Annotated in this window: 43 protein-coding genes and 5 pseudogenes; 29 read left to right on the top strand and 19 right to left on the bottom strand. The window is 42.8% G+C overall.

The genetic code is table 11. The features are described from left to right. Nucleotides 1-132, top strand: a pseudogene (locus O9290_RS17065) (IS630-like element ISMae24 family transposase); the annotation flags it as partial. 42 nt (nucleotides 133-174) lie between these two features. Here the strand turns inward: O9290_RS17065 and O9290_RS17060 are convergent. The 8 genes and pseudogenes from O9290_RS17060 to O9290_RS17025 form a co-directional block, all read right to left on the bottom strand. Next, nucleotides 175-618, bottom strand: a pseudogene (locus O9290_RS17060) (caspase family protein); the annotation flags it as partial. A 335-nt stretch (nucleotides 619-953) separates the two neighbouring features. After that, a complete protein-coding gene (locus O9290_RS17055) occupies nucleotides 954-2,870 on the bottom strand; it encodes a GMC oxidoreductase (protein WP_287999033.1) in 1,917 nt (638 codons plus the stop codon). Nucleotides 2,871-2,874: 4 nt separating this feature from the next. Beyond that, the gene (locus O9290_RS17050; protein ID WP_287999036.1) at nucleotides 2,875-3,630 is read right to left on the bottom strand and encodes a hypothetical protein; all 756 of its coding nucleotides are present in this window, start codon (nucleotides 3,628-3,630) and stop codon (nucleotides 2,875-2,877) included. 199 nt (nucleotides 3,631-3,829) lie between these two features. Further along, nucleotides 3,830-4,198 carry a hypothetical protein gene (locus O9290_RS17045; RefSeq protein WP_288087318.1) on the bottom strand — a complete coding sequence of 123 codons (369 nt, stop codon included), beginning with the start codon at nucleotides 4,196-4,198 and terminating at the stop codon, nucleotides 3,830-3,832. Nucleotides 4,199-4,525: 327 nt separating this feature from the next. Further along, entirely contained in the window at nucleotides 4,526-5,737 is a 1,212-nt protein-coding gene (locus O9290_RS17040) for a hypothetical protein (protein WP_288087316.1), read from the bottom strand. A 4-nt stretch (nucleotides 5,738-5,741) separates the two neighbouring features. Then, nucleotides 5,742-7,097 (bottom strand): Dyp-type peroxidase, encoded by a 1,356-nt coding sequence (locus O9290_RS17035; RefSeq protein ID WP_287999045.1) that lies wholly within the window; start codon nucleotides 7,095-7,097, stop codon nucleotides 5,742-5,744. Between the two features lie 8 nt (nucleotides 7,098-7,105). Further along, on the bottom strand, nucleotides 7,106-8,422 hold the full coding sequence (locus tag O9290_RS17030) for a radical SAM protein (protein ID WP_287999048.1): 1,317 nt from the start codon (nucleotides 8,420-8,422) through the stop codon (nucleotides 7,106-7,108). 702 nt (nucleotides 8,423-9,124) lie between these two features. Then, a complete protein-coding gene (locus O9290_RS17025; RefSeq protein WP_288087314.1) occupies nucleotides 9,125-9,721 on the bottom strand; it encodes a VOC family protein in 597 nt (198 codons plus the stop codon). 130 nt (nucleotides 9,722-9,851) lie between these two features. Between O9290_RS17025 and O9290_RS17020 the strand changes: the two genes are divergently transcribed. From O9290_RS17020 to O9290_RS16970, 11 genes are all read left to right on the top strand, one after another. After that, nucleotides 9,852-10,070: a hypothetical protein gene (locus O9290_RS17020; RefSeq protein WP_287999052.1), complete on the top strand. Its 219-nt coding sequence runs from the start codon at nucleotides 9,852-9,854 to the stop codon at nucleotides 10,068-10,070. Nucleotides 10,071-10,350: 280 nt separating this feature from the next. Then, the gene (locus O9290_RS17015) at nucleotides 10,351-11,760 is read left to right on the top strand and encodes an IS4 family transposase (protein WP_288087319.1); all 1,410 of its coding nucleotides are present in this window, start codon (nucleotides 10,351-10,353) and stop codon (nucleotides 11,758-11,760) included. Between the two features lie 149 nt (nucleotides 11,761-11,909). Next, on the top strand, nucleotides 11,910-12,899 hold the full coding sequence (locus tag O9290_RS17010; protein ID WP_288087312.1) for a hypothetical protein: 990 nt from the start codon (nucleotides 11,910-11,912) through the stop codon (nucleotides 12,897-12,899). A gap of 1,488 nt (nucleotides 12,900-14,387) precedes the next feature. Next, nucleotides 14,388-14,729 (top strand): DUF4326 domain-containing protein, encoded by a 342-nt coding sequence (locus O9290_RS17005; protein WP_287999056.1) that lies wholly within the window; start codon nucleotides 14,388-14,390, stop codon nucleotides 14,727-14,729. Between the two features lie 64 nt (nucleotides 14,730-14,793). Continuing rightward, nucleotides 14,794-15,876 (top strand): hypothetical protein, encoded by a 1,083-nt coding sequence (locus O9290_RS17000; protein ID WP_288087310.1) that lies wholly within the window; start codon nucleotides 14,794-14,796, stop codon nucleotides 15,874-15,876. A 62-nt stretch (nucleotides 15,877-15,938) separates the two neighbouring features. Next, nucleotides 15,939-16,310: a hypothetical protein gene (locus O9290_RS16995; protein ID WP_288087307.1), complete on the top strand. Its 372-nt coding sequence runs from the start codon at nucleotides 15,939-15,941 to the stop codon at nucleotides 16,308-16,310. Between the two features lie 549 nt (nucleotides 16,311-16,859). Then, nucleotides 16,860-17,210 (top strand): DUF2493 domain-containing protein, encoded by a 351-nt coding sequence (locus tag O9290_RS16990; RefSeq protein WP_288087304.1) that lies wholly within the window; start codon nucleotides 16,860-16,862, stop codon nucleotides 17,208-17,210. Between the two features lie 58 nt (nucleotides 17,211-17,268). After that, the gene (locus tag O9290_RS16985; RefSeq protein ID WP_288087301.1) at nucleotides 17,269-17,850 is read left to right on the top strand and encodes an alpha-ketoglutarate-dependent dioxygenase AlkB; all 582 of its coding nucleotides are present in this window, start codon (nucleotides 17,269-17,271) and stop codon (nucleotides 17,848-17,850) included. 230 nt (nucleotides 17,851-18,080) lie between these two features. Beyond that, a complete protein-coding gene (locus O9290_RS16980; protein WP_288087299.1) occupies nucleotides 18,081-18,554 on the top strand; it encodes a hypothetical protein in 474 nt (157 codons plus the stop codon). A gap of 329 nt (nucleotides 18,555-18,883) precedes the next feature. Next, nucleotides 18,884-19,861, top strand: coding sequence for a helix-turn-helix domain-containing protein (locus O9290_RS16975; RefSeq protein ID WP_288059834.1), 978 nt, complete (start codon nucleotides 18,884-18,886; stop codon nucleotides 19,859-19,861). Between the two features lie 293 nt (nucleotides 19,862-20,154). Further along, the gene (locus O9290_RS16970) at nucleotides 20,155-20,616 is read left to right on the top strand and encodes a hypothetical protein (RefSeq protein WP_002780536.1); all 462 of its coding nucleotides are present in this window, start codon (nucleotides 20,155-20,157) and stop codon (nucleotides 20,614-20,616) included. Nucleotides 20,617-20,833: 217 nt separating this feature from the next. Here O9290_RS16970 and O9290_RS16965 read toward each other — a convergent pair whose 3' ends face one another. Next, nucleotides 20,834-21,415, bottom strand: coding sequence for a hypothetical protein (locus O9290_RS16965; RefSeq protein ID WP_002762235.1), 582 nt, complete (start codon nucleotides 21,413-21,415; stop codon nucleotides 20,834-20,836). A gap of 203 nt (nucleotides 21,416-21,618) precedes the next feature. On the opposite strand from O9290_RS16965, the gene pyrH reads away from it, so the two are divergent. Both pyrH and frr read left to right on the top strand, forming a co-directional pair. After that, on the top strand, nucleotides 21,619-22,341 hold the full coding sequence (gene pyrH / locus O9290_RS16960) for a UMP kinase (RefSeq protein WP_002762234.1): 723 nt from the start codon (nucleotides 21,619-21,621) through the stop codon (nucleotides 22,339-22,341). A gap of 13 nt (nucleotides 22,342-22,354) precedes the next feature. Next, nucleotides 22,355-22,876, top strand: coding sequence for a ribosome recycling factor (frr, locus tag O9290_RS16955; RefSeq protein ID WP_373276133.1), 522 nt, complete (start codon nucleotides 22,355-22,357; stop codon nucleotides 22,874-22,876). Between the two features lie 185 nt (nucleotides 22,877-23,061). Here frr and O9290_RS16950 read toward each other — a convergent pair. Next, nucleotides 23,062-23,235: pseudogene (locus tag O9290_RS16950) on the bottom strand (transposase); the annotation flags it as partial. A gap of 480 nt (nucleotides 23,236-23,715) precedes the next feature. Between O9290_RS16950 and O9290_RS16945 the strand changes: the two are divergent. The 3 genes and pseudogenes from O9290_RS16945 to O9290_RS16935 all read left to right on the top strand — a co-directional run. Further along, a complete protein-coding gene (locus O9290_RS16945; protein WP_002762232.1) occupies nucleotides 23,716-24,996 on the top strand; it encodes an HhoA/HhoB/HtrA family serine endopeptidase in 1,281 nt (426 codons plus the stop codon). A 368-nt stretch (nucleotides 24,997-25,364) separates the two neighbouring features. Further along, nucleotides 25,365-26,064: pseudogene (locus O9290_RS16940) on the top strand (ISAs1 family transposase); the annotation flags it as partial. Nucleotides 26,065-26,184: 120 nt separating this feature from the next. Further along, a pseudogene (locus O9290_RS16935) lies at nucleotides 26,185-26,572 on the top strand (ISAs1 family transposase); the annotation flags it as partial. Nucleotides 26,573-27,036: 464 nt separating this feature from the next. Here the strand turns inward: O9290_RS16935 and O9290_RS16930 are convergent. After that, on the bottom strand, nucleotides 27,037-28,098 hold the full coding sequence (locus tag O9290_RS16930) for an ABC transporter permease (protein WP_002759538.1): 1,062 nt from the start codon (nucleotides 28,096-28,098) through the stop codon (nucleotides 27,037-27,039). Between the two features lie 10 nt (nucleotides 28,099-28,108). Beyond that, on the bottom strand, nucleotides 28,109-28,627 hold the full coding sequence (locus O9290_RS16925) for an adenine phosphoribosyltransferase (protein WP_002737799.1): 519 nt from the start codon (nucleotides 28,625-28,627) through the stop codon (nucleotides 28,109-28,111). A gap of 98 nt (nucleotides 28,628-28,725) precedes the next feature. Between O9290_RS16925 and O9290_RS16920 the strand changes: the two genes are divergently transcribed. The 5 genes from O9290_RS16920 (at nucleotide 28,726) to O9290_RS16900 (ending at nucleotide 31,555) form a co-directional block, all read left to right on the top strand. Next, nucleotides 28,726-29,352 (top strand): DUF3038 domain-containing protein, encoded by a 627-nt coding sequence (locus O9290_RS16920; RefSeq protein ID WP_288026325.1) that lies wholly within the window; start codon nucleotides 28,726-28,728, stop codon nucleotides 29,350-29,352. A 2-nt stretch (nucleotides 29,353-29,354) separates the two neighbouring features. Next, nucleotides 29,355-30,008, top strand: coding sequence for a DUF4335 domain-containing protein (locus O9290_RS16915; RefSeq protein WP_288026323.1), 654 nt, complete (start codon nucleotides 29,355-29,357; stop codon nucleotides 30,006-30,008). 183 nt (nucleotides 30,009-30,191) lie between these two features. Further along, the gene (speD, locus tag O9290_RS16910) at nucleotides 30,192-30,599 is read left to right on the top strand and encodes an adenosylmethionine decarboxylase (protein WP_002795793.1); all 408 of its coding nucleotides are present in this window, start codon (nucleotides 30,192-30,194) and stop codon (nucleotides 30,597-30,599) included. Nucleotides 30,600-30,658: 59 nt separating this feature from the next. Continuing rightward, nucleotides 30,659-30,964, top strand: coding sequence for a DUF6464 family protein (locus O9290_RS16905; protein WP_288027158.1), 306 nt, complete (start codon nucleotides 30,659-30,661; stop codon nucleotides 30,962-30,964). Nucleotides 30,965-31,042: 78 nt separating this feature from the next. Next, the gene (locus O9290_RS16900) at nucleotides 31,043-31,555 is read left to right on the top strand and encodes a L,D-transpeptidase (RefSeq protein WP_002759526.1); all 513 of its coding nucleotides are present in this window, start codon (nucleotides 31,043-31,045) and stop codon (nucleotides 31,553-31,555) included. Here O9290_RS16900 and O9290_RS16895 read toward each other — a convergent pair. The 3 genes from O9290_RS16895 to O9290_RS16885 all read right to left on the bottom strand — a co-directional run bounded on the left by O9290_RS16895 (nucleotide 31,517) and on the right by O9290_RS16885 (nucleotide 35,577). Further along, nucleotides 31,517-32,167: a TIGR04282 family arsenosugar biosynthesis glycosyltransferase gene (locus tag O9290_RS16895; protein ID WP_288057577.1), complete on the bottom strand. Its 651-nt coding sequence runs from the start codon at nucleotides 32,165-32,167 to the stop codon at nucleotides 31,517-31,519. The genes O9290_RS16900 and O9290_RS16895 overlap by 39 nt on opposite strands. Before the next feature lie 229 nt (nucleotides 32,168-32,396). Continuing rightward, a complete protein-coding gene (locus O9290_RS16890; protein ID WP_288057574.1) occupies nucleotides 32,397-35,189 on the bottom strand; it encodes a caspase, EACC1-associated type in 2,793 nt (930 codons plus the stop codon). Between the two features lie 10 nt (nucleotides 35,190-35,199). Then, on the bottom strand, nucleotides 35,200-35,577 hold the full coding sequence (locus tag O9290_RS16885; protein ID WP_052277030.1) for a hypothetical protein: 378 nt from the start codon (nucleotides 35,575-35,577) through the stop codon (nucleotides 35,200-35,202). A 621-nt stretch (nucleotides 35,578-36,198) separates the two neighbouring features. On the opposite strand from O9290_RS16885, the gene O9290_RS16880 reads away from it, so the two are divergent. Further along, nucleotides 36,199-36,426, top strand: a complete 228-nt coding sequence (locus O9290_RS16880) for a type II toxin-antitoxin system Phd/YefM family antitoxin (RefSeq protein ID WP_194016923.1) — start codon at nucleotides 36,199-36,201, stop codon at nucleotides 36,424-36,426. A gap of 137 nt (nucleotides 36,427-36,563) precedes the next feature. After that, nucleotides 36,564-36,755, top strand: coding sequence for a PIN domain-containing protein (locus O9290_RS16875; RefSeq protein ID WP_288057572.1), 192 nt, complete (start codon nucleotides 36,564-36,566; stop codon nucleotides 36,753-36,755). Here O9290_RS16875 and O9290_RS16870 read toward each other — a convergent pair. Both O9290_RS16870 and O9290_RS16865 read right to left on the bottom strand, forming a co-directional pair. Beyond that, nucleotides 36,740-36,895, bottom strand: coding sequence for a hypothetical protein (locus O9290_RS16870; RefSeq protein ID WP_288057570.1), 156 nt, complete (start codon nucleotides 36,893-36,895; stop codon nucleotides 36,740-36,742). The genes O9290_RS16875 and O9290_RS16870 overlap by 16 nt on opposite strands. Then, the gene (locus tag O9290_RS16865; RefSeq protein WP_061433089.1) at nucleotides 36,895-37,620 is read right to left on the bottom strand and encodes a GDSL-type esterase/lipase family protein; all 726 of its coding nucleotides are present in this window, start codon (nucleotides 37,618-37,620) and stop codon (nucleotides 36,895-36,897) included. Before O9290_RS16865 ends, O9290_RS16870 begins: the two co-directional genes overlap by 1 nt. A gap of 230 nt (nucleotides 37,621-37,850) precedes the next feature. On the opposite strand from O9290_RS16865, the gene O9290_RS16860 reads away from it, so the two are divergent. From O9290_RS16860 to clpB, 4 genes are all read left to right on the top strand, one after another. Next, nucleotides 37,851-38,744 carry a methylenetetrahydrofolate reductase gene (locus O9290_RS16860; RefSeq protein WP_288057567.1) on the top strand — a complete coding sequence of 298 codons (894 nt, stop codon included), beginning with the start codon at nucleotides 37,851-37,853 and terminating at the stop codon, nucleotides 38,742-38,744. Nucleotides 38,745-38,863: 119 nt separating this feature from the next. After that, nucleotides 38,864-39,172 carry a hypothetical protein gene (locus O9290_RS16855; protein WP_002759516.1) on the top strand — a complete coding sequence of 103 codons (309 nt, stop codon included), beginning with the start codon at nucleotides 38,864-38,866 and terminating at the stop codon, nucleotides 39,170-39,172. A 22-nt stretch (nucleotides 39,173-39,194) separates the two neighbouring features. Next, nucleotides 39,195-39,680, top strand: coding sequence for a GNAT family N-acetyltransferase (locus O9290_RS16850; protein WP_185241074.1), 486 nt, complete (start codon nucleotides 39,195-39,197; stop codon nucleotides 39,678-39,680). Nucleotides 39,681-39,772: 92 nt separating this feature from the next. Further along, a complete protein-coding gene (gene clpB / locus O9290_RS16845) occupies nucleotides 39,773-42,433 on the top strand; it encodes an ATP-dependent chaperone ClpB (protein WP_288057565.1) in 2,661 nt (886 codons plus the stop codon). 109 nt (nucleotides 42,434-42,542) lie between these two features. Here clpB and O9290_RS16840 read toward each other — a convergent pair whose 3' ends face one another. Further along, entirely contained in the window at nucleotides 42,543-43,064 is a 522-nt protein-coding gene (locus O9290_RS16840; protein ID WP_288026810.1) for a zinc ribbon domain-containing protein, read from the bottom strand. Nucleotides 43,065-43,228: 164 nt separating this feature from the next. After that, nucleotides 43,229-44,305 (bottom strand): magnesium-protoporphyrin IX monomethyl ester (oxidative) cyclase, encoded by a 1,077-nt coding sequence (gene acsF / locus O9290_RS16835; RefSeq protein ID WP_043999011.1) that lies wholly within the window; start codon nucleotides 44,303-44,305, stop codon nucleotides 43,229-43,231. Nucleotides 44,306-44,917: 612 nt separating this feature from the next. Here acsF and O9290_RS16830 point away from each other — a divergent pair. Continuing rightward, on the top strand, nucleotides 44,918-45,376 hold the full coding sequence (locus O9290_RS16830) for a hypothetical protein (RefSeq protein ID WP_288057563.1): 459 nt from the start codon (nucleotides 44,918-44,920) through the stop codon (nucleotides 45,374-45,376). The last annotated feature ends 257 nt before the right edge of the window (nucleotides 45,377-45,633 follow it).

The following is a 45,633-nucleotide window of genomic DNA, read 5'->3' as shown; positions in this document are numbered from 1 at the left end:
GAAATATTATGGAGATTTTTAAAATATGAATGGATTGAATTTAGCGCCTATAAAGACCGAAAGAGCCTCCTCGCTTACGTTAAAAAAGTGCTGGACAATTTTGGAGGCGAGTATGTAATTAATTTTGCCTAGGTACTTAGCATCCTGACCAATGCCTATAGCGCCCCTTGCGCCATCATTCCTGCAAGCATCTATAAAAAGCAATATATTGTCAGCTCCAGATCGACGTAACCTCTCTGCAATGACTCTCACAGAGAGGGCTGTTTCTTCAACACCACTTGGATCTCCATCACTAGGGATAAGAAAATCTTGATCATTGAAGCGCAGTCCGTGACCGGCAAAAAAGAACCAAAGGTTGTCTCCTTCTGATAAGAAAGGTTGTTCAAAGCGTAAGCTTAAAAAGCGACTTAAATTTGCATAGTAAGGTCTAGATGATACGAATGAACCATTACCAGTGGAAATGTCTGGAGAATCATCGGAAAAAAGATAGACCTGATCGAACATTGCCTCGTTAAGCAGGAATTGACTTACTAGCTCTGCATCACGCTTGGCATATTTCAAGGACACAAAGAAATCGTATTGATTGTTACCTATAACAACGGCAAAGTTTCTAGACATTCTTTTGAAGCACTTAAAATATAAAGGGTGTAATAAGACAGAATTATTGTCACTCAAATTATCTGTTCGTAGCTATGTTGCTCTCTTTACCTCTTCCATCTACGAGCAGCATTGCTTTTGCTATCAATGGAAGGTCTGCCCCAGTTAAGGTTGAACATTTCCAGTGACTATCTTCAGGAGCATCCCAACAAATAACCTAAAACCACCTAACGTTCCCGCTCACCGGACGCAGACAACCTTTGCAACTCAACGATAACTTAAATTCGTTCCGGTGCAGCGGGGTTGTTATACAGCCGTTTTGGATGTAGCTCTTTCCTCTTAGTTATGACGAAGTTTTATTCTTTTGCAGTCAATGATCCTCCTTTTTTATCCTGATTGATTATCCAACTTCCAACTCGTAAAGCATTTGCAACTGTCGTTATCATAGGATTCACACCAAGACCAGTTGGCATAAAGCTCGTATCAACGACGAATACATTAGGAACTTCGTGAAGGCGACAAAAACGATCAACTACTGAAGTTCTAGGATCTTCTCCCATCCGACAAGTACCCATTTGATGATCGCCAAAAAGATCAACTTCTGCACGCCTAAATGAGAACTGATTTGGATCATCAAGATCTACACCTAGCTTTTGTAGAGGTAGAAACATTTCCCTAACGCGCGGCTCTGCTAACCTAAACACATTCTCTTCTTCTGCCCCTAAACGTCTCGTAACTCTTGCTACTGGCAACCCAAATTCGTCAACATAGTAAGGATCTAAGTCAACACGAGTACTGTATTGTGGCAAATCGTCACCAGTAAAACGAAGTTCGACGGTACGAGCATGTTGTTCAGCTTTTTGAAGTAAATCTAAACCACGAACTTTAGAAGCTTGGTTAACTAAGTTTTCCATAGGATTTTTCTTGGCTATGGAAGTTATTATTCCACCTTTATGCCATGATCCACTTTCTTGATCATGTAGCAGATAGTGATCGAAAGATGTCAGCGTACCTGTGTGACCAAACTCGCCATGAAGAAAACCTTGAAAATCCTCTGGTAATATGCAACGTGCGCCAAAACCAAAAAGATGAAAAGTTGCAAATCTACCAAGTAAGCCATTGCTATTACTTAGTCCGCTACGTCCACCCGACATAAGTAGTAAGCGAGTTGATTGGATAGCCCCACACGAAACTATGACATTATCGCCTAGAACTGATTTAGGAATAGGCGAATTTGGATTACTAACATCTAAATATTTTACGCCTGTTGCTCGCCGAAGGCGATGATCATAGGATATTTCATAAGCTTTAGAATTAGGGAAAATTTCTACATCGTAATCACCAGAAGTGATTTCTGCAAAAAAAGTAGAAGCACTACCTGATTTCGGGTTGCGTCCGCCCCAACACAAGTATTCTCCGCAAAAACCACACATGTTACAAGCATCACGAACTTGCTGTGACCATAGAGGATTTTGAGAATCTAGTCCAAAATCATTGGGAAAATCACCTTGTACAAATGCTTTTTCTAAGGCTGGAATAGGAGAAAAACCACCTGACCAAGGATGAACAAGTGCAGTAGGCAAAGGAACCATGCCGCCAGGAAATTCATCATTTTCAGATATCCATTTAAACAAGGCTCCTACAGGCGTTTCTGGATAAGGTGGAGAAGCAAAAGGTAAATTCAGACTGAACTCCTTTTCTGTCCCAATGTTCGGGTTCCCAGATAAGTTGCGAAACCAATCTGCATTACTGATGTTTCTTTCAAGCTGTTTTCTATCGCCACATACTGCAAAGAGAATTTCAGCCACTGTAAAGTAAGGCTTCAGTTCCTCGTAGGCAATGCTCCAATCTTCGACATGATAACCTGCCTCTTTTAGGGCATTATCCCTACCAGTACTTTTAAAGAAACTATTTAAACGGAAGTCAATTGGAAGAGGTCTAATTGCCCATGCCCCCCACAACAGTGAACCTCCTCCTACAGCAGTTCCAGTCCAACCTCCGAGTTTTCCTAAAGGTTTTGCCTTTTCATCAATTGTTTGTCTAAATGTTACATAATCACCGCGTGGTCGTCTCTTAGGATCGGGGCGTTCTAAACGAAATCTATATTCATCGTGAGAGCGATTATCGAAATTAGCAGCTTTAGTACGTATGGAGTCATAGAGATCAGGTCCCTGCTCTAGAACACATACACGATAACCAGCTTTAGCAAGCATCCATGCAATGGCTCCACCACCACCGCCAGTTCCTACAATCACAAAATCATATTTTTTCATTAGGTTAAGCTTTTAAGCGACTGAATATGAGTTCTTGAATCTGCGTTACTGCCAACTGAATCTGTGCTTCACCGAATTTATTGCCAGAGCGTCTATGCTCACCACATTCAATAGGTATTAATCGTCTCCATAGCATAAAAATCGGGTCGTCTTTTACACCACTACGAAACGAAACTATGATCAAGTCAGCTAGAAACTGTTTTAAGAAAATCGATGACTTAATAGTATTTGACGACCAACCACTAACCTTGTCGTCCCATAGATCGCTTATTACTTGAGAGTAAGGAACCGAATCAGAAATCGTATTATCTAAAGCCTCTTGGAATACTGGCAAAACGCTTTCATAAAATAGTTCTCGTTGCAAAGCATTACCAGATGAATCGACAGAAAAATTAAATGCGCTTGTACCAGCGAAACTTGGATCTTCCTCTAGTCCCTTTGTCTTGCGCCAAGTCTCAACATTCCCTATAGGACATTTTTCTAATGGGTTAGTCGCTAAAGAACTTAACTCCACAATGGTAGTTTCTTGTTGGGATGTTGAACTTATAAAGTGGAGAAAGTCTTCAACAAGCAGAGTATGAAATAAAGATTCTGTAGAGTTACTTCTCCAAGGCAATGTTAAAGTACTGCTTGAAATATCTGTGTCAGCCCACCAATTTAGCTCATGAGGATTAAATTGCTTTGACTCTAGCCAGTCATTGATGGGAATCAGATTTTCTGCTAGTTGAATCAGGATTACTTTAAAGTCGGCAATAGTCATTAGTTTATTTACATCCCTCTAGCATAATTAATCCTCTCAGATACTACCCTAAAAAAGATTGCCTCTCGGACACGCCCCACCGATAGTTGAGGCTGTATAACGGCTTGGGCTTCAGCGGTGACAAGGTTTTTCGAGGCATCACCAGAGTTTTGAGTCCATCCGCTGCAAGCCCTTGTTAGGCAATAAGAGATCTATTCAGCTAGCAAGATGGGCAGTATAGCTTGTAATAGTAATCATTGCCACGACACAATGCTATCGGGGTAAACTCATCACCCACATCGTTACGCCACTGCCATTGATCTTGATCTCCACACTTGTAATTCGATCCCTGATGACCGTTGGAGTAGTAGGTATACGCTCTCGTGAACACTAAACTGTGCCCATAATCGACATAGCTCTGGTTCTCGACAGGATAACCGTTTTCATCGACAGACTGTCTCTTCACCTCCTTTACTGCTTTTGCGTCCAGGTACTGGATCAGCAGTTCCTCCGTGATGTAATCGACTACAGAGCGATCAGTAATACTGAGTCGCATCATCGTTTCCTGCTTGAGCTCTTCGATATTCATATGTTTTCCTTTTGTTTGCAGTGGGTAAACTGAAGCACCATCGGGTAACTATATTTCAAATTGACTGTTTCTGCCTCTCAAGAAACTAACGGCTTGCGCTTCACAGGCGGTAAATAAAGTATAGCTCAGTGCCAGTATATATCGACCGTCCTGTGCAAGCGCTGGTTAGGCGATATGTACTTAAATGAGGATTAACTCTACTCCTAAATTTTAACCCTAAATTTATCCCGCAACAATTGTCTCAACGTATCAGGTAGTAAAATCAAATTGTGGGGTACGCTACCTAGATATTGAGATGCGGTTGAGTTGAAAACGTTCCCGAATCTATCAATCTCTTCTACCATATAGAAGCGTTAAGTTTATTCGTAGCCCTTCATAGGAATCTTCAAACTGGCATTCATCAGAACAATGGAAGAGTGACGAATCAAAAATAACTGCCCTGTTAGCACGATAGGGAATAACTGTAGAATCAACATTCTCTAATAATTGAGCTATTCCGCTTTCATCGTCATTGTATTTAGAAAAATTCCAATCTATAGGAGCATTCTGTTTGTAAACGATAAGACCACCACGCGAATTATGACAGAACTTATCAGGAGTCATCCAGAGATTTATATTGACAGATGAAAAGTCAGCATGTGTGCCAACTGCCTTTGAACCATAAACATTCTTATAAGACCATACTTGTTCCAGTTTTGATGTACCTATGATAGAGCTGAATGCCTTACGTATATGTTCATCTATAGTTGAAATAAGTAAAGAAAGTCCTCCTGTATCTTGATATGCTCCAAGATATGAAAGTCCTTTCTGTGAGTCATTATGCCAGATTGTTGAGAAGAGAAGATATTGCCGTAATTCATCGAATGTCTCGTCAGATAAAAAATTATCAATTACGGATAATCCAGAATGATTGAATTCGTCGGAAATAGAAACAAGGTCAATATTGTTATTGAAAATAGATTGCGGAATTTTTTCTGGATAAATATATAAACAGCGTCGGTAAAACGGTGTGATTCCCATAAGTTCATCTTGTGCCAGAGTTATAATCCGCTCTTCAGAATATCCATTTGGAAAATACTTCTGTATTAAATAACCATAAAAACTTAGGACTTCTTGATATTCCTGTTTGTCAAGGACATCGAATCTGACCAGGTAATCAAGCTGTAAGCTATCATGTTTGAGTCGAGCGTATGAAATATTACTATAGGGGAGTTTTCGTGACTCTGCAGCAATCTCAAGTAAGGATAATCCAAGATCTAACCATTTCTGAGCCTCTAATGTCTGAGCTAGACATATAAGTTCAGATGCTATTTGAAAGCATACCTCTGCAACCCAAGGGAGGTGATAGTGCCAATCCTTTAAAGAATTAATATATTTATCAGTATTGCGAATAAGTCGATAAGCTCTTGATCGTATCTCATGTAGTGATGAGATATAAGGATATAACTTTAATCCCTTTTCGGCAGCGGTAATTGCACCAAAATAGTCTCCTATCGAAAATGCATGAATTGATTTATGAAGTAATTCATTTAAGTTCATTAGCTTACCCTCGTGAAGCTGCTAATACTGCTGAAATAAACGTTGGGGGAGGACAATATAAATATTCGCCACCTCTAACATTCACAAAGCTATTTATAGAGAACTGAATCGAAGGAGATGACTGACCCCATTTGGATCTCCATATCTGTCCCTTTGTCTGGCTATTAGACTTAGTGAAAGCCACTGGATCTACCCCTAAATCCCCTTTCCTTGGAGGAAATTTAGGTTCATTCACCCAAGAAGATTGCAGGAATTCAAACTGCCTTCCAATATCCTGCTGATAACATAGAAAGAGAAGTCCTTCTTCAGAGGGTGAAGTATTTGTTTGATACGGTACTCCTCGTCGGGCAATCTGCCGAAAAATAAAATCTTCCTCTCCTGAACGAACATTTACCTTACGTATATGAGCATGAAATGGACATTTTGCTCCATCGGAATCCCGATCATAAGTAAAGTCACGAATTTCTTTTGCCGGATCAACTGGATTAGGAGAGGAAATTAAAGGCGTGCCATCTCGAAAACGTCCAAAAATTTGGGCTTCAGCATAATCTGGTGAAATACTTAATTGGTTGACAATCGACTGGGTAGCCTTTTCAAATTGTTGACGATCCTGTTGTAATTGACGGAAGACTGCATAGCTTCCAAATCCATTAGATATAACTGGATCTTTCAAAAGAACTAAGTTCATGGGATTGATCGAGGGATCCCAACTCACCATTGGATTATCTTGAAAATAGGCATCTACATCATATTTAAAGAAAAGTGGCTGACTTATTCCGTCTACAAAGCCAAAAACATCTGTCGCATTATTTTGGTGATTTCGTGGTGTTCTTGACCAAATAATGTGGCTTTCAAAACCATCTTTAAAAACAGAAGAAACACAATCAATAAAACTAGATATTTCACGTTGTATGATTTGTCTATCTTGACTTGCAATAATTACAAGAATATCAATGTCTTTTTGAAAAAAAGAATCCCATTCATCAACGGGAGGATCGCGAAGCACCGATCGTGAAGCATATTTCATCCCACGTCGGAAGCCTATATCTCTTGGAAAGAAACGAGGTGGAATACTTAACTTCTTGAGACCAGTAGCCGAGAAAAGTATAGATTTAAACAGTTGGTTAGGATCGTCACCTGCTGCTACTTGTCGTGCAATATCATACTGTTGTGCTGCCGATTGCGGGTGAAAATCTACTAAAGGAGCGATTTCATCAATACTTGAAACAGCAGTAGCTCTAATGAATACAAAAGCTGAATAATCTCTTCCATGACTCTTTAAGATACCAGCCTGAGTGTTCGTTAAGATTGTTCTATGTTCAGGAGAATTTGGATCTAAGCCTTGATATCGTACTGCCATAATCGTTTTTAAAGGTATGTTGTTAAACGCTGTTCTCGTGCCTGAAAGATTTCCAAGAATCTCTCCGTAAACGTATCTGGAAGTAAAGTTTGCAACATTAGGGGTACTAATGACCAGGCATGTTCTGCTACAAAATAAGCGGTAGTACCTTTTTCGACATACTTTGCATCAATTAACTTAGAAAGTTTCTCTTGATAATCAGCATCACTATATTTAGAAACAGTTCTATATTCAATCTCCCCTCTGCGGGGCCATGTAATTAACTCTTTGCCAAACAGTGAATATTCAGCAATAGAAGTAGATGGAAATAGATTTTTGGATATGCATTGCTCATGTTCTTTTGGTGAAAGATTGTTCCCCCACATCACACCATTGTAGAAGGATTGGGAACCTCTTCCAAATCCTAATACGGAGCGTCCACCCCAACCATAATATGAAGAATAATATTCTACTTTGGGATTATGATTTCTATGGTTAAATAGGGAAAAAGAATAGCGGCATATATTTTTCCTCGAGAAGATTTCAGTAGCTATATTATGTTGTTTAGCCTGTTCATTGAAAGAGAGCGGAATGATTCCGTTTTTTATCAAAGCTTCAATAAAAAATGGCGATGCATCTATCCGTTCAAACTGAAATGCTTCTACAACATTACAATCAAGCGACAGAAAGCCCTGTAAATCTGCAATGAGAAATGTTTCGTCAGTTCCTGGTAATCCGTAAATATAGTCACAAGCTACTTCATCAAATAGTTTTGTTGATTTATTGGCAGCAAGTTGGAGTTGATCTCTAGAAGTGCGTAAATTTAGGAGGTGTCGATATCCATCGTCCCAGACTTGAACACCAAACGAGATACGACAGAAACCAAGTGCGCGAAGATCCTCAAGGAAACCTTTCTTGAGTAATGTCTGTGCCTCGCCCTCAAAGCTTAACTCACAGGAAGCTTTGAGGGTAAAATTTTGGCTGAGTAAGTCCAATATTGATCCAACATCAGCAGCAGAAAGTAAACTAGCAGTACCTCCACCGAAATAAATTGCACTAACTGCTATTGAGGTTTGTAATCGACTTGAAACCAATTGAATTTCTTGTCGAAGCAATTGAACAAAAAAATAAATTTGATCGTTAGAAGAAAGCTTTTCTTTGACAAAACCACAGAATTGGCAAAGGTTAATACAGAAAGGAACATGAATATAGATAGCTACTTCACCTAATGGGCTTTTCGTAAGAGCACTTCCAATTACCTCTTGTGCTAAGGACAAAGAGATATCAAAAGGTGGAGGCACTGCATAAACAGTCTCCTTAAAATCAGTAAGTGGATTAAAGTCCATAGTAATTAACTTTTGAGCTAGAGGAAGATACTGAATTCATTTATAGCGGTGTGCAGTCGTATGAGGTACAGTGTCACGAGCTATAAACCATGCTAGGCAAGGCTTGGTCTGTATCTCACTCAAGCGCTTACCGCTATATACAAAGCTTTTCAGTTATAAAAATGTAGCTCCTTAGTGGTTGAGAAAAGTCTTTAAACTCTTATGAATGAAGGATTATTGGTGAGACGATGATTTTAGGCTTTCCCAAAAACTCCAACGAGGGCAATGAATTTCAGCCGCCATTTTGGCTGTGCAGTCCCTACACCGTAAGACTCAAAAAAGTTTTCTGCACCACTAAGCAAGAACAGCTACACTGCCGCCAAAATGCAGAGTTTATCCACTCTTCAAAGCACCACTTGTGTACTTTGAAGTCACAAGCCTCCTCAGAGAGGATAATTATCCATTCTGTGGGTTCTCTGGTTGATTTTCTTGAGGGTTCTCCGAATTTTCTGGCAATACGTTAGGAAGCTGTCCAGACACTCTAAGTCGTTCAGCTGCTTCAGCAAGTGATGGCCAACGCTGCGTTAGACTTTGTATGTTTGCCAATTCAGGATACTGTGTGAGAAGTGTCTCGGCACTGTCTCCTCTCCATGTCCAACCCATTTAATTTTCTCCTTAGCAACAATGTATGTAATTAATGCATTTCAAAAAACACAGCATGAGTTAATCAATATCATTATTAAATTCCCACCTCACACCAAAAGGGTCAATTAGTTGAAATTTTGCACGCTGCGGAAATTTCTCTGCAAGGTCACTAAGAATTCTATCCTGACCACGCAATTGGCTATGTTCTGTAGCACCAGTTTGACTTGGTAAAAGTGGTGATAAAAACACTGGTTCACTGAGTAAAGTGAGCTTGAATTTTGCTGAATAATCAGATGCATAATTGCTTAAAATTCTGTAAGTTGCATCAAGATCTTTTGCAACAACGGAGATCGGCCCAGGTCCAACATTGCCGTAAAGGTACGGAACCTGACTACTGAGAGTTGGCAAAGAAGCACTTCCCCCATAGCCAATAGTCTTGATTTGAACAAGCTTTATCGTCAGTACTTCAGGAAAAACCAAAAATCTAAGGCTGATATTTAACCGATCCCATATTTCTTGGAAACCGTAATAGGTAGCAAGTCCTCGATTAACAAGCCCATGATGGCTCTGCATTTCTAGAAAGCCCATCACCTCTCGATAAAACTCCGCAGCTTCATCTAGGTCAGGAACAATGATGTGAACATGGGCTAGATTTTTTAACCCTAAGTCTGGCATAAATTCAAATCCTCATAATAATCATTAGATGACCTTGTCTGCCTAACTACATATTATACGGAAAGTTTCTGTATAACACTCTTGAAAGTAACAATATAGGTCAACTTTCGGTATATCACCTCATTTAGGCGTGATCGCCAGAACTTTTCCCCATATCACGCCCAAAAGCGTGTTAGCCAGACTAGCATCTTGCCAAAAACCTTGGTTAACTAAATTCCTGACAATTAAGCTTACTCTAGCAATGATTCCTCTGTCTGACCCCACCCTTAGCAAAAATTTACAATTATTCGACTTTTCGCGATCGCTATCGGGGGAACGATCCAGAAAATCTCTGGCCATTCAAGCTTAGGAACTTTAGCTTTATATCTGGAAGTTTCAGAAGAAAATATCCGAGAAGCCGTGAGATTTATCTAGCAATCAAAGAGAAAAGGATCCGCCACAGCCTCCCCCACCCTGGCATCCCCTCCCCCCCCTGCCCCCCCTCCCCGCCGCGCCGTCGTCCTCCCCCCGCTTTTGGCTATCCATTAGTCGGATCTTTCTTAACAAAAAGAGAAGAAACTTAAAAAAAGGGGAAACGATTGATAGGTATAGTTTTGAAAGAAGGAATTAAGGTGGAGGTAAGCAAAAAAATGGAGAAATGGGCAGCCCAAGAACTAAAGTATGCAGACCTAGGGGACACGAGAAGAAAGAAAAGATTAATCAGTATCGTAGAAAACTTGGCCAGCCAACCTAGTACAAGTGTGCCACAAGCCTCGGGAAATCTAGCCGCCGCCAGTGCCACCTACGACTTTTGGAATTCCCCCTATTTTCACCCCTCAGATATAATTGCCGCCCAAGCTAAAAGTACAGTAGAAAGAATCAAAGAACATCCAATAGTTTTGGCAGTGCAAGACACAACAAGTTTAGACTTTACGACGCAAAAAGCCAAAAAAGGAATGGGTTATCTAGATTGTAAAACATCCTTTGGTCTCAAAGTTCATACCACCTTAGGAGTCTCAGCGCAAGGAGTACCTTTGGGACTGATTAATCAATATGTCTGGGCAAGAGAAGAAAAGAATTTAGGGATTGCCAAGCAAAGAAAAAAAAGAGAAACTCAAGAAAAAGAAAGTCAAAGATGGTTAGATTCTTTGTCAGAAACACAACAACAAATACCCGAAGATATTCAAGTAGTAACAATCGGAGATTGTGAGGCAGACATATTTGACTTATTTGCCCAATCAAGAAGTCCTAACTCTCATTTATTAATTCGAGGAACTCATAACCGAAAAGTTAACTATCTCGAAGACAAGCAAAGGTCAGGGCATTCAGAGCCTAAATATTTACATCAATCCATCAGAGAAATAAAAGCCTGTGGGACCTTAGATGTGCAAGTAAAACGCAATCCTAATCACGAGGCTAGACTAGCTAAACTAACAGTTAGATTTGCCAGTTTTGAAATACAAGTACCTAGCCATCACTCCAAGGCGACCCCTCGTCAACCGGTAAAATTACAGGTAATTTTAGCTGAAGAAGAAAATCCGCATACCGGGGTTAATCCTATCAGTTGGCTCCTCTTAACTAGCCTAGACATTAGTAGCTTTGAATCAGCGATAACCTGTGTGCGCTGGTATAGTTATCGCTGGTTGATAGAACGCTATCATTTTGTTTTAAAAAGTGGTTGTGGATTAGAAAAACTGCAATTAGAAACGGGTCGGAGAATTGAGATGGCTTTAGCTACCTATTCAATTGTAGCTTGGAGATTACTCTGGTTAACCTATCAAGCACGCTTACACGGAGAGGAGAGTTGTGAAAGTTTTTTGGAAGAACATGAATGGCAATCTTTGTGTGCCACTATTCATAAAAAGAGTCCGCCCCCTGAAAAGCCGCCCTCCTTTAGGGAAGCGGTCAGAATGATTGCTTCTCTTGGGGGGTTTTTAGGTAGAAAAGGTGACGGTGAACCAGGTGTTAAAACTATTTGGTTGGGACTGCGAAGGTTACATGATATCAGCGAGACTTGGAAACTATCTCATCAAATTAGTTCCCCCATAGAACCCCCTTGAGCCATCTGGCACACTTTTCTCTTTTTGTCAAATTTTATGTTAAGAAAGATGTGACTAATGGATAGCCGCTTTTGGGGAGGGGGGGAGCCAGAGACTTGCATCTAAGCTTATTAGATGTATAATAAAGCTATCATCTTAGATTAAATGCTATGAGTAAAGTAATTAGCTTTTCAATCAGCGATCGCTATCTGGACAAAATTCGATCGCTATACCCGGACTTGACCGAGAATCTAGCAGCCAAGCAATTCCTGATCGATCAATTAGATGCAAGCTTAGATGTGAGCTTAGATAATAACTTAGATGATAAGCTCAGAATCTTAATAGAGAAAAGCTTAGGGGATAGATTAGATGCTACTGAAAAATCAATCTCTAAGTGGCTCTTAGATTTTGATAATCGGATAAACGATATTGATCGGGAAATGAAAGATAGATCGATCGCGATCGATGATCAAATAGAAAAAATAAAAAATCGCCTTGATAACTGGACATTAGCCACAAACAGCGACATCAAGGATATTAGAGATAAATCGATCAAGATCGATCATCAGATAAAAGCTATAGAGGCAAGGCTAGATGAGAACTTAGATACTAATTTAGATGCTAATTTAGATGATAGCCTAGATAGTAGTCTATATGAAAGCTATAGCGAGATTTTCAACGATAGCCCAGATGAGAGCTTAGATAAGAGCTTAGATACCAAGTTAAATACTAAAGTAGATACTAATTTAGCAGTAATTATGGATAAAAGATATCCTCTTTCGATCATTACCTTGATCGCATCAACGATAAAAGCTATAGAGGCAAGGCTATATGAAAACTTAGATACTAATTTAGATACTAATTTAGATGATAGCCTAGAAAGCTACAGCGAGATTTTTAACGATAGGCCAGATGAGAGTTTAGATGATAACTTAGATACTAAATTAGATGATAGTAAAGAGCCAGTAACCTTGGAAGAAATACTATTGCGAAAAAAGGCGATCAGGGAAGAATGGCAAACCTTGAAGGAAATATTAGATCAAGGCCGGAAGGATTTGCCAAAATCGATCGAAGGCTTGCGGAAAAAGGCAATCAGGGAAGGATGGCCACGACGAGATCGAGAAAACAGGAAGGAGTACCAGATTCCTGTAACAAAATAAAGGGAAATTGCGCGTTCGGCGGGCGGGGGAGTTCTCTTTCGCCCATCGCTTTTGTGTGAGTATGCCCCCGCACCTTCTCACTTGCGCCGACCACCCACCCCGCCACCCCACCCGCCGCCCCGGAAGCCAGCATAAAGCTCACCGGTGGGTTCACACACACAGGTTTTCTATTATACCCCTTTAATAACCCGTGTCAAGGGCTGCGCGAGTGGCGATAGTGGTCGCTACGCGGGTTTTTTATCTGGGGACACCCCAGACCCCGATCGCCACCCTTGACACTGGCCTCATCGAAGAAAACAAAGACAAACGAAGGGGTAGGAAGAACCTGTTGTGTGTGTTTGTTTTGGGAGGTGTCCCGTGTTTTGTGTTGCTGTTTCTTCGGCTCTGTCTTGTCCGGTCGTTGGTTTTTCGGGGTCGCGTTCGGTGGTTCCTGCGGTCTTGGGTTCGGCGCTGTCTGGTCTGCCGGCGGGTGCTGTGGTGCTGGTCGGTTGCGCTCGCGGTGTGGACGGTGCGGTGCGTGCTTCGGTTCCGGGTTGTCGGGTGTTTCGCGTGTCGGGTTCGGGTCGGTCGGCGTTCGCTGGTCGGTCGGTGCGGTTCGTGCGGGCTTTGGCGGCTGAGGGCGGTGTCCTGTTCTCGTTTCCGGGTCGCGCTTGTCCGGCGGGGTTGGTTCCTTCGGCTGACTCGCGCTCTTGTTTCTGCGGGTTGGGTTCGGGTTCTTGGGCTTCTCTGGCGCTGGCGTTGGGGTTGGGTGTTCCTTGTTGCGTTTGGTTGCCTGCGGGTGTCTCGGTTCCGGCTGATTGGGGTCTGATTTCGGTCGGTTCGGGCTGGTGGGTGTCTCTGCCGTTCTAGCTCTTTCTTTCTGCCTCGGCTTTCGGTCGGGGCTTTTTTTTTGGCGGTGAACCGACAAAATACGATCGCCAGATAGCAGCGAAAATCACCCTCAAACATAACGACCAGAACGCTCACAATGAGTTAACCTCTTGAATCCGAGCGATCTAAAAGCGGTTCTCCCTTTGGTCGGTTGTTTATGTGGGGAAGTATCCCCACACCCCTCTGCTACGAAGGTGCTGATCGCGGTTTCTTTGTCCCCCCCTCCCGTCCCCCCCAGGGGGGAAGCCTTCTCTCAGCAATCCTATTTTAACTACGGGGTCAAGGGTGGTTATTTTCGTAAGGAAATAGGCTTTTTGAAGAACTTCTAAGGTTTCACGGTTTTCTAAGCAAACAGGCTTTCCCAAGAATTTCTAAGCTCGTTCCTCACTAAGAAATTCTACCGGAAACCGTGTTCGCTAAGAAAACGCGTGACCAGTTCCTTAACCTAAGAAGTTCTAAATCAAAAACCGTATTCCCTAACGAAAATATACCATTCCATCTGACGATGGAACGGCGGAAAAGCGGAAAAAGTTTTTTGTTTTTTTTATTCCGCCGCCCTTGACTCCCTACGTTAAGAAAAAAGTAGCTGAGAGAGAAAATATTTAGGAGGTATCGGCTATGTTTGAAGTCATTAACGGTAAAAATAGCGGGTTTTTAGGTAACTCGAAAATCTATATCGGTCGAGCTAATAAATCGTATTTATTGAAGGGTAGCGTTTTGCAGAATCGCTTTGTAATCGGGCAGGACGGTAATCGCGAAGAAGTGGTTGCGAAGTATCGGCAATGGCTCTGGCAGGAAGTGCAAAAACGCGGCGAGGTTTTTGATGAGTTAGTTCGGATTGCGGAACGAGTTAAAAAAGGAGAAACGGTGCAGTTAGCTTGCTGGTGCAAACCGTTAAAGTGTCATGGAGATGTGGTGAAATCTTGCATTGAATGGATGATCAAGGAGGGCATAGTTTGAAAGAAAAGGAAAGAAAAAAAAGAACAAATAACTATGCGATGAAAACAAACAGGAGGTCACGATTATGACATTCATTAACCCCAAAGAACTAGGACTGTACGCACCGAAAACTAACGAGCGAGTCAAGCTGGCCGCAGAAGCGCAGAAATTTATCAATCAAGCGCTCTATGACTACAAGCAACTCTTCTACGGATTGCGCTTGATTGCTTGGCACGAACGGGATAAACGCGCAATTTTCTATGAAGCGCTAACGAAAGGTGAACTCGATCAGTTTAAGGTCGCACCGGGTCATCGCGCTTCCGATGGTTCCTATACCAAAGACGAATGGGATTATGATCGTCTCAACGCCTATATGTGGAATCGATTCCGCGAGCTTTTCGATGCCGCATTCGATCTCGAAAAGATCGCCGAACTCAAAACCCTTAAGGATATCAAACAGGCAACCGATGAGTTATTGGAATTTGCACTCACCAATTGGAAAAGCGCGATCTTGGGGGACGACAAACACCAAGACGAACCCCGCGTCGAACCGATCGGTAAGGGTGTCACCAGCTGTAAGTTGGAGTACGAGGGCATCATAATCGAAGGAAGTTTTCGGTCGGAGGAACGCATCCTCATCCTCCGCACTCAAGGTCTTCCCGAAATTATCGTCCGGCAAGTGCGAGGAGAAACCAGTTGGAAGGGCGACATCCACTTCGATCCCTTCGGGCAAGTAGTGGTAATGAACTCTAAAAAAGCGGAGCTATTCAGCCAAGTTCTAGCTCTAGCCGCCCGCTTGAATCTCGGTATCAAAGAGTTTATGGACGACCCAGAAGGTTTTCTCGGCATCGAATCAACGAAGAGCCGTCAACGCGCCCGACAACGGGTCAAAGAGCGCCTTTTGGAAATCAACCAAAACCACTACGAACGGCGCAAGATGGAAACGGAGGGTCAACTCGTCACCCGTCGCCTCAACGATGAGATCGACGCAACGACCGACAGCGACGAACCGAAACCCAAGGAACCTCAGAAATCTCCTAAGATTTCCAATAAATCAAGCAAGCGCAAAACTGACCGAAAACGGGAGGCCGAGGAGTGGCTGAAAAATAATCCAGAATTTTCGGAGGATGTGGATGCCCAGATGGGTATCACGAGCATTCACACCTAGGTTTCCTTAATAGGATTGGAGGGGAGTGGAAGTCCTCTCCAATCCATCATACTGAAAAAACCATGCGAACCGCTATCTTTTTCTGGCAAGATGCCGAACAAACACCTATTCTCAAGTCTCTCATCGAGGAAGCTCTTCACCTCGGTTATAGCCGTTTCCTGACGACCCTGTTCCTAGAAAACGATCAAGGTCTGGTCTTCTCGATCGAGGCTGAATCGATCGATGACTTTCCCCTCGATAATCTTTTCCGCGCTGACCGCGTACTGCTCGTTGACGAGCCACTACTTTGGTTATGCGATCGAGGTGAGCGGGTCTTCGCGGTTTGGGACGGCAGCGAGGACGAAACGCTCACCTGTCTCGGTTTCCTCAAAGCTTGGGGTCTGTCAGGTAATTATGTCAACCCCTGCCATACTTTCACCCTCGAAACCATCTAACGTTTCTGCCCCGGTCGCTCCGGGGTTTTTCATCTCTACTCCCCGATTTGCTCACTCGTCGGGCGGGGGGGTTATCCTTGATCATCGAGCATCTACCAGCGATTACCCCCGCCTCTCCTCGCTCACGCCCGCCCACCCACCCCAAGAAAACCACCGAAAGATCAACCACAAATATAAAGCGAATTGCGAACTGGGGGCGGCAGGGTAAAGCCAAACTCGCTAACGCTCAAACATGGCTGTACCCTACACGACCCCAGTTCGCGGGCAACCTCAAGACGGGTTCTTCTCTCAGCTTTTCTCATTATAAAGGGGGACTCCAAACGTCAAGGGAGTTGATGTAAGACTCTAACAAAATCTAAGAAAATAGGCTTTCTCAAGAATTTCTAGGCTCGTTCCTCACCAAGAAATTCTACGAGAAACCGTATTTTCCAAGATTTTAGTAACTCGTCAACATCAACTAGACCCTTGACATTTGAAGCCTCCCCCCTTTAACCCAAAGATAGCTGAGAGAAAGAACTCAAGTTAATGCGTTTATCAGGAGACGAGACAATGCTAAAAATTATCATTGCGGGAAGCAGAAATTTTAATGACTATAATCTTCTTGAACAAAAAGTTGATTTTTATATCGGTGAAAATCAAGATATAGAAATTATTAGCGGCACGGCGAGAGGGGCAGATAAACTAGGAGAAAGATATGCAATTAATAAAGAATTAAAATTAAAAAGATTTCCAGCAGACTGGCAAAAATACGGCAAGAAAGCAGGATATTTAAGAAATGAAGAAATGGCAAAATATGCTAGTCATGCAATTATATTTTGGGATGGTAAATCTAAAGGAACTGGTTACATGATTGAATTATGCAAAAAATATAATATTAATTATCGGATAATTAGATTTTAGAAATAAAAAAAGGGACTCAATTAAAGTCTCTTTTTTATTTATTGAAGGAGAAAAAATCATGACAATTCAACATTTTTCTTTACTAAACAAAACGACACGACAACAAATTATCGACGAAATTCACAGCCTAGTTCTTCCTATCTCTCCTCTCTTTACTCCCAAAATGAAATCGGGAGCAAAATTTAACTATCAAATGACCTGCTGCGGCGACATCGGCTGGATTAGCGATCATTTTGGCTATCGATATAGCAAACTTCATCCAGAAACTCAACAACCTTGGGCAAAATTTCCCCCTAGCCTCTCGACTATAATCGACTATCTCAAATTGCAAGGATATATTCCAAAGAATTATCAAGCTCAAACTTGCTTGATTAACAAATATTTGGCGGGGGACAAATTGAGATTGCACCAAGATAAAGACGAACAAAATTTGACCGCACCGATAATTTCGATTTCTTTAGGCGCATCGGGAATATTCCAACTGGGCGGCATGAACCGCAAAGACCAAGTTCAAGAAATTATCTTAAATCCAGGAGATATTATGATTATGGCAGACGAAGATCGACTACGATTTCACGGATTCAAAGGAATTTTAAAGGGACATAAAAGAGTTAACCTAACCATTCGACAAGTTTACTAAACATCCAAGGCAGTTGCTGATAATTGATGCAATTGCCTTTCAAAATTGGCTACTTTGCTCACTCGTCGGGCGGGGGGGTTATCCTTATTCCCGCGTTTTTTCTGTGCCATACCCCCGCCTCTCCTCGCTCACGCCCACCCACCCACCCTAAACCGGAAAAATAAGGGAAGAAAATAAAAGAGATAAGAATCTTCGCCAAGCGGGGAGGTGTAAATTTAGGGTTAAACACCATGAACCAACCGATAATTCCGACTCCAACCGTTCAAACCTCGAACATTCTAGATGAATACGCCGATATCCGCTGGCAGATAGCCGCACTTTCGGCCAAACTAGAAGAAATCGAACCGATGGCGATCGAACAGGCGTTGTCGATCATCAATGAGGGTGCGACGGCCAACGGCAAACGGGTAGTGTACCGCACCGATACCATCGATATCATTCTGCAATTACGTTCCCAGAAGCCAAAACCCGAAAGCCATGCCGACCTCGAATCGCTCAAGGAATTGATCGAGTTGGAAGCTGAAAAAGCCCAATATCAAAACCAAGAGGAGATCGCCAGCATGGAAAGGGAGATCGCCCTTTTACGGTCTCGTCTCCTCAGACTGCAACAAACCGATGAAGGACGAACCTATCAAGCTGAATATGCAGACTTAGAACGTCAACTGACCACTCTCGAACCGCTTCTCAGCGTCAGATTAAAGTAAACCACTAGGGCTCTTCGGTTTGTGTGATGCAATGGACGGGGGTTATAAGGGATGGAACCCTTATAGAGAAAGGCACTTAGCGATTTTTGTCAATTGTTTTTGCTCTAGAGCGAACTAATCAATTAAGTCTCTTGCCAGATAAGGATTTAAAGGATTTAGTCGATTTATGTCACCTGATCGAACCATACCAAGTAACGAAGAACCTTAACCCATAAAAGCCAAAAAACTCTACAATTAAGATTGGTGAGGTATAATGCCTATTGACAAGAGAATAATTCTTAATAATACTTAATAATTTTTAATAATTACGCTATCCTAAATCAGACAGAATGGATATCAATTTACAGCCCCTGATCAAGACTATTCCTTTTCACGATATCGATGAACTAGCGTCGCGGATGAGAGCTTTTCGTTGGGATATGATTCATCGACCGATCGAGGCGGGAACTTTCGAGGGGGAACTGTTCGTAGCTCAAGTCGGGGGCATACAATTCGCCCGACCGATTTACAATCGAGGAATTCGTTCTCAAGGGGATTCTCCTCCCGGGACAATCACCGTCGGCATACCCTTGTCCACACCCCAGGTGTTCAAGTGGCACGGGTATTCCTTATCGTCGAATTCCGCTCTCTTGCAGAAAAGTTCCAGGGGAATCGATCTGCTTCGATCGGGAAACTTCCCCCTCGCTCTGGTTACTATCGATATCGATTCTCTGTTTTCCCGGGCCGAACAAACCAATCGGCCCAGGGTAGTATCTTTAATTACGGATTCAACCCTTGCAATTCAACCAGAGCCGACTGTCCTGAGACGATTCCGCTCTCATTTAAGATATATTTTTGAGCTTTTCTGGAGACAACCCCAGACAATTCTACAGCCAGCTATGCAATCGCCGATCCGAGAGGATTTTATCTCTCTAGTTCTAGATGTACTCGATTCCCATCAAAACGATCCGCCCCTGCGCCCTTCAATACGACATCCCTACATTAAGCGAGCAGAGGAGATCTTACTGGACAATCTCGATCGCCCCCTCTCGATCCTCGATCTCTGTCAAGAACTGCACATTAGTGAACGTACCCTCCGTTACGGTTTTCAGGAATGTTTTGGCCTGGGACCTGCGACTTATCTCAAAATTCAACGTCTTAACGGGGTACGACGACAACTAAAAGCCTCTGCGGGTAGGGGAATTACCGTTAGTGCGATCGCCCTACAGTGGGGATTCTGGCACATGGGTCAATTTGCCAAAGATTATAAGAAAATGTTCGGTGAGTGTCCGTCGGCAACTTTGCGAGATAATTCTTTAACAAAATAAAAGTTAGATTTGCAGAATTTTGATAGTTTCTCCGAGCCTGCCAACGTTAAATATTAGTAGTAAATGAGGAGCAATTCTCTGAACATCTCACGGGTTGACGCACAAAAATTAACCCCAGAAGAAACAGGAGAACTCGCTCCACTGCGAGCGATAATGACCAAGTCCCGCGCCAAAAATTAGAATTAGTGAGAACTTTGGTCACGGAAAAAGTCAAGGCGGGACAATTAAGGCTTAATTATCTTTAATCGTCCCCGAAGAGCCAATTTTAGAAAAACTTAACGGGAAAAACTATCATGTTGACAAAAACTTTCAGCTTTCTCTGGGCTGGTTTAATCCTCGGACTGACCTCGATGGCCGTTGTCGCCAGTACCAAAGATCAGGCTACCGAACTTCCGAAAAACTGTCAGTACCTCAAGGAAGTAGCCACTAATCAGACCCATATCCGCAAACAGATCGATGCCATAGGAAAGAATAACTTTAACACCGATTTCGCCGTTCCCTCCGGGGTGAAATTCGCCTCTTTTAAAGGGGTAATGGTTCCCGAAAACGATGGCAAATACGGAGTGACGATCAATCTCAAATATCCCGATAATTCAGTCAATAGCGCCTTCCAGAAAAATGTCGAAATGAAACGGGGCGAAACCTATTCTTTACCCTTCCAATCACCCACGGGTAGACAGCCCTATCAGATTAATTTTAATATTAACGGCATGAATAATAACGCCTACACGATCGCGGTAATGGCCTGTAAATAGGGCTTGCTGAATAAATCTAAAAACCTTGTTGGGTAAGACTTTTAGACTTTTTGGAAACCAAAAAGTGCCAGATCCCGGAGTGATCGGGTGGAAAATTCCGGGACTTTTTCCCTGAAAATTAGGTAATTGACCCCCTCAAAATCTCTAAAACCCTACACCCTACACCCTACACCCTACACCCTGCCCCCACCGAAAAACTTTTTGCCGCAAACCCTAATTAGGCAAGGGATTCTCCCACTTCTAAGAGGGGACAAAAGGGAAAATAGGGGGAAACCGTCCAACGATAGAATTTTTTGCTGCTGGTGGACTGAAGATTAAAACGCAGGGAAACAAAGGGGAAAAAGGGAGATACGGAACAATTCCAACTGAAAGCCGGCTTAGAAGTGCTATTATCGCCCTGCAAAGACCAAGCCTGGTATTGAAAAACCTCCCGGACGAGGGATTTTCCTTCATCGCTAACTTGGGCGCAGCTGCGACTAATGCCCGAAACCAAACAGAGACTATTACTAACACAATTATCATTAGAAGCCACGATCAGGAGATTTTCCCCGGTGGTGGTTAGTTCAAAAGCGATAAAATCTCCAGCTTGCCAACGACTAAGGACTTGTCCCTGGGCATTCTGGTAGATAGCGCTGCAGTTTTCGGGATCGAGAAGACGATAACTATCGGGGTCTAAGTAACCGCAAACCCTTCCCATCAGACGAGTTCCATCCTGAAACCCATACACCCAATCAAAGGTATCGATGTTAGCAGCCCCTTGATTGCTTTTGTTGACCAATAGTAATCGATCGCTGACCACGGTTAAATTCTCAATAAAACTAAGCTCCTTTTAATAACAAAGGTATCACTAAATACAAATTCCCCAAGGAAAAGATTTATTAATCTTAACTTGTCGGCCCCAGGGGAGAGTGAACTGGTCAGCTTAAATCAAGGCCAAAACCTGCTATCTTATGGGGAGACAAAAATTATCTAGATCTTGTTTTAGCGAGTGGTAGTAAGGGCATGGCGTACAAGCGGGTATTATTAAAACTGAGTGGGGAGGCCCTGATGGGCAATCTCGGCTATGGGATCGACCCGATGGTGGTTTCCGCTATCGCTCAGGAAATCTCCGAAGTGGTTGACCAAGGCATCCAATTGGCGATCGTGGTTGGTGGGGGCAATATTTTTCGCGGGGTGAAAGCCGCCTCGGCCGGCATGGATCGGGCCACGGCCGATTATATTGGTATGATAGCAACAGTCATGAACGCTATGACCTTGCAGGATGCCCTAGAACGAGCGCAAGTACCGACTAGGGTATTAACGGCGATTGCGATGCAGGAATTAGCCGAACCCTACATCCGCCGGCGGGCAATCCGTCATCTGGAAAAAGGTCGGGTAGTGGTTTTTGGTGCGGGATCGGGTAATCCTTTCTTTACCACCGATACCACGGCGGCCCTGCGCGCTGCCGAAATCGATGCGGAAGTGGTGTTTAAAGCGACGAAAGTGGATGGGGTTTATGATTCCGATCCCTCTCACAATCCTAACGCGCGACGCTTTCAAAGTCTCACCTACGGTCATGTGCTGACCCATGATCTGCGGGTGATGGACGGAACGGCGATCGCTCTGTGCAAGGAAAATAATATCCCGATAGTCGTTTTCGATCTGTCGGTGACAGGTAATATTGTTCGCGCTGTCAAAGGTGAACCCGTTGGAACATTGGTAGGAGGATTCTGTGAAGTTAGCTGAAGTTCAAGACCATATGCAGAAAACCGTCGAATCAACCCAGAGAGCTTTTAATACGATTCGTACCGGCCGCGCAAATGCTTCTCTTTTAGATCGGATCGTGGTGGAGTATTATGGCATGGAAACTCCCCTCAAGTCCCTAGCGACCATTAGCACTCCCGACGCAACCACGATCGCCATTCAACCCTTCGATCGTACCAGTATGGGGGCGATCGAAAAGGCGATTTCTCTCTCGGACGTGGGTTTAACCCCCAGTAATGACGGTCAGATCATTCGTTTGAATATCCCTCCCCTCACTAGCGATCGCCGCAAGGAATTGGTCAAATTAGCGGCGAAATTGTCTGAAGAAGGAAAGGTGGCGATCCGCAATATTCGCCGGGATGCGATCGATGCTATCCGTAAACAGGAGAAAAGTCACGAAATTTCTGAGGATGAATCCAGGGATTTACAGGATCAAGTGCAGAAATCCACCGATAAATTTATCGCCAAAATCGAGGATTTGTTAACGACAAAAGAAAAAGATATCATGACCGTTTAAGTTTTTTTCTCCTCATGGATAGAACAGGCTTTTTGTCTGTTCTATTTAGGGGGTGCTGAATAAATCTAAAAACCTTGTTGGATAATATTTTTAGACTTTTTTTCCCTCAAAAAGCGCCGACCCTTGGAGTGATTGGGGGGGAAATTTAGGGACTTTTTCGGCTCTTCGTTACTCTTTATGCTAAATCAACAGACAAGATGCCAAGATAACATACTTCTAACCCAAAAATTCCGAAAGTTTCTCAAGCCATAGCCTCTCCGTTTTATTAGTTTAAGTTTATTATTGATTCCCTCGACCACCCCATTCGTTGTCCTTTGCTCGAAATAACTAATGATTTCTCCAAACCAGTTTCGGGATGTTGTTTCTACTTTCTATGAAACCCCTTTTCTCTCTACTTTTCAAGCTTTTTGTCCCGTACTTAGAATAACTATAGCGTTTCCTAAGCTAGTGAGGTACACCTATTTTTCTTCCCTTTTGCCTTTTGCCTCTTGCATGAGTGCCTAAAACCCATAACTTTTGTACCTCAGCAGACTGAAAAACGCTATATATGATTGCTGTGCTGAGAGCCTTTTGTCAAGCCTAATTGAGATGCTCTTACCCTGGGTTTAATAACCAGGAAAAATCTATCATTGACCTTTTTCTCTATCTTTCTACCTGTCTATCCACTAGGATAATGACCTTGCAATCAAAACTTCATGTCTGCGTCACAGTAAGTTCATATCCCCTGCCTAAATTAGAGATAGTCAGTCCCAAGCCGTTTTCCGAAACACTCCTCTCACACCCACGATTATTAGGACTGACTTTTATTCCCTTCTCAGAATGGTTAAACAATAAAAACTATGACTCGCAATATTTTTAACGATAATATCTCCCCGCGCAACGAAGGCAATCCTAAACGCTCCAAATCTTCTGCAATGAAAAAACTTTTTGCCTATTCCTCCTTACTGGTTTTGGGTGCCGGGTTAGGCATCGGTGCCACCTACGCCTACAGCCAAAATCCTCTAGAATTAGCCCAAAATATTGCCACCGCTACCAATAATCCTCGCCCCTCCACACCAGCGGCTGCCGCTCCCTCGTCTCTGGTTATTCCTACCAATTTTGTCGCTTCTGTGGTGCAAGAAGTGGGGCCGGCGGTGGTAAGAATTAATGCTTCTAGGGAAGTCAATGGAGGCGGTGATTTTTCGGAATTTGCTAACGATCCTGTTTTCCGTCGCTTCTTCGGTTCCCAAATACCCGAGCGAGGAGAAAAACAAGTTCAAAGGGGTACAGGTTCGGGGTTTATTATCAGTAATGACGGTAAAATTATCACCAATGCTCACGTTGTCGAGGGAGCAGATAAGGTGACTGTCACCCTCAAAGATGGTCGCACTATTGATGGTAAAGTCTTAGGTAGTGATCCTTTAACTGATGTGGCAGTGGTACAGGTAGAAACGAGCAATTTACCCACGGTTAAATTAGGTAATTCTGATAGTTTACAGGTGGGAGAATGGGCGATCGCTATCGGTAATCCTTTGGGATTAGATAACACTGTCACCACGGGGATTATTAGTGCCAAGGAACGCAATGGCTCCCAAATTGGTGCTAGTGATAAACGGGTGGATTTCCTGCAAACCGATGCGGCAATTAACCCCGGAAATTCCGGCGGACCTTTGTTAAATGCTCGGGGAGAAGTCATCGGAGTTAACACTGCTATCATTCAGAATGCCCAGGGTTTAGGTTTTGCTATTCCGATTAAAACTGCCCAAAGAATCGCCGAACAATTAATCGCTACGGGTAAGGTGGAACATCCCTATCTCGGTGTTCAAATGGTACAGTTAACCCCGGAGGTAAAAGAACAATTAGCCGATAGTCCTATGGCTGATAATTGGACTATCCCCGATGATTCTGGTGTCTTGTTAGTGCGGGTGATGAGAGATTCTCCTGCCGCAGCAGCGGGATTGCGATCGGGTGATGTGTTAAAGTCTGTAGGTGGTAAGAATGTCACCGATCCCGATGCGGTTCAGGAAATTGTTGCTAACACTCAAATCGGCGATAATTTGCCCATAGAAATTAGCCGGGAAGGACAAAAAATTAATCTGAATATTCAAGTGGGTAGCTTGAATACTGCTAACAGAGCCTAGTCTGGAAGATAAGTGGTAAAAGACCTAAACTTTATAGAGAGCTTGTTAGTAAGCTCTCTATATTTCTGGTTTTACTTTTGGCTCTTGAATCAAATAATTATAGCATTTATCTTGATGGTGAGGTAAGTAGGTAGGCGTTAAAAATTATCAGACACCCCCCTTATCAAGGGGGATCCCCCCGCCTATCGGCACCCCCCTTATCACGGGGGGCAGGGGGGATCGGCACCCCCCTTATCAAGGGGGAATTAAGGGGGGATCGGCACCCCCCTTATCAAGGGTAGGGCTGTTTCATTCTCCCATCAGAATATCAAAAGTAAAAGCGATCACTGTCAGGTAAAATGAGGAGTGACCGGCAACTTTTCAAATATATGTTGAGCTTAATAGAAAAACTAAAACAAGTCAAGGACTTTCGGAAAGATCAAGGAAAAAGACACCCTTTATGGATAGTATTAGTAGTAATAATACTGGGAACAATGCTAGGATACTCAGGTTATAGAGAACTAGGAGAGTTTGCTAAAAATAATCGGCACAGGCTCAGTCAAGAATTTAACATAATTCCAGAAAGAGTCCCGTCCTATTCAACAATTAGAAGGGTAATGATGGGAGTTGACTGGCAGAGTTTGTTAAAAATGTTTAATGAATGGGCATTAGAAGAATATGGACAAAGAGATGATATAAATTGGCTAGGTATAGATGGAAAAAGTTTCAAAAATACCCTAAATAATCCTAACCTAGGAACAACAAAATTTTATTATGTTTGTCTCATTGTTTAGCCAAGAAAGTGGCTTAGTATTACACATAAAAAGAATCGAAAACAAAAAAGGGTCTGAAATCGACGAAGGTCAAGCTATAATTGAAGATTGCTCTCTCCAAAATAAAGTTTTTACTGGCGATGCTTTACACTGCCAGAAAAAAACAATCAGCTTAATAGCCAAGAGTAAAAATGATTATGTTATCACCGTTAAAGGAAATCAGAAAAATCTTGATCAGTGAATACAAGACCTGAGTAATTCCTCAAAGGCAGAAAGTTGCTTTCTTGAACAAGATAATAGTCATGGACGAAAAATAAGTAGGGAGGCACAATTATTTGTAGTATGGGTTAGCGGTAGCGTAACATGAGCGGCCGTTGGGTTTCATGCTTCAACCCAACCTACGTTCATCTTATATTTAATTCCACCCACCCACTTATCAAGAAAAATAGAAGTTTTTAAAGTGAGGAAAAATGAAAGACAAGGGTTTGAAAATCCGCGCATAATTTTAAAGTAGAAAGAAGGGGTAGTCGCGGGGATAAAACGTATGAAGAAACAGCTTACTATATCAGTAGCCTAACCGAATCCGCCCAAGTATTTGCTAAAATTATTCGATGACATTGGAAAATAGAAAATCAGTTACATTGGGTAAAAGATGTAATTTTTGAGGAAGATAAAAGCGAGATCAGTGATTTTCAAGCGGCCAGCAATTGGTCAATTCTCACAACTATAGGATTGAATCTTTTCCCTTGGGTTTTCTCTCAATAACTGAGGGACAGAGGTGGTTAGCTGAACGTTGGGAAAAACTGATAGTTTTATCGACGTAAGAAGCAGAAAAATTAGCGAAATTAACAGGATGTACTCTCAGACAATTTCAAGAGAGATAGGCTTTGAGTGGCTTGGAAACAAGCTTTATCAATCTCTTCATAACAAATATTGGCAGAGAATTAAAAATTAATTATTGTGACTAACTCTTTTGGTTAGAAAAAGATAAACTTGAGAATCTTCAGTCAAATTTATTGACTCAAAATCAGCTGTACTTAATTTAAATGAATCAACCCTAGACATCGGGGGGGTTGGGGTAAATTCAGCTAATCTAAGGATAGGCGGTTAAGATGCGTCTTAAGTAGGGTTTGCGGCAAAAAGTTTTTCGGTGGGATGCTTACACGCAGCTGCTGATACATCTGTAATAATTTAAGGGTCACTGATAATTGCTTATTGTCCCTATTTCTGCAAATGTGAGATGCACCCGTTGGGTAGTGGGAAATTTAGCTGAAATTTCCCTATCACCCTACTTTAAATCCTCCAATTTAATCCTAGGATCTACAGCTTTGAGAAGCAAATCAGCCAGAAGATTACCGATAATCAACATAGTAGCACCCATCATTAAACTGCCCATAACTAAATACAAATCTTTAGCCGTCACAGCTTGCAAAATTAAGCGACCTAATCCTGGCCAGTTAAAGAAAAATTCGGCGATAAATGCCCCACTTAACAAACTAGAAAATTCAAAGCCCAAAAGAGTTATCAGGGGATTAATAGCATTGCGTAAAGCGTGGACATAGATAACTTTATTTTCCGGTAAACCTTTCGCCCTCGCGGTTTGAATATAATCCTGTCGCAGAACATCTAATAATTGTCCCCGCATCAATCTTTGTAATCCTGCAAAACTGGTAACTGTCAGGGCAATAGTTGGTAAAATCATGTGCCAAGCGATATCTAAAACTTTACCGATAGGGGAATATTCCGAATAGTTAATACTGGTCATATCACCCACCGGTAAAAGCGGCGAGACATTTTGGGCGAGAATTAGCAGTAAAAGGGCAGTGATAAAACTGGGGAACCCTTGACCAATATAACTGATAACTCGGAAAAATTTATCGATAAATTGGTTTTGTTTGACGGCGCTGAGAATGCCCAAGGGAATTGCAATCGCCCAGGTTAAAATGATGGAAGTCAAAGACATTAACAACGTCGCTGGAATTCTCTCTAATAATAGGGAAGACACGGGACGAAAATAGGTAAAACTCAGACCAAAATTAAACTGAGTTACCACTTGCCACAACCATTTAAAATACTGGACAATCGGCGGGTCTTTTAAACCAAAAAGGGCAATATATTGTTCTTTAGTTTCCTGACTAATCTTGGGATTAAGGTCAAGCAAAGCCAGAAACCCGCCTGGGGTTAATTGGATAATAGCGAAACTCAAAGCCGAGGCCAACAACAGAGTTAATAAACCCTGGAGAACACGCTTGACAATATACAAAAAAGTTTCGCTAGTTAGGAGAGATTGTAACCCATTAGCACTCGATCGAGCGGTGGCCGCCTTATAATTATCATCAGTCGCCGTCATAGAAAAAAACCTAATAATCGATGAGGGTAATAATCGGTAAATCGGGTAATTTTTCCCGACCACCGAGGTCGATTAACTCGATGATAAAAGCAAATCCTAACACCTCACAACCAATTTTTTCTAATAAATCGGCTGTTGCTTTCGCCGTCCCTCCCGTCGCGATTAAATCATCGACAATTAAGACTTTATGATGGGATGCCACCGCGTCCTGATGAATTTCCAGGCTATCGCTTCCGTATTCCAAATCATACTCGATACTGTGAACGGCGGCGGGTAATTTGCCCGGTTTCCGGACGGGAATAAATCCCGCTTCTAATTGGTATGCTAAAGGAACACCAAAGAGAAAACCCCTGGATTCCATACCGACAATGTAATCGGGGGATAAACCGTAATCGCGACACTTTGCCGTTAGGGTATCGATCGTGTAACGTAATCCTTGGGGATGATTGAGTAGGGTAGTAATATCGCGGAAGACAATACCCGGTTTGGGAAAGTCGGGAATATCGCGAATCAGTGATTTCAGATCCATTCGGTTTCCGTGTCTCGTAAAATGGGGGACAGCTATCTATACAATACAATTTACAATACCCTGACTCGATCGCCCTTGTGTTTTAGTTCTCCTATATCATGACCTCTACTAGCCTAACGCCCGAATCTACAACATCAGCCCCAGAAAAACCGGTTATTTTAAGCGTTTTACCCGATTTTCCGATTGCCAGTCAGCAATGCGCCCTACATCTCCAACAGCATATCGATTTAATGCTATTAGCGTTGGAATCCTTAGAAGTCGGTGCCGGGGAGGCCCTGTTAGCCCTCTGTAAAGAACTAGGACTCGATAAAATTGTCAGAAACCGGATTATTTTCTGGCGCTTACGCTGTACTAATCCCTGGCGAATTTCCTACACCCTCGACCGTCTCACCCTTGACCAAGCAAAAGCTTTAGTTATCATTGCCAGTTATCGGGCCAAACCCCTAGCTATATCCATCCGACAATTACTGTTAGCGCGGCAACAGATGGAATCAAAGGGTTTACCCGTGGATAATAATTTTCTTTTATCAGAATATCTAGAACGATTTCGCTCCAATTTTCGCAGTCGCATGAACCCCCGCCGGGCCAAAGTATCGGTTTATCTAGCCGATGAAAATGCTTTAAATGAACTGGCTTTATCCCTTCTCGATCAGTTATTATTTTGTACTGGTACGACGGGAATGCAGCGGTTTTGGATTAGTTTATTTGATGGGGAGATCGTGTAGAAATGAGAAGACAGTATAGCTTGCCCAATTGTACCCTGATTCTCGATGGTTTCGGCGATGATTTCGCCCCAGCTAACCCCGGTGATAGCCGACCTTTACTCTCAATTTTGACTAACGTAGAATGTCGGTTAATCGGGGCCAATAAAGTCCTGCAAGGTGGTCGGGTTTTCTTGGAAAATTTGGTCCAAGCGGTCAGTCAGTATGCCCAAGAATTTTTGAGTGGTGTTCGTCATCCCCAAGACCCCGTCCATGAACCAGATCATGTGTACCTAGAAAAGATTGACCATAATCTCCATCGTCTGGTTTGGTATCCATCAACGGACTTGAATATCCCGGAAAGTCCGGTGAAGATAGAAATCAGTACCGTGCAGTTATTCGATTTAATAGAAGCGATTGACCAATTTTTTGCCGATACTCGCACTTTACCTGACCTAACCCTGAAATTACAGCCAGTTTCCCGTCGCTACCATAAGGTGAATGAATCGGCGGCCGGTCGAACAGTACCTTTTTTGGCAGGATTAGGCAGTCTTGTCGCTTGCGCCCTACTTTTCTATCTGTTACCCGTTCCCCAAGTCCGTAAACCCGAAAATCCCCCCATTCCTGCCGCTTCTCCCAGTCCCACCGTCCCCACTAATCCCGTCCCCCCTCCTAGATAAAATTAGTCCCTTGCGCTTTTCCCAACACCCCACACCCCACACCCCACACCCTTCTCCCCCACCCTGTCCCAGTTTTTAGAAAAAGTAACCGAGAAAAACCAGATCTTTTTTGCACAAGTTAGAAAAATTGTGTTACACTGGTAAATCTGTGAAGGTTTTTCGATAGGGAGTATTGAAAAAAAAATGACCAAACTGGGAACCCATTTGATTGTCGATGCTTGGCAAGTACCTGCTGACCTCCTCAACGATCCCGAGCGCATTCGTCGCGCTATCCTCGATGGAATTACGGCAGGAGAAGCAACGCTGATCGATTTGTGTGTCCACCAGTTCAGTCCCCACGGAGTTACCGCGACGGCGACTTTAGCTGAATCTCATATCGCGATCCACACCTGGCCTGAACACGGCTATTTCGCCGCCGATTTATTCTTCTGTGGTGCGGGTAAACCCGTGGTTGCCATGGAAATTTTGACCAAATCCCTGCAAGCAGGTGAGATTAAAGTCCGGGAACTAACCAGAGGATTCCCCAGTACTGCGGGAGTTTATGAAAGCAAAAAGGAAGAACCCCTTAAGTCTTCCCTGGTTATGGCCTAATTTCTAGCGCCGGCCTCGATAATAAGTTAGCAGCACTGGTGATCGCCTAAACTGAAATCGTGATCAGGATAACCCTTGTTTTTATCCTTGCCATCTTTCCCTCTCTCGTTAGTCTCTGGTTAATTAACCGATCCCAACAGAGATTAAGCAACCGTTTGAGAGGGATTCGCTATCGTCACGAATACAGCCCGGTGATGGCCAGTGATTTTTTGTCAATTCCTCTAGAGACAGAAAATAAACCGGCCTTGATCGGTGATCTTAGTTGTCGTTTTAATGCCTATTCTCCCCATTTGCGTTGTGCGGTTAATCCCACCGGTCCCTGTGAAGGTTGTCGGCAGTACGAAGCTAAAACTGGCACAGTATAAGCGGCTTGAGCTTCCAAAAAGTTCCCTATTTGCTATCCTTAAAAATTATCGCTATCGCAATTGAGGAGTGTGGGAACAATGGCGTTCAAACGAAATTTGACCCTCTTAATCATCGGATTAGGATTAACTTGTTTACCCGTATATCCGGCCCAAGCTAACCAAATCAGCACCGTCACCCCGAATACCGCAGCCAATCAAACTCTCGCTACCCATCTGGTCCTGAAACTGAAAGAGAGAAAAGTTTACATTTATCAAGATAGTAAAGTTTTAGCACAATTTACCGTCGCCGTCGGCAAAAAAGGCTGGGAAACCCCCACCGGTAAATTTGAGGTGCGGGAATTAGTTCGCAATCCCGTCTGGAAAAGTCCCTGGACAGGAAAAGTCAGCACCCCCGGTCCCAATAGTCCCCTAGGGGAAAGATGGATCGGTTTTTGGAGTGACGGCAAAAATTCCATCGGTTTTCATGGCACCCCCGCGGAAAATTCCCTCGGTAGCGCCGCTTCCCATGGTTGTGTGCGGATGCGGAATCGGGATGTGAAAGTGTTGTTTGATTTAGTCCGCATGGGAACCCCCGTCATCGTTCAACCTTAATTCCGGCAGGTATTTTTTTAAGATAGGCAGGTCTTCCGGACGATCTATATCGGCTAATTTAGGCAGATAAGCGGTTTTTAAAGCCAGTTTAGCGGCGATTGTCTGAGTTTTGGCCAAGACTTCCCCCGTTCCCCAGGGAATACCGTCAAAAAGCTCTGGAAAGACCTGTTTTAAAGCAATTAGGTAGTATCCTCCATCTAACGCCGGCCCTAAAACCATATCGTGGGTTTTTAGGGCCTCAAAGGCTGCTAAAATCTCTTTTTCCCCGATTTCTGGGCAATCTGTGCCAATAATAGCGATCGCTGTCATCCCTTGAGCAAAACCATCGGCAAAAGCATTTTGCATCTTTTCTCCTAAGTCTTTTCCCCGTTGAGAATGATAGCAATAATGCACACCTAACCAAGTACGCATTTTTTCCTCGCTGCCGCCATGGTAGTAAATGATCAGAGAGAGAAAATTCCTCAAACCCGCTAATTTACTGAGGGTATATTCGGCCAGTTTTCGGTGTAATTCTTCGGCTCCCTTGGCTGCCAAAGCTGGAATCATACGGGTTTTTACTTTCCCCAATTCCGGGTAACGGGTAAAAATAATCAGTTGTTGTCTCCAGTCCACGAGTGATTGCGACGATGATATTAATTATTAGTTTTAGCCTACTGTCAATAGGAGGCAGCAAACCCAATAAAACAGGCTTTATTGGCTTAGTATAGATTATTTTAGTTGGTTATCTAATTCTGTGTTGGGTTTCGTTCCTCAATCCAACCTACAAAAGCGGCGATCGCTTGATTGAGTCGAAACCTTTTTCCTAGCGGCATTTCAGACTTTTTCAGCCAACCCTGATTAGCTAGGGACTAGGCTTTTTGGGTGAGTTTAAACAGGATAAACCAGCATCTTTAGCCGTAGGATACTTGATTGGGACAAAAGCAAAATCTGAACTTAGTGTCCGACACTCCACAATGTGAACAAATTCTACGGAGGGATCTTGGGGATCGCCATTTTCATCAATTTTTTTGCGATCACCATTTTCATCGAATTTAATTGTCCCAGTTGCACCTTTAGTGACAAGAAAATCAAGAGACTTTAAGTGTTCACGGATATTAATTCGTGTGGGAGTATTTGCCTTTTCTAGAGCTTTTGTTAGAGCAAGAGTTGCATCATAGGATAGGGCCGTTATTGCATTAACAGAAGTTGTAGTCCATAAAATTTTGGCATCCTTAAGAAAATTCTTGTTAGGACTGGTTAAAGAATCCCAAGGAACCGCAATAACAAACTTTTGAAAAGGTTGTAGGTTGTTAATTTGTTCTAAGGTACGAGAACTACGAAGTCCCCATGATCCGATAACCCAATTTTGACTATTATTAAGTTTTATAAGTCTAATTGCATCGCCTTGAGCATCGCCAATTGCTTTTGGGAATAGTACAAGCCCTATTGTTTCTGTTATTTTTTCTTCTTTCTGTCGTCGTAACTCTTGGATGGCTTCTTCTGCCTTAAAATTATTTCCGAGATCAAATTCATCTAATTTTACTACAGTTCCAGAGAATGGAGGGCGTGTAAAAATAGTTTTAAAACTATTAAAAAAAGATTCACTAAATGGACTTCCTTCACTATAAAAGCCCACCACTTTTTTAATAGACTTTTCTTGCAAAAATTTTGCAATGGCAGGAGATTGTTGATCGCTGGAAAAAACAGTTCGCAGGAAATTTTTTCTGGGGTATTTAGTAAGCTCGCTAGTCGTTGATCCGGGAGAAATCAAAACTAAATCATTGTCCTTATAAATATCCACCGTTGCCACAGTCATTTCACTGGGATAGTGACCAACAACCCCTAAAATTTCAGGACGCTGGGAAAGAGATGATGCTGTCTTTTGGGCTAGTAATTCGTCATTTTCATCATTAGTAATGACAACTTTTAATCCCTTACCATTAATCGCTTTTTTATTGATAAAATCTTGATCTGGAAAATACTTGAGGAATGGATCATTGTCATTTAAAATTCCTAGATTAATTTTTGTTTGTAATTGTGCTACTCCTCGTAACATTTCTTTTGCTCGACTATCACCATCATCATCATTAAAGTCACTTTGATTTTTGGGAATACTAACAGCAACAGCAATCGTGTAATATGGCATTTTATTGGCTTCTAGTAAAGCATTATTTAAGTAAATTAATGTTTCTGCATCTAGCCTATCCTGTTGCCATGCGTCCTTAAATCTTAACAGAGCTTTTTGATAATCACACTGTGCAAAATATTCTGTACCTTTCTTCTTGTTAAACGATTGAGAGTAATTAAGAACTTCTTCTCCTTCACTAATAAAGTCGCCCGTTTGTTTTGGACAATCAGATGGAATTAATGGAGTAATAATATTATGGCGATTAATGGCAATTAAACTTACAACTGCTATTAATGGTATTCCTATGCTAACTGGCAGATTTAATTTGAAATTTTGGGGCTTTAAAGTTTTTATAAAATGCAAAATTTGGGCGATTTTTGCAGAAGAAGAAGTGATTGGTGGAATCGTCGGAATAATGGGATAAACCTCATTTTGCACTTCTTCTTCAATCACCTGAATATCCTCATCCCTCAGCCCGTAACGGCTTTGTAACTCTTTTAGTCTCCTTCTGTTTCCTTCTGTTATTGAAATAGAATCAGCTAATAATTCTCTAAAAGTTGCTTTGTACTCTGTTAGATTTTGTAATCTTTTTCTGAATGGCGCAAGATTCTCTTGTTCAATAATATCTGCCTCCTGTAATGATAAATCTAATTCGTTTCTTAGTTCATTTAGGCAGTTTCTTTCTACACGATTAAAATTTTCTTTACATATATTTTCCTTGCTCCATTCATCTAGAATTTCTCTAACCTTCTCACGATAAATAAATATAGGATTAGTGGCAGCAAGAGGAGATTTGGCTAAATAAATAGTATCCTCTCCTTCAAGAGAAAGATAAAATCTGGGAGTCATTGCCGGGGCAGCTTCCTTTACTCGTTCGCTGGCATACTCATGCAATTCATTAACAGAAATTAATTGATCACCATCCTTATCTGCTGCACCAGTTTCAATTCCTTCAACTAGATATTTTGTATAGATGGACAAATCTTTATCTTCCGACTCAAAAGAATATTCAATCGGACTAGAAGAGGTTAAAATCGCCCTTCCTCTACCTCCTAATTCCTCTTGAATGTCTTGAATGTTAAGTTCCCCTTTGTTTAGCATTCCCTGAACTAATGCTCCGCTAAAACAGCAGTCGAGAATAATCATCTGCCTTTGGGAACGACTATTGTTCATATACTTATTAAGTTTACTTGCGGCTAAAATTGTTGAGATACGAAGCTCTCCATTCTGATCACGCTCAGTGTCTCTTGCACTTAGGTAAAATTCAGCCGTTTGATCTTTAAGACCATGTCCAGAAAAATATAAAAGAACTAAGTCGTCTCTCTGGCGATTAGTAAATAAATCCTCGACTGCTCTTTCCATACTCCTTTGGTCTGGGTTAGACAACACTGTAACCTGATCAAAGGCTCCCATGTCCGGATGCTCTAATACTCGGCGCATTGCTTCAACGTCTAGAATGGCACTAGAAATTGGGCGCAATCCTTCGGAATACTCGCTCACACCAATTAACAAAGCAAATTTTGCCATAATACCTTCTTTAACCTGAGATAAAGTCTTGAGCCGCTTTAATAGCCATTTCCAATTCTTCTCGACTGTGAGCCTTAACCGTCAACTTGCGACCATTGGCCTCTACCGACAATTCTATCGGTTTACCTCCCAGGCGATCGCCCAGAAATCCTAACAACTTTTTCCCATTAGCGGGGTTAACTTCGGTCATTAACATTCCTCCCAAAAAACCGCCCAACGACTTATTACCTTCAGGGGGATTGGGATCAAGAATACGTTTAACCGATTCAACTTCATCTGCCTGTTGTAGTTCTGTCAGTAATACTTGGGCCTGTTCGTCGCGTTCTTCAGGCTCCAGGTTAGGATCGTTAAAAGCGATCACCAATTTAATCGTAGATTTGTTACTCATAGGAAGTTGAGTTGAAATAATATAGGATAATACTAATCTTACTGAATTATGCAAATTTTACCATATACCATCTGAAATCTAAATAAGTGATCCCATTTTCATACTGCCCCTTGCCGAGTGCAGATTTCTTCACTGATGTTGTGCTGTTGCTGAACATAGAAGATCGATTTTTCAACCTGCTCCAAGAAATCATAACAATTATCGTGTGTTGGGTTTCCTTACTACTACTACAGGCTAATGGCGATAATTCCGCTAGAAAGTATGAGAATGTGTCTGACATTCCTGACAGGGGGTGAGTATTGGTATCATGATTAAAAGTAAGGATATAGATAGGGTTTGCGGCAAAAAGTAGGGGCGAAGCATTCGGATAGAAAATCTACGGTTTCACCGATAGGTTATTGCCCGAATGCTTCGCCCCTACAGGACGCGGGCCGATGAAGACGCAAGGTTTTGAACGACGATTCTCTCAAAATTTGCACCTGTTTCGCTCGTAAAGCCACAAAACTCTTACCTTGCCTACATTTCACATTTATTCAGCAAACCCTAGATATAACTTAATCCATCGCTTTTCTTGATTGAGATTAAACTAATGTTTGTGTTGTTGATCAGTGAGGTAAACTAATGACTACAGTTGAATTAAAACAAGCAAAAAATCAACTTAATGAGTTATTGGAAGCTGTACTTAAAGGTGAAGAAATTATCATCACAGAAAATAATGAACCTGTAGTTAAATTAAGTCCTGTAAAGTTAGCCAAGAAACCACCGCTTCAACCGAGAAGTGCTGCGGGAAAAGTTGTGATAGCCGATGATTTTGATGCCCCTTTAACTGATTTTGAAGATTATCAATAATTATGCTCAAATTTTTAATAAATACTTATGTATTTCTTTGGTATGTCACTAATAATAAACAATGGAGAGACAACCATAAAATTATGATTAATGAAAAAGAAAATCTAGTTTATCTTAGTTAAGGTAGTTTTGGGAAAATGACGATCAAATATAGTCTGGGAAAATTAACTTTTGATTCACCTTTTCGAGAATTTATTGAGTCACAAATTCAGAGCAATGATTGGCAAATTTTGCCCCTTAATTTACTACATTTTGAACGAGTAGCGCAATTGCCTTTTCAGCATTTTAGTATATATTTATCGGGTAAGTTCGGTTACATTACAATATAGACGGTCACTGACCCCGACGCTCTAAAAACTCTTTGTCGAAGATGATTATTTAATCTTTCAATAGGATTAATTTGACTGGTTTCTTTACTGTCTCTTACGGTTTCTGTAACGCCGCTAGAACCACTGAGAACAGAGGACATCACTTTTCTGCAATTCCTGTAAACGGTTGAATAAAACCATCCACACCGACAAAGGAGGTGAGGGGCGACCAGTTTAAAATATCCTCTAAAATTGATTGATAGCCCTGGACATTGGGATGAAGTCCATCTTGCATTAATCTTTCTTGGCACCACAGATCACCCCGGTCCATCCAGAGATCAAATAAATCCAGATAGGGAATATTTTGCTCTAGACAAGCTTGTTTAGTGGTTTCCTTAAAACGATACTGATCGCGATGGTTGAAGTAAAAGCAATCTAAAAAGGGCATTTTCCGCTCATCTACCGGAATCATACCTATAAACAAAACCGGGCAAAGAGAACGGGCCCGGCCGAGTAAATGTTCGATTTGAGTTTGAAAAAGATCGTGATCGGTATAGGTGCGACCATCGGGCCGGCCTAAACGGGCTGTATCATTAACACCGACGGAGAGAAGAATCAGGTCGGGGAGACGATTGCGAATTTCCCCCCTGAGACGAAATTCCTGTTCTAAACGTTCGGACACTTGTACCACTCGATCGCCGCGAATCCCCAAATTATACAGGGCATGACCGGCACTTTCCATCCACAAACGACGTAGGCGCTCGGCCCAACCGCCACCCACGGGGTCGCCATAGCCATAAACAAGGCTATCACCTAAAGCGACGATTTTGAGGGGATGGGTCATGATTGCGTCTTTGTCTTTAGTAGGAGGAGGAAGAGTTTGCATGATCGCTCGATCGAATCGGTTGTCCTTTACACTTGTAAACGAATTTGGTTAAACTGTCCGTGTATTATACTACATTAGAAATTTTTTCCTGCCAGTTAACTCATCTGATATCAGCCAAGCACCGGCACTGACCAGTATAAAACAAGGCCGCCCGATGATCATTGCTTGCCTCCGAGTCATTTCCAGGCTAAATCTACTATAAAATTTATGGTTAAAACCTAGATAAATTGATGACTACTCGTTTAAGACGCGCGGTTCAAGACCGAGAATTTTTGATTACAGCCGAGATTACTCCCCCGAAAGGTGGTAATGCCAGTCATATGCTAGAAATGGCCCTCTGGCTAAAAAATCGCGTTCATGCGGCTAATATTACCGATGGCAGTCGCGCCGTAGTGCGAATGTCCTCTCTGGCTGCCTCCGCTATTCTCTATCAACACGACATCGAACCCATCTGTCAAATAGCCTGTCGCGATCGCAATGTGATCGGATTACAAGCAGACCTAATGGGCGCTCATGCCTTGGGATTGAGAAATATACTAGCTTTAACTGGAGATCCCGTCAAAGCAGGAGATCACCCCCAGGCTAGAGCAGTTTTTGACCTAGAATCGGTACGTTTGTTAAAATTGATCGATAAATTAAATAAAGGTTTTGACTTTAACGATAAATCTTTACCCGATGGATCCCTAGAACTTTTTGCCGGGGCTGCCGTCGATGTGCAGTCAAAAAGTTGGTCTGGTCTTCAACGCCGTTTTGAGCGTAAAATCGAAGCGGGAGCGCAGTTTTTTCAAAGTCAATTAGTTACGGATTTCGAGTGCCTTGATAAGTTCATGCAGCAGGTGGCCTCCCTCGCCGATAAACCGGTTCTAGCGGGAATTTTTCTGTTAAAATCAGCTAAAAACGCCGTATTTTTAAATAAAAATGTGCCAGGGGTACAAATTCCCGACCATATCATTCAAAGACTCGCCGATGCAGCCCATCCCCTCGAAGAAGGCATCAAAATCGCCGCCGAACAAATAAAATTAGCCCAGCAGTTATGTCAAGGTGTCCACATCATGGCGATTAAACGGGAGGATTTAGTCCCAAAAATTCTCGACGTGGCCGGTATCCCGCCAATACATAACTAAGATGAAAAGTCAATAGTTTTTATAAAAAATTAACTTTCATTTTGACTACTGGTCTTTTGACAAGAATTCTACCCCTAACCTAGGATGGTAAGGCTCAAAGCATCTTCGGGGTTAAAAGCATGGATTCCAATCTAGGTCAAGAAAAAGAGAATAGTTGTGGTAATTCCGGGCGAAAATGGTTGTCGATCGGTATTGCTCCCACTGGTATAATTTCTATTGGCATTGTTCCCATGGGCGTTATTTCCATCGGTATTGTTCCTATGGGAATAGTTTCCATTGGAACCGTGGCCATGGGGACAATTGCGGCCGGTTTTGTTTCCATGGGACTTTTCAGTATTGGTAGCGTTGGGATGGGATTAAATAACGGTCATTTTTCCAATCTTAATTCTCCCCCTGCTGAATCTCCCCATAAACATCATCAGCATTAAAATCAAGATTTGACCAGCAATCATGAATTATTCTATCCGTGCTGCCGTTGCTACCGATGTCAAGGCTATTTTTGACTTAATTGTCGCCCTAGCGGCCTATCAAGAACTCAGCCATTTAATGACAGGAAATAGTCAAGCTTTAGGGGAGCATTTATTCGGAGAAAAACCCTACATCGAAGCATTGGTGGCGGAAGTAGAGGGTAAAATAGTCGGTTTTGCCCTATTTTTTGCTAACTATTCCACCTTTATAACTAAACCGGGGCTTTACCTAGAAGATATCTTCGTTTTACCCGATTATCGCGGTCAAGGTATCGGGAAAGCTTTACTAATGGCTGTGGCTAAAATTGCCGTCGCTAGGGATGCAGGACTTTTAGAATGGACTGTCTTAGAGTGGAATCAACTGGCGATCGATTTTTATGGAAAAATGGGGGCTAAGGTCTTCCAAGAGTGGCAAATTTGTCGTCTCACCGGGACTGCTTTAACCCAATTGGGTAATAGTGATCAATAAGTCAGACCCTTTCTCGAGCCTAGAACTTTGTGATCGATCGAGACTCCTTGCTATACTATACCTCTGACACTGGCTTTCCTCATTGGTGCAGAATGCAACCCACAGACTCGAATAAATTTACCGAACAAGCTTGGGATTCGATCGTTAAATCGCAAGAAATTGCGCGACGCTTCAAAAATCAGACCTTAGAGGTGGAACACGTTATTATTGCCCTCCTAGAGCAGAATAACGGTCTAGCCACCCGGATTTTACAAAAAGCTAATATAGAAATTCCGCGACTGCAACAACAGCTAGAAGTCTTCACCAACCGACAGCCGAAAGTGGCCATCGTCGATCAATTATACCTAGGTCGTGGTCTCGATCTGCTGCTCGATCGAGCGGAAGCATCCCGGGAAAGTTGGCAAGATAAATTTATCTCCGTGGAACATCTTCTCGTCGGTTTTGCCGAAGATGAAAGGGTTGGCCGGAAATGTTTACGCACTTTCAATCTTGACCCCCAAGATTTAGAATTAGCCATCAAAGCGATTCGCGGTACTCAAAAGGTTACTGAACCCAATCAAGAGGAAAAATACGAAGCTTTAGATAAATATGGCCGGGATTTAACAGCAGCGGCCAAAGAAGGCAAATTAGACCCAGTTATCGGTCGTGATGAAGAAATTCGACGGGTGGTACAAGTCCTCTCGCGACGGTCGAAAAATAACCCGGTTTTAATCGGTGAACCGGGAGTAGGAAAAACCGCTATTGCTGAAGGATTGGCCCAAAGGATTGTTAACGGAGATGTTCCCGAATCTTTGAAAAATCGTCAGTTAATTTCCCTTGATATGGGAAGTTTAATCGCTGGGGCAAAATATCGAGGCGAATTTGAGGAAAGATTGCGGTCAGTCATGAAAGAAGTTACCCAATCAGAAGGGCGAATTATTCTCTTTATTGATGAACTACATACCGTCGTCGGTGCGGGTTCTAGGGAAGGGGGATCCATGGATGCGGGCAACCTATTAAAACCTATGTTAGCTCGGGGAGAATTGCGCTGTATTGGGGCGACAACTTTAGATGAATATCGCAATCATATTGAAAAAGATCCGCCTTTAGAAAGACGTTTTCAACAGGTTTATATTAAGGAACCTTCCGTGGAGGATACTATCTCAATTCTCCGGGGTTTAAAAGAACGTTATGAGCTGCATCATGGGGTGACAATTACCGATTCGGCCCTAGTGGCAGCAGCTACCCTATCCCATCGTTATATTAGTGATCGCTTCTTACCAGATAAAGCGATCGATTTAGTCGATGAAGCGGCGGCAAAATTAGAGGTAGAAAGTACCACTAAACCCGCTGATTTGGAAATGATAGATCGTCGATTAATGCAGTTACAGATGGAAAAATTCTCCTTAGAAAAAGAGGAAAAAAAAGATAGAGCTTTTCAAGAGCGTTTAGAAAGAATTATCGAAGAAATTGAGGAATTAGAAAGTAAACAAAAGCCTCTCGCTGACCAATGGCAAACCGAAAAACATATCGCCGAGGAAATTAAATTATTGCGAGAGGAAGAGGAACAATTGCGCCTACAGGTGGAACAGGCGGAACGGGCTTATGATCTCAATAAAGCGGCCCAATTAAAGTATGGCAAACTAGAAATTTTACAAGGGGAATTAGAAGTAAAAGAAAAAGAACTAGAAACTATTCAAGCGGCAGGTTCGACCCTGTTAAGACAACAGGTAACTGATGCCGATATTGCCGAAATAGTCGCCCGTTGGACGGGAATTCCCGTCAATCGTTTAATGGAATCGGAACGACAAAAATTATTAGAATTAGAGTCTCATTTACAGAAAAAAGTTGTCGGACAAAATGAAGCGGTCACGGCAGTAGCAGCGGCGATTCGACGCGCGCGCGCGGGAATGAAAGATCCCTCCCGTCCGATTGGTTCATTCCTGTTTATGGGACCCACAGGAGTGGGTAAAACCGAGTTAGCGCGGGCCTTGGCGGGGTTACTGTTCGACTCCGAGGAGGCCATGGTTCGCATCGATATGTCGGAATACATGGAAAAACACGCGGTTTCGCGTTTAATCGGCGCGCCTCCGGGTTATGTGGGTTACGAGGAAGGGGGACAACTATCGGAAGCGGTGCGTCGTCGTCCCTATTCTGTGGTTTTATTGGATGAAGTGGAAAAAGCCCATCGGGATGTTTTTAACATTTTATTACAAGTGCTTGACGATGGGCGCATTACCGACTCTCAGGGGCGAGTGGTGGATTTTCGGAATACGATTATCGTCATGACCAGTAATATTGGCAGTGACCATATTTTAAATGTTTCCGAAGATGCCGATTATGAGGAGATGCGGAAACGGGTTTTAACAGCTTTGCGGAGTCATTTTCGTCCCGAATTTTTGAATCGTATCGACGATTTAATTATTTTCCATACCCTGAAAAAAGAAGAATTGCGTTACATTGTTCGTCTGCAATTACAGCGTCTGGAAAGATTATTAGCAGAACAAAAAATCAATCTAGAATTAACTGCGGCAGCAGAAAATCATATCGTTACTGTTGGTTACGATCCCACCTACGGTGCGCGACCTTTAAAACGCGCTATCCAACGGGAGTTAGAGAATCCTTTAGCCACAAAAATTCTCGAACAAGCTTTTATGGAAGGGGATACGGTGGTAATTGATTGTCTGGATGAGGTGTTAAGTTTTAGCAAAAAGGAGCTAAAAAAGGAAGGGACAACATTAGAATTAGCCGTGGTTAACCTCAGTTCGGATTAAAACCAGACAGGGGATATATTCCCCTCCAATTCAGCCAATATAAACAAAATTTTGCCCCAAAAGGCCTGGTGAATCTAGCTAAACAGGTTTTGCCTATCTAGCTGACTGCCTATTGCTGTAACTGATGACCACAGCTACTACAAAAGCGATCGGTTGCCGCTACTTTTGCCCCGCATTGACGACAAAATCGGACTTTACTGACGGTTTTTGTGTCTCCCATACTCATTTTCATATCTCCCATTTGCATTTCCATGGGGGCAAAATTCATCGACATATTGCCCATTTTCATCGGTTGCATCGGTTGCATCGGTTGCATCGGTGAGGAGGAGAAACTGGTAGCAGTGGTCGATTGAGAGGACTGAGAAACTCCAGAGGTATGAGGAGAGGAAAAACCGATACTGCTTCCCTGAATTTGGATTCTGTGGGGTCCGGTTTCGGTGATAATTTCAATAATTGCCCCTTGGGGAATTATCTCTATTTGGGGTTCTTGTGTCCAAACTCCCGTGGCAAAACTACTGCTAGACTGCTGTTGTTGTCCCACCGCACCACTAGCGAGAGTTACAATCGTCTGCGGCCCTTGATTATCGAGATAGAGACGTTGTCCTGTGGGTAATTCACTATAAATAGCCATATTTTTGACAGTGAAAAGTAAAAAGTAAAAAGTAAAAACCTAGTTCACACCCCTAGGATCCAGTCTAGCGAGGATAGAAATATCAGAGGATTTTCTTAAGAATTTTATCGACAAAAAAAGGGTGGTTTTACCCACCCTCACCATGTCTCAAGAAAACAAACTTTTTAACGGACGCTACCGGCTAATTTATCGACCCGAATCGGTTTCATCAGGTACAATTTGAGGAATTGCCAAGCGTTAGAGGCGAAGATAGGCAATTTCTTCAGGAATTTAACCAGTGCGGGACTGTTTTCGCTATCGATCGCCCGTAATCCCTCGTTATTGCCAACACAAATTTCTAGGCGATCATAAAATTCAGGACTATCCACATCGAGAACAATCGGGAAGACGCGGCCGGCGGTTTCATTGGTCTTCTCGATCACATACTTATCGTACTCGCGAGCGTCCAAACCGAGAATGGCGTAGAAACCAGAACGCTGAGTATCATTGAGATACATAGTAGCGAAGACCGAAAGCAGGAAGAAACGACACCAGAGACGAGCGCGCCAATCATTAAGAATATCAGGCTGCGCACGCATGATCGCATCAAAGAAGTCCCCGTGACGGTTTTCGTCTTGACACCAATTCTCGAAGAAGTTAAAAATCGGATAAACCCGATCTTCGGGATGTTGTTCGAGATGACGATAAATGGTGATATAGCGCCAATAACCGATTTTTTCGGAAAGATAGGTGGCGTAGAAGATAAATTTCGGTTTAAAGAAGGTGTAGTTACGGCTTTTGGTTAAAAATCCCAAGTCAAGGGAGAGGTTAAAATCCGATAAAGCCTTATTAAGGAATCCAGCGTGACGCGCTTCGTCCCGGGACATGAGGTTAAAGCATTCCGCGAGAACGGGATTTCTGTTTTTTAAACGTCTGCCGAGTTCTTTGTAGAGAAGAAAGCCGGAAAATTCGGCCGTGCAGGATCTTTCCAGAAATTCCACGAATAAGCGGCGAGTTTCGCCATCAATATGCTCCCAAGAGCGATCGAATTCTTGATTGCGAACGAAGTGATGCCGGTTATAATCGGTACGGAATTCCTCTAAAATCGCTTTCAGTTCTTCCTCGTTAGCGGCGATCGACATTTCCGCCATCGCTTCAAAATCAGTGGTGTAGAAGCGGGGAGTGAGGATCGTTTCTTTAGCGGGAACTTTTATACCCGGACGGATTTCCTCGAATTCTGGTTTTTGGATCGTGCTGACCATAGGGATTATTGATTTTACTCTGGGATGATGATTGAGACGAGTAAAGGCTCTGACTTGATAATGACGAACCGTGAAAAAACGGCTAGGATTCACTATAGCAAGCTCTCAGCCCTAGACTCCCTTCCTGTTCATTAAAAGTTACAACTCTTAATTAAGCTGTGTGAACAAACGCGGCTTTTTCGCTCCCAGTCTTGACAAATGTTCGGAGAGGTGGGGTTTGTTCAGTGATCAGTAAACAGTCATCGGTAATCGGTGAACTGAAAACCCACATCTGATAACAAAGGCCGAATCTAAAACCTAATTGGTTAAGCTAAAAGCTTTCATGTGCTTAGTTTCTACCTTCCTAGAATCCTGGAAAACTCCCGTTATTTTAGCTTATTGTCAGGAATTTAGTTAACAAGGTTTTTGGCAATATGCTAATCTGGCTAACAAGCTTTTGGGCGTGATATACGGAAGACTTCTTGCGATTGCGCCTAAATGGGGTAATATGCCGAAAGTTGACCCATATTGTTACTTTCAAGAGTGTTATACGGAAAGTTTCTCTATAATTAATAGTTAGCTAGCCACACGTACCACAAAACGTCCGTCGTCGTTCTGCTGATCGCCGCCATAGTGGCCGGTTGCAACCCAATCGGATCCAACTACGGCGGGCTCCTGTCGCAACCTAAGGACGAAATCAAACCAACCGTTGTGATGCCCGTTGACTCGCTTTACCGAACCAATCGTCCGAATGCCTCGCACTTCACCGTTTCCGATGGAATGCAGCCGGGGATATACCTGCTTAACGCAGCAGTTAACCCAAGCGCTGCCGGATATGTGTACGCAAGGGTCTATGACGTGAAATCTGGACAACGACTATCCGAGGATGACCTGACGAGGCGTTCGATACGCCATGTGGGCCTGTCTGCCACTGGCAAGACATTCTTTCCATACAATGCTGAGGTGGTCGTGTACGAAGGAGACTGGAGCAACAAATACGAAGCACGGTTTGAGCTTTGGTACAAGCCGGAACAAGGAGATGAATCAAAGGTGGCGGAAACAACCAGAATGATCAACGGCTGGGAACGCTAAGATCGTCAGTGCGATCGCCGATCTGGTAGGGTGCGTTCCCTAATGTGACTCCCACTGCTCCACCGATCGATTTTGGGGAACGCACCATGCACATTTATTGCAGCTGTGGGTTAAAGTGCGATGCCGATCTGGTAGGGTGCGTTCCCTAATGTGACTCCCACTGCTCCACCGATCGATTTTGGGGAACGCACCATGCACATTTATTGCAGCTGTGGGTTAAAGTGCGATGCCGCTCTGGTGGGACCAGTTGGGAAATG

Origin of the sequence: Microcystis sp. LE19-41.2A, from assembly GCF_027530405.1 — a bacterium.
In the GTDB taxonomy this organism is placed as follows: Bacteria; Cyanobacteriota; Cyanobacteriia; order Cyanobacteriales; family Microcystaceae; genus Microcystis; species Microcystis aeruginosa.
Note: the sequence above shows the minus strand (reverse complement) of the source record. Positions and strands in the feature narration are given on the sequence as shown.

What these genes read in the sequence shown, in the direction of transcription:
- O9290_RS17055 (WP_287999033.1), bottom strand. Translation starts at nt 2,870, where the DNA reads ATGAAAAAATATGATTTTGTGATTGTAGGAACTGGCGGTGGTGGTGGA.
- O9290_RS17050 (WP_287999036.1), bottom strand. Translation starts at nt 3,630, where the DNA reads ATGACTATTGCCGACTTTAAAGTAATCCTGATTCAACTAGCAGAAAAT.
- O9290_RS17045 (WP_288087318.1), bottom strand. Translation starts at nt 4,198, where the DNA reads ATGAATATCGAAGAGCTCAAGCAGGAAACGATGATGCGACTCAGTATT.
- O9290_RS17040 (WP_288087316.1), bottom strand. Translation starts at nt 5,737, where the DNA reads ATGAACTTAAATGAATTACTTCATAAATCAATTCATGCATTTTCGATA.
- O9290_RS17035 (WP_287999045.1), bottom strand. Translation starts at nt 7,097, where the DNA reads ATGGCAGTACGATATCAAGGCTTAGATCCAAATTCTCCTGAACATAGA.
- O9290_RS17030 (WP_287999048.1), bottom strand. Translation starts at nt 8,422, where the DNA reads ATGGACTTTAATCCACTTACTGATTTTAAGGAGACTGTTTATGCAGTG.
- O9290_RS17025 (WP_288087314.1), bottom strand. Translation starts at nt 9,721, where the DNA reads ATGCCAGACTTAGGGTTAAAAAATCTAGCCCATGTTCACATCATTGTT.
- O9290_RS17015 (WP_288087319.1), top strand. Translation starts at nt 10,351, where the DNA reads ATGGAGAAATGGGCAGCCCAAGAACTAAAGTATGCAGACCTAGGGGAC.
- O9290_RS17010 (WP_288087312.1), top strand. Translation starts at nt 11,910, where the DNA reads ATGAGTAAAGTAATTAGCTTTTCAATCAGCGATCGCTATCTGGACAAA.
- O9290_RS17005 (WP_287999056.1), top strand. Translation starts at nt 14,388, where the DNA reads ATGTTTGAAGTCATTAACGGTAAAAATAGCGGGTTTTTAGGTAACTCG.
- O9290_RS17000 (WP_288087310.1), top strand. Translation starts at nt 14,794, where the DNA reads ATGACATTCATTAACCCCAAAGAACTAGGACTGTACGCACCGAAAACT.
- O9290_RS16995 (WP_288087307.1), top strand. Translation starts at nt 15,939, where the DNA reads ATGCGAACCGCTATCTTTTTCTGGCAAGATGCCGAACAAACACCTATT.
- O9290_RS16990 (WP_288087304.1), top strand. Translation starts at nt 16,860, where the DNA reads ATGCTAAAAATTATCATTGCGGGAAGCAGAAATTTTAATGACTATAAT.
- O9290_RS16985 (WP_288087301.1), top strand. Translation starts at nt 17,269, where the DNA reads ATGACAATTCAACATTTTTCTTTACTAAACAAAACGACACGACAACAA.
- O9290_RS16980 (WP_288087299.1), top strand. Translation starts at nt 18,081, where the DNA reads ATGAACCAACCGATAATTCCGACTCCAACCGTTCAAACCTCGAACATT.
- O9290_RS16975 (WP_288059834.1), top strand. Translation starts at nt 18,884, where the DNA reads ATGGATATCAATTTACAGCCCCTGATCAAGACTATTCCTTTTCACGAT.
- O9290_RS16970 (WP_002780536.1), top strand. Translation starts at nt 20,155, where the DNA reads ATGTTGACAAAAACTTTCAGCTTTCTCTGGGCTGGTTTAATCCTCGGA.
- pyrH (WP_002762234.1), top strand. Translation starts at nt 21,619, where the DNA reads ATGGCGTACAAGCGGGTATTATTAAAACTGAGTGGGGAGGCCCTGATG.
- frr (WP_373276133.1), top strand. Translation starts at nt 22,355, where the DNA reads ATGCAGAAAACCGTCGAATCAACCCAGAGAGCTTTTAATACGATTCGT.
- O9290_RS16945 (WP_002762232.1), top strand. Translation starts at nt 23,716, where the DNA reads ATGACTCGCAATATTTTTAACGATAATATCTCCCCGCGCAACGAAGGC.
- O9290_RS16930 (WP_002759538.1), bottom strand. Translation starts at nt 28,098, where the DNA reads ATGACGGCGACTGATGATAATTATAAGGCGGCCACCGCTCGATCGAGT.
- O9290_RS16925 (WP_002737799.1), bottom strand. Translation starts at nt 28,627, where the DNA reads ATGGATCTGAAATCACTGATTCGCGATATTCCCGACTTTCCCAAACCG.
- O9290_RS16920 (WP_288026325.1), top strand. Translation starts at nt 28,726, where the DNA reads ATGACCTCTACTAGCCTAACGCCCGAATCTACAACATCAGCCCCAGAA.
- O9290_RS16915 (WP_288026323.1), top strand. Translation starts at nt 29,355, where the DNA reads ATGAGAAGACAGTATAGCTTGCCCAATTGTACCCTGATTCTCGATGGT.
- speD (WP_002795793.1), top strand. Translation starts at nt 30,192, where the DNA reads ATGACCAAACTGGGAACCCATTTGATTGTCGATGCTTGGCAAGTACCT.
- O9290_RS16900 (WP_002759526.1), top strand. Translation starts at nt 31,043, where the DNA reads ATGGCGTTCAAACGAAATTTGACCCTCTTAATCATCGGATTAGGATTA.
- O9290_RS16890 (WP_288057574.1), bottom strand. Translation starts at nt 35,189, where the DNA reads ATGGCAAAATTTGCTTTGTTAATTGGTGTGAGCGAGTATTCCGAAGGA.
- O9290_RS16885 (WP_052277030.1), bottom strand. Translation starts at nt 35,577, where the DNA reads ATGAGTAACAAATCTACGATTAAATTGGTGATCGCTTTTAACGATCCT.
- O9290_RS16880 (WP_194016923.1), top strand. Translation starts at nt 36,199, where the DNA reads ATGACTACAGTTGAATTAAAACAAGCAAAAAATCAACTTAATGAGTTA.
- O9290_RS16875 (WP_288057572.1), top strand. Translation starts at nt 36,564, where the DNA reads ATGACGATCAAATATAGTCTGGGAAAATTAACTTTTGATTCACCTTTT.
- O9290_RS16870 (WP_288057570.1), bottom strand. Translation starts at nt 36,895, where the DNA reads ATGTCCTCTGTTCTCAGTGGTTCTAGCGGCGTTACAGAAACCGTAAGA.
- O9290_RS16865 (WP_061433089.1), bottom strand. Translation starts at nt 37,620, where the DNA reads ATGCAAACTCTTCCTCCTCCTACTAAAGACAAAGACGCAATCATGACC.
- O9290_RS16860 (WP_288057567.1), top strand. Translation starts at nt 37,851, where the DNA reads ATGACTACTCGTTTAAGACGCGCGGTTCAAGACCGAGAATTTTTGATT.
- O9290_RS16855 (WP_002759516.1), top strand. Translation starts at nt 38,864, where the DNA reads ATGGATTCCAATCTAGGTCAAGAAAAAGAGAATAGTTGTGGTAATTCC.
- O9290_RS16850 (WP_185241074.1), top strand. Translation starts at nt 39,195, where the DNA reads ATGAATTATTCTATCCGTGCTGCCGTTGCTACCGATGTCAAGGCTATT.
- clpB (WP_288057565.1), top strand. Translation starts at nt 39,773, where the DNA reads ATGCAACCCACAGACTCGAATAAATTTACCGAACAAGCTTGGGATTCG.
- O9290_RS16840 (WP_288026810.1), bottom strand. Translation starts at nt 43,064, where the DNA reads ATGGCTATTTATAGTGAATTACCCACAGGACAACGTCTCTATCTCGAT.
- acsF (WP_043999011.1), bottom strand. Translation starts at nt 44,305, where the DNA reads ATGGTCAGCACGATCCAAAAACCAGAATTCGAGGAAATCCGTCCGGGT.